At 51.2% G+C, this 43,425-nt stretch carries 36 protein-coding genes; 14 read left to right on the top strand and 22 right to left on the bottom strand.

Annotated features, from left to right (window positions below; all coding sequences use genetic code 11):
- The first annotated feature begins 151 nt into the window (after positions 1-151).
- Together OGY09_RS22950 and OGY09_RS22955 are read left to right on the top strand one after the other, a co-directional pair.
- Positions 152-472 carry a DUF5375 domain-containing protein gene (locus OGY09_RS22950; RefSeq protein WP_251867071.1) on the top strand — a complete coding sequence of 107 codons (321 nt, stop codon included), beginning with the start codon at positions 152-154 and terminating at the stop codon, positions 470-472.
- A gap of 14 nt (positions 473-486) precedes the next feature.
- Positions 487-2,820 carry a primase-helicase zinc-binding domain-containing protein gene (locus tag OGY09_RS22955; protein WP_286591009.1) on the top strand — a complete coding sequence of 778 codons (2,334 nt, stop codon included), beginning with the start codon at positions 487-489 and terminating at the stop codon, positions 2,818-2,820.
- Between the two features lie 682 nt (positions 2,821-3,502).
- On the opposite strand, the gene OGY09_RS22960 is transcribed toward OGY09_RS22955, so the two are convergent.
- The 4 genes from OGY09_RS22960 to OGY09_RS22975 form a co-directional block, all read right to left on the bottom strand.
- Entirely contained in the window at positions 3,503-4,684 is a 1,182-nt protein-coding gene (locus OGY09_RS22960; RefSeq protein ID WP_137377047.1) for a MalY/PatB family protein, read from the bottom strand.
- A 12-nt stretch (positions 4,685-4,696) separates the two neighbouring features.
- On the bottom strand, positions 4,697-6,148 hold the full coding sequence (nhaC, locus tag OGY09_RS22965; protein WP_048226419.1) for a Na+/H+ antiporter NhaC: 1,452 nt from the start codon (positions 6,146-6,148) through the stop codon (positions 4,697-4,699).
- 153 nt (positions 6,149-6,301) lie between these two features.
- Positions 6,302-7,306, bottom strand: a complete 1,005-nt coding sequence (locus tag OGY09_RS22970) for a LacI family DNA-binding transcriptional regulator (protein WP_008783828.1) — start codon at positions 7,304-7,306, stop codon at positions 6,302-6,304.
- A gap of 167 nt (positions 7,307-7,473) precedes the next feature.
- On the bottom strand, positions 7,474-7,923 hold the full coding sequence (locus OGY09_RS22975) for a GNAT family N-acetyltransferase (RefSeq protein WP_032942441.1): 450 nt from the start codon (positions 7,921-7,923) through the stop codon (positions 7,474-7,476).
- 124 nt (positions 7,924-8,047) lie between these two features.
- Here OGY09_RS22975 and pdxR point away from each other — a divergent pair, with 124 nt between their 5' ends.
- Together pdxR and OGY09_RS22985 are read left to right on the top strand one after the other, a co-directional pair.
- A complete protein-coding gene (pdxR, locus tag OGY09_RS22980; protein WP_275399187.1) occupies positions 8,048-9,517 on the top strand; it encodes a MocR-like pyridoxine biosynthesis transcription factor PdxR in 1,470 nt (489 codons plus the stop codon).
- A gap of 192 nt (positions 9,518-9,709) precedes the next feature.
- Positions 9,710-10,423: a GNAT family N-acetyltransferase gene (locus tag OGY09_RS22985; protein WP_275399186.1), complete on the top strand. Its 714-nt coding sequence runs from the start codon at positions 9,710-9,712 to the stop codon at positions 10,421-10,423.
- 52 nt (positions 10,424-10,475) lie between these two features.
- On the opposite strand, the gene cbdX is transcribed toward OGY09_RS22985, so the two are convergent.
- The 13 genes from cbdX to puuD all read right to left on the bottom strand — a co-directional run bounded on the left by cbdX (position 10,476) and on the right by puuD (position 23,336).
- Positions 10,476-10,565, bottom strand: coding sequence for a cytochrome bd-II oxidase subunit CbdX (gene cbdX, locus OGY09_RS22990; RefSeq protein ID WP_003830863.1), 90 nt, complete (start codon positions 10,563-10,565; stop codon positions 10,476-10,478).
- Between the two features lie 13 nt (positions 10,566-10,578).
- Complete coding sequence (gene appB, locus OGY09_RS22995) at positions 10,579-11,715, bottom strand: cytochrome d ubiquinol oxidase subunit II (RefSeq protein WP_128612364.1); 1,137 nt, start codon at positions 11,713-11,715, stop codon at positions 10,579-10,581.
- Between the two features lie 11 nt (positions 11,716-11,726).
- Positions 11,727-13,271 carry a cytochrome bd-II oxidase subunit 1 gene (appC, locus tag OGY09_RS23000; protein ID WP_032942445.1) on the bottom strand — a complete coding sequence of 515 codons (1,545 nt, stop codon included), beginning with the start codon at positions 13,269-13,271 and terminating at the stop codon, positions 11,727-11,729.
- Positions 13,272-13,358: 87 nt separating this feature from the next.
- Entirely contained in the window at positions 13,359-14,216 is an 858-nt protein-coding gene (locus tag OGY09_RS23005; RefSeq protein ID WP_032944310.1) for a hydrogenase expression/formation protein, read from the bottom strand.
- Positions 14,216-14,617 carry a hydrogenase-1 operon protein HyaE gene (gene hyaE / locus OGY09_RS23010; protein WP_032942446.1) on the bottom strand — a complete coding sequence of 134 codons (402 nt, stop codon included), beginning with the start codon at positions 14,615-14,617 and terminating at the stop codon, positions 14,216-14,218. The genes OGY09_RS23005 and hyaE overlap by 1 nt, the downstream gene beginning before the upstream one ends.
- Before the next feature lie 5 nt (positions 14,618-14,622).
- Positions 14,623-15,204, bottom strand: a complete 582-nt coding sequence (gene hyaD, locus OGY09_RS23015) for a hydrogenase 1 maturation protease (protein ID WP_032942449.1) — start codon at positions 15,202-15,204, stop codon at positions 14,623-14,625.
- Complete coding sequence (hyaC, locus tag OGY09_RS23020; protein WP_032942451.1) at positions 15,201-15,935, bottom strand: Ni/Fe-hydrogenase b-type cytochrome subunit; 735 nt, start codon at positions 15,933-15,935, stop codon at positions 15,201-15,203. Before hyaC ends, hyaD begins: the two co-directional genes overlap by 4 nt.
- An 18-nt stretch (positions 15,936-15,953) precedes the next feature.
- Complete coding sequence (gene hyaB, locus OGY09_RS23025; protein ID WP_032942453.1) at positions 15,954-17,747, bottom strand: Ni/Fe-hydrogenase large subunit; 1,794 nt, start codon at positions 17,745-17,747, stop codon at positions 15,954-15,956.
- Entirely contained in the window at positions 17,744-18,871 is a 1,128-nt protein-coding gene (gene hyaA, locus OGY09_RS23030; RefSeq protein ID WP_032944312.1) for a hydrogenase 1 small subunit, read from the bottom strand. Before hyaA ends, hyaB begins: the two co-directional genes overlap by 4 nt.
- 208 nt (positions 18,872-19,079) lie before the next feature.
- Positions 19,080-20,360, bottom strand: coding sequence for an NAD(P)/FAD-dependent oxidoreductase (locus tag OGY09_RS23035; RefSeq protein WP_032942454.1), 1,281 nt, complete (start codon positions 20,358-20,360; stop codon positions 19,080-19,082).
- 2 nt (positions 20,361-20,362) lie between these two features.
- Positions 20,363-21,850, bottom strand: a complete 1,488-nt coding sequence (gene puuC, locus OGY09_RS23040) for an aldehyde dehydrogenase PuuC (RefSeq protein ID WP_032942455.1) — start codon at positions 21,848-21,850, stop codon at positions 20,363-20,365.
- A gap of 138 nt (positions 21,851-21,988) precedes the next feature.
- A complete protein-coding gene (gene puuR / locus OGY09_RS23045) occupies positions 21,989-22,546 on the bottom strand; it encodes an HTH-type transcriptional regulator PuuR (protein WP_003830877.1) in 558 nt (185 codons plus the stop codon).
- Positions 22,547-22,571: 25 nt separating this feature from the next.
- A complete protein-coding gene (puuD, locus tag OGY09_RS23050; protein WP_032942456.1) occupies positions 22,572-23,336 on the bottom strand; it encodes a gamma-glutamyl-gamma-aminobutyrate hydrolase in 765 nt (254 codons plus the stop codon).
- Between the two features lie 212 nt (positions 23,337-23,548).
- Between puuD and OGY09_RS23055 the strand changes: the two genes are divergently transcribed.
- Both OGY09_RS23055 and OGY09_RS23060 read left to right on the top strand, forming a co-directional pair.
- Positions 23,549-24,967: a glutamine synthetase family protein gene (locus OGY09_RS23055; protein WP_003830879.1), complete on the top strand. Its 1,419-nt coding sequence runs from the start codon at positions 23,549-23,551 to the stop codon at positions 24,965-24,967.
- 343 nt (positions 24,968-25,310) lie between these two features.
- Positions 25,311-26,699 carry an APC family permease gene (locus tag OGY09_RS23060; protein WP_032942457.1) on the top strand — a complete coding sequence of 463 codons (1,389 nt, stop codon included), beginning with the start codon at positions 25,311-25,313 and terminating at the stop codon, positions 26,697-26,699.
- Positions 26,700-26,885: 186 nt separating this feature from the next.
- Here OGY09_RS23060 and OGY09_RS23065 read toward each other — a convergent pair whose 3' ends face one another.
- Together OGY09_RS23065 and OGY09_RS23070 are read right to left on the bottom strand one after the other, a co-directional pair.
- Positions 26,886-29,108 carry an EAL domain-containing protein gene (locus OGY09_RS23065; RefSeq protein ID WP_032942458.1) on the bottom strand — a complete coding sequence of 741 codons (2,223 nt, stop codon included), beginning with the start codon at positions 29,106-29,108 and terminating at the stop codon, positions 26,886-26,888.
- Positions 29,109-29,612: 504 nt separating this feature from the next.
- Positions 29,613-30,725 (bottom strand): agmatine deiminase family protein, encoded by a 1,113-nt coding sequence (locus OGY09_RS23070; protein WP_032942459.1) that lies wholly within the window; start codon positions 30,723-30,725, stop codon positions 29,613-29,615.
- Between the two features lie 403 nt (positions 30,726-31,128).
- Here OGY09_RS23070 and OGY09_RS23075 point away from each other — a divergent pair, with 403 nt between their 5' ends.
- Complete coding sequence (locus OGY09_RS23075) at positions 31,129-31,692, top strand: DJ-1/PfpI family protein (RefSeq protein WP_003830885.1); 564 nt, start codon at positions 31,129-31,131, stop codon at positions 31,690-31,692.
- Between the two features lie 56 nt (positions 31,693-31,748).
- On the opposite strand, the gene OGY09_RS23080 is transcribed toward OGY09_RS23075, so the two are convergent.
- Positions 31,749-32,495, bottom strand: coding sequence for an SAM-dependent methyltransferase (locus tag OGY09_RS23080; protein ID WP_032942461.1), 747 nt, complete (start codon positions 32,493-32,495; stop codon positions 31,749-31,751).
- Between the two features lie 10 nt (positions 32,496-32,505).
- Entirely contained in the window at positions 32,506-32,763 is a 258-nt protein-coding gene (locus tag OGY09_RS23085) for a YjhX family toxin (protein ID WP_008783846.1), read from the bottom strand.
- A gap of 1,319 nt (positions 32,764-34,082) precedes the next feature.
- Here OGY09_RS23085 and pepT point away from each other — a divergent pair.
- The 4 genes from pepT (at position 34,083) to OGY09_RS23105 (ending at position 37,984) form a co-directional block, all read left to right on the top strand.
- Positions 34,083-35,339: a peptidase T gene (gene pepT / locus OGY09_RS23090; RefSeq protein WP_275399185.1), complete on the top strand. Its 1,257-nt coding sequence runs from the start codon at positions 34,083-34,085 to the stop codon at positions 35,337-35,339.
- Entirely contained in the window at positions 35,336-36,697 is a 1,362-nt protein-coding gene (gene dcuC / locus OGY09_RS23095; protein WP_275399184.1) for a C4-dicarboxylate transporter DcuC, read from the top strand. The genes pepT and dcuC overlap by 4 nt, the downstream gene beginning before the upstream one ends.
- A 322-nt stretch (positions 36,698-37,019) precedes the next feature.
- A complete protein-coding gene (locus OGY09_RS23100; RefSeq protein ID WP_048226383.1) occupies positions 37,020-37,649 on the top strand; it encodes a DUF2913 family protein in 630 nt (209 codons plus the stop codon).
- A 98-nt stretch (positions 37,650-37,747) separates the two neighbouring features.
- The gene (locus tag OGY09_RS23105; protein ID WP_020996594.1) at positions 37,748-37,984 is read left to right on the top strand and encodes a hypothetical protein; all 237 of its coding nucleotides are present in this window, start codon (positions 37,748-37,750) and stop codon (positions 37,982-37,984) included.
- A gap of 101 nt (positions 37,985-38,085) precedes the next feature.
- Here OGY09_RS23105 and OGY09_RS23110 read toward each other — a convergent pair whose 3' ends face one another.
- Complete coding sequence (locus tag OGY09_RS23110; protein WP_275399183.1) at positions 38,086-38,715, bottom strand: LysE family translocator; 630 nt, start codon at positions 38,713-38,715, stop codon at positions 38,086-38,088.
- 109 nt (positions 38,716-38,824) lie between these two features.
- Between OGY09_RS23110 and OGY09_RS23115 the strand changes: the two genes are divergently transcribed.
- From OGY09_RS23115 to foxA, 3 genes are all read left to right on the top strand, one after another.
- Complete coding sequence (locus OGY09_RS23115; RefSeq protein ID WP_103014992.1) at positions 38,825-39,730, top strand: LysR substrate-binding domain-containing protein; 906 nt, start codon at positions 38,825-38,827, stop codon at positions 39,728-39,730.
- Between the two features lie 124 nt (positions 39,731-39,854).
- A complete protein-coding gene (locus OGY09_RS23120; RefSeq protein ID WP_071444609.1) occupies positions 39,855-40,838 on the top strand; it encodes a helix-turn-helix transcriptional regulator in 984 nt (327 codons plus the stop codon).
- A gap of 121 nt (positions 40,839-40,959) precedes the next feature.
- The gene (gene foxA / locus OGY09_RS23125) at positions 40,960-43,068 is read left to right on the top strand and encodes a ferrioxamine B receptor FoxA (protein ID WP_128612356.1); all 2,109 of its coding nucleotides are present in this window, start codon (positions 40,960-40,962) and stop codon (positions 43,066-43,068) included.
- Positions 43,069-43,425: the final 357 nt, after the last annotated feature.

The following is a 43,425-nucleotide window of genomic DNA, read 5'->3' on the forward strand; positions in this document are numbered from 1 at the left end:
GCGACCTGATGCAGGTGCAGGACTGCGCCACCGTTCGTCGTGACCCTGCGCAGCAGTTACAGCTCACCTCCGTGATTTACCTCATGACCGCCCAGCTCGACGGCGTGGTCGAACGCTGCAATCAGCAGTGGCTGACCGGGGAGGGTAACGTATGAAAAAGCCATTACCGCCCGTATTACGCGCCGCGCTGTATCGTCGCGCCGTGGCCTGTGCCTGGCTGACCCTGTGCGAACGCCAGCACCGCTACCCGCACCTCACCCTCGACGCGCTGGAAAGCGCCATTGCCGCCGAGCTGGAAGGCTTCTACCTGCGCCAGCACGGCGAGGAAAAAGGCCGCCAGATTGCCTGTGCACTACTGGAAGATTTAATGGAAACCGGACCACTCAAAGCCGCGCCATCGCTGTCCTTTCTCGGGCTGGCCGTGATGGATGAGCTTTGCGCCCGTCATATCACGTCGCCGGTACTGCACTGAGGGAGAAAACAACGATGAAAATGAACGTAACAGAAACGGTAAAACAGGCGTGCGGCCACTGGCCGCGCATTCTCCTTGCGCTGGGTGTGAAGGTGATTAAAAACCGCCATCAGGCCTGTCCGGTGTGTGGCGGCTCTGACCGTTTCCGCTTTGACGATAAAGAGGGGCGCGGGACGTGGTTCTGCAATCAGTGTGGCGCAGGTGACGGGCTTAAGCTGGTAGAGAAAGTGTTTGGCGTGACCCCGTCAGAAGCTGCCGGGAAGGTGAACGCCGTGACCGGCAATCTGTCACCGGTTGCCCCGGAAGTGATTGCGGCCGCAGAGGCTGAAACCGATGCCGACCGCAAAGCGGCGGCCGGGCTGGCCGCGAAACTGATGGAGAAAACCCGACCAGCCACCGGCAACGCCTACCTCACCCGAAAGGGCTTCCCCGCTCTGGAATGTCTGACGCTCACCGTCATGCATAAAACCGGCGGCGTGGCGTTCCGCACCGGTGATGTGGCTGTCCCGCTGTATGACGATACCGGCGCACTGGTTAACCTTCAGCTTATCAATGCTGACGGTCTCAAACGCACCCTGAAAGGCGGGCAGGTCAAAGGGGCATGTCATATCATCGAAGGGAAAAAACAGGCCGGAAAACGCCTGTGGATTGCAGAGGGTTATGCGACCGCACTCACCGTGCATCACCTGACCGGGGAAACCGTCATGGTGGCGCTGTCCTCCGTGAACCTCCTTTCTCTGGCGAGCCTTGCCCGTCAGAAATATCCGGCCTGTCAGATTGTGCTCGCTGCCGACCGTGACCTTAACGGCGACGGCCAGAGTAAAGCCGCAGCGGCCACAGATGCCTGTGAGGGCATTGTTGCCCTGCCGCCGGTATTCGGTGACTGGAATGATGCGTTTATACAGTACGGCGAGGAGGCCACTCGCAAAGCCATTTATGACGCCATCAGGCCACCGGCGCAAAGTCCGTTCGATACCATGAGCGAGGCAGAATTTACCGCCATGAGCGCCAGCGACAAGGCTTTGCGGGTGCATGAGCATTACGGCGAAGCGCTGGCGGTGGATGCGAACGGCCAGCTCCTGTCCCGCTATGAAAACGGCATCTGGAAAAATATCCCTGCCGCCACTTTTTCACGGAATGTGGCTGATTTATTCCAGCGCCTGCGCGCCCCGTTCTCATCCGGGAAAATCGCCTCGGTGGTGGAGACCCTGAAACTGATTATTCCGCAGCAGGATACACCGGCACGTCGTCTGATTGGCTTTCGCAACGGGGTACTCGATACCCAAAGCGGCGTATTCAGCCCGCACCATAAATCGCACTGGCTGCGCACGCTGTGTGATGTGGATTTTACCCCGCCGGTGGAAGGGGAAACGCTGGAGACTCACGCGCCGAACTTCTGGCGCTGGCTCGACCGTGCGGCCGGTAAAAATCCACAAAAACGCGACGTGATTCTGGCTGCGCTGTTTATGGTGCTGGCGAACCGTTACGACTGGCAGCTCTTTCTCGAAGTCACCGGTCCCGGCGGGAGCGGCAAAAGTATTCTGGCCGAAATCGCGACCCTGCTCGCCGGGGAAGATAACGCCACGTCAGCCGATATCGACACACTGGAAGACCCGCGCAAGCGTGCCTCCCTGATTGGCTTCTCGCTTATCCGTCTGCCAGACCAGGAAAAATGGAGCGGTGACGGTGCAGGGCTTAAGGCCATCACCGGCGGTGATGCGGTCTCGGTTGACCCGAAATACCAGAATCCGTACTCAACGCATATTCCGGCGGTGATTCTGGCCGTGAACAATAACCCGATGCGTTTCACCGACCGCAGCGGCGGCGTCTCCCGTCGCCGGGTGATTATTCATTTCCCGGAGCAGATTGCCCCGGAGGAACGCGACCCGCAGCTCAGGGATAAAATTGCGCGCGAGCTGGCCGTCATCGTACGCCAGCTTATGCAGAAATTCAGCGCCCCGATGGCAGCGCGTGCACTGCTCCAGTCGCAGCAGAACTCCGACGAGGCGCTCAGCATCAAGCGCGACGCTGACCCGACATTTGATTTTTGCGGCTATCTGGAAATGCTGCCGCAGACCAACGGGATGTTTATGGGCAATGCCAGCATCGTCCCGCGTAATTATCGTAAATATCTCTATCACGCGTATCTGGCCTATATGGAGGCCAACGGATACAGGAACGTGCTCAGTCTGAAAATGTTCGGGCTGGGGCTGCCCATGATGCTGAAAGAGTACGGCCTGAATTATGAGAAGCGACACACAAAGCAGGGGATACAAACCAACCTGTCGCTGAAAGAGGAAAGCTACGGCGACTGGCTGCCGAAGTGCGACGACCCCGCAGCAACATAACCTCACTCAGACCGGCAACAGCCGGTCTTTTCCTTTCTGGCCATTGCCACAAGGTGAACAATCCACTGTTCACCCTTCACCGTATCTTCACCCTGTATCACCATGAAATTATTAATAAAAAATCAGAGGTGAACAGTGTGAACAGTAAAACCTAAAAAAACTTTTTATCACCCCGCGCATCGCCCGACCGGGCAGATCCAGAACGAGCAAAAATCACAAAGGTGAAGAGTCGACTGTTCACTCTTCACCAACTCATCACCACCTAACAAATTGATATTAAATGAAAAATAATCGAGGTGAACAGTGTGAACAGTTAAGTGCAAAAAAACTTTTTCTTACTCAGAATCAGGTTCAAAAAATGAACGCTATCGCCGACGTGTATAGGGGCGTGTATAGGTTTATTCTTCGATATTAATTTATTCAATAAAATCAATTAATTGGTCTTGTTTGTCGACTCCTATTATCGCACCATTTCAAACTCTTCCCAGGTCTACCGAAATCAACGCAAACCCCGTTTACTGCGGTTTTCAGTGCGCATCTTATTTTTTCCGGGTAACCTGCACCACGTTCTCCGCATCGCCATTTTTGGTTGGTAGTTCAGAGGTCGTTAATCAGGCCTCGTCGAAATGGCTGATAATATCGAGCGGCCCTGTGCCAGGGCCGATTCGTTTACTGAGCAGATTCAACAGGATGTAAATGCAATACGCTTCAACCCCTCTACCGCTTTTTCGAGGTAGGCGCGTGGACATCCCATGTTCAGGCGGATAAAACCTTTTCCTGCAGGACCAAAGCCATTTCCCATTGAAGGCGCAATACCGGCAACATCAAGCATTACCCATTTGAGCTGCTCATCATCCAGTCCAAGCGCTTTGCAATCTATCCACAGTAGATACGTTGCCTGGGAAGGAACAACCCGAGCCCATGGGAGATATTCATCAATTTGTTGAATAAACCAGCGTCGATTTTCAGCCAGATAGCCAAGTAAATCGTCTAACCATGGTGCACCATGTTGCCATGCAGCCGTACTCGCCTCGACGGATAGCGCATTGAATACATCCAGTCCATGCGCATCCAGACGGCGTAAAAAGTGTTCACGCAATGCCGGTGCCGGTATCAGAAAATTAGCAATACGCAATGTCGACAAACCAAACGTTTTACTGGCTGAAGTAGCTGAAATTACACGCGAATGCCAGCGTTCTCCCAGATGCAGAACTGAAGTAAATTGTTCTCCAGGAAGCAATAAATCTGCCCATATCTCATCAGACAGCAACGTCACATCATAGGTCTCGCATAGCGTAAGTAGCTGTTCCAGCTCCTGTGCAGTCCAACAACGACCGGTTGGATTATGCGGATTACATAAAATCATCAACGGCGGACGTTCAGTCCGGAATAACATTTCCAGGTGAGCAAAATCCATTTGATAACCGGTAGCCGGGTCCTCATACAACGGATTTTCCAGCAGCTGTCTGCCGTTCAGAGAGATAATTTTAGCGAATGAACCATAATAAGGCCCCTGAACGACCACGCCTTCACCGGGTTGACTTAGCATTTGTACGAGTAGCGATAATCCCGGAACAACACCTTCAATACTGCAGATCCACTCTTGCTTGATTTCCAGCTGATGCCGGGTTGAGAACCATGAAATTAATGAATCAAAGTAGCTTTGTGGTCGTTCGCTGTAACCAAAAATACCGTGCCCGACGCGGTGAGTTAAAGCCTCCTGAACAGCGGGCGGGCAAGTAAAGTCAAAATCAGACACCCACATTGGCAACAGTTGATGTGTATCCTCGCCGAAATATCGCGCCATAAAGTCCCATTTCAACGAGGCGGTATCGTGACGATCGATAATCTTATTAAAATCCATTACATGCTCTCCCTATTCTGCTGCCGTAATATTTTTTTCTGTTTCTGCCACTGATGGCGCCTTCGCAATACCGATTCCCGTGAAACCGTAAATCAAGGCGAAGAAGATTGCGGCATAGCACTGAATCGCCCATGGCAATAAATCCAGCGTGCTCACTCCTAATGTCGTGGCCATATAAACTCCGGCAGCGGTCCACGGCAATAACGGCTCAATGACGGTGCCAGCGTCTTCAATGGTGCGGGACAGATTTTTGGTATCCAGTCCCATACGACGATATGCGTCTTTAAACAGTTCAGCTGGAACCAGAAGAGCCAGCTTGCCGTCGCTTGTCGCTCCGGTCACCAGAAGGGTGGTACCAATGGTTGCCGCAATTAACTGACCGACACTGTGAATGACCGTCAGTAAGCGGTTAATGATAATGTTGAGCGCGCCCGTTAACGTTAAGGCACCGGCAAAAGAGAATGCGCAAAATACCAGAAGGATAGTGCTCATCATTGAGAACATTCCGCCGCGGTTCAGCAGGCGCGGAACATCAGCAATAATGCCCTCACTCCCTTGCGGGAACATAGTAATGTTGAATCCATCTATAAAGGCATCCAGTCCCTGCTTGATGCTGAGTCCTTGCATGACAACGCCCAGAATCAGGGCTAATACGCATGCACTCAGCATTAAAGGAATGACCGGTTTTTTACGAATTGCACCCCACAACACAATAACCGGCGGCAAAATCAGAATGATATTGAAGTGGTACAGCGACTCCAGAGCGTTGACAATATCGGTAACCCGTTGCGGCGTGGCGACCTCGCCGAGCATATTGCTGTGGCCGGCAATAAGATAAACCACGGCGGCAAGCAGAAAGCTGGGAATGGTGGTCCATAATAAGTGCTGGATATGCTCGAAAAGGGTGGTATCTGCAACAATGGCCGCAAAGTTGGTGGAGTCTGACAGCGGCGATATCTTGTCACCGAAGTAAGCGCCAGAAACAACGGCACCTGCCGCTGCTGCCATCGAAACATCCAGTCCGGCGGCAACGCCCATCAATGCTACGCCAACCGTTCCGGCGGAACCCCAGGAGGTTCCGGTACACACCGATACGACGCTGGTCAAAAAGAACGCGGCGATGAGAATGTATTCGGGGCTGATGAGTTTAAGTCCCCAGTACACCATGTAAGGGATGGTGCCGCTGAACATCCATGTACCAATCAGGCCGCCGACACAGATAAGAATCATGATAACCGGCATTGCTTTGGCGAGTTTATCAACCACCGAATTAATGATGTCTTCCCAGCAATACCCTTGCCACCAGGCCATACCCGCGGCGACTGCAGCAGAACATAGCAACAAAGGCTCAATACGTAGCCCCATGATGCCGTAGCCAATAATTAGCAGCAGTAGCATGGCTAAAATAGGGATCACTGCCAGTCCAAATGAGAGTGTTTTTTTCTGATTTTGAGAGGCATTCATTCATGAATCTCCAGTCTGTAAGGTCGCTCAAGAGTAGAGAACACCCTTTTGCCTGACTGTGATCGCTCATTGGCCCTCATGTAAGCGATTACATGAAGACGTTAAACTTGAAGTCGATCACAATTCAGGGGCTTGACGATTTACGCATTGATTTCAGAGAGAGGGGGGAAGAACAGAATCGCGGATCACTAAATCCGCAGTGAAACTATTCACGCTGGGACGCTGAGTTGCGCCCTTAAAAAGCTGTATCGCCAGCTGCGAAGCGCAGCGAGCCATGCGCTCAACGGGATAATGCATTGTTGTGAGTGCGGGGTAGAGATAGCGAGCCATCACCACATCATCAAATCCAACGATCGAAAGCTGCTGCGGAAGTGTAATTCCCTGCTGATGGAGGATGCGCATAATCCCGGCGGCCATTACATCATTAAACGTCACTGCTGCGGTGAAAGGAATGCCGCAATTAAGCAGCTGGTGTGCAGCGCGTTCGCCACCTTCTTCATTAAAGGGCACGCTAATCACCCAGTTTTTATCTGGCGTAATGCCATATTCGGCCAGCGCCTGGCGATAGCCTTCCAGCCGCTCACGGCGATCGATAATCGGTAAATCACTTGTCACGCAGGCAATACAACGGTGCCCCTGTTCCAGGAGATGTAGCGTGGCTGTTTTAGCTGCTTGACTATTTTCCAGCCACACGCAGCGATTGGCCATCCCGGCAATATAGCGGTTCACGACCACCATGGCAGGAAAATGAGCGGCATATCGCAACAGTTCCTTTTCAGACAGTCTACTGGCATGGACCACAATAGCTTCACAGCCCTGGTTTATCAGGAAATCGAGTCCTGATTTTTCCATTCCTTCATCGTGGCCACCGCTGCATACCATCAGCCGAAATTGCTGCTGGCGTGATACTTCTTCCACGCCTCGGGCAAGCCTGGCAAAAAAGGGATCGGCAAGGTTGCCGGTCAATAACCCGAGCATGTCACCGCTACGTTTCGCTAATGCAATAGCGGCGGCATTGCGATGATAGTTCAGTTCGCGCATGGCTTTTTCAACACGCTCACGCGTCACGGGTTCAACCCATGCGGTTTGATTAATAACACGTGAAACTGTTGCGGTGGACACTCCCGCTAACTCTGCAACATCCTTTATCGTTGCCATGCTGGCTCTTTACCTTTTTGATTCTTAAGAATTTGCTTATCGCTGGTTTTTTTCCTTATCTTATTCAGGTTGGGGGGATTTGTCACCGAGACATCCTCTGAGTATATCTACTCAGAGGCTTATTTTTAGTACTGAATAATTAAATACTATCCTGAGTATTATTATCCTTACATACGATATTCGATCATCCCGCTCTTTTGGGCCACCCAGTCATACAGACGTTGTCCACGGAGATTGGTTTCATGCGTATGCCAGTATAATCTTGACGCGTGGTGTTTTTTGGCTTGTTGTTGGACATACTCGATAAGCTGTTTACCGATATGTTGGCCACGTACCTCTTCGCTAACAAATAAATCTTCGAGATAGCAATAGTTGGATTCTGCCCATGTTGAACGATGAAAGAGATAATGCACCAGTCCCACTATTTTTCCATCATATTTGGCAACAGCACAATAAACAGGTTCGCTCGGGGTAAGGAAACGCTCCCACGTTAATTTTGTTACTTCATCTGAAATTTTAGTGCGATAAAATGTTTGATAGTTTATCCATAAAGGAAGCCAGCTGGCGTAGTCTTTTTGTTCTGCACTTTCAATAGTGACGGTATTCATGTTAGTCATATATATCCTGATATTTTATACGAGTAATGTGTTAGTATGATGATACTAAGAAATTTATAATTTCTCGTAAAGAGACACTTTCGATATATTGATAGGATCCACTTTTAGTATAAAGGTTAATACAATGAAGAAAAACAATGCGCCTTTATTTCAAGGATTTGTTTTAGGAAAAGGCGCGGTTAAGGAGCAGGTTTACCACATCCTCCGCGATCACATCCTCGAAGGGCGATTGTCGCCAGGAACAAAAATGCCGTCAACCAGGGCATTGTCCGAGATGATGTCAATTTCACGAAACTCAGCGATCGCCGGTTATGACAGGCTTTTAGATGAAGGGTATATCCTGACCCGTAAAGGGTCTGGAACATATGTCTCACATAATATTCCGGATCGGAGTATCAGCAATAGCTATCCAAAGATGGCGTCGGGGGACGTCGTCTCGCCTGATGAACAGGTTCACAGCCGAAATAATCCTGTTCGCGATTTGTGGTCAAATGAGTATGAAGGGCGCTGCATGAACCGCCTATTTGCGGTTGGTGTCGGGTGTACGGATCTCTTCCCGCATGCGTTATGGGGAAAGCTACTGCAACGTGTCTGGAGACAATCCCGGCATCAACTGGGCGCTCACACTCATCCTTGCGGGTACTTTCCATTGAGAAAAGCGGTTTGCCGCTACATTAAAACAACGCGTGGAGTGAACTGTAACGAAGAACAGATAATCATCGTAAATGGTATTCAACAGGCATTGAACATTACTGCACGAGCATTGCTGTCGGCAGGAAGTGACGTTTGGCTGGACGACCCGGGTTACAAAGGCGCCCGCGGAGCCTTCATGTCAGTTGGCGCGATGGTGAGGCCAGTACCGGTAGATAGCGAGGGAATGAACGTCCGCTATGGTATTGATCATTTTCCTGACGCTAAGCTGGCCTATGTCGTCCCGTCGGATCAATATCCATTAAGTGGAACGTTGTGTTTATCCCGACGTTTTGAGTTGCTGGAATGGGCGAAATCGAATCAGGCATGGATATTTGAAGATGACTATAATAGCGAGTTCCGTTATGCCGACCGTTCTTTACAAGCTCTGCAAGGATTAGATCAGAATCAACGCGTAATCTACGCCGGAACATTTTCTAAAATGATGTACCCGGAATTCCGTTTAGGTTTTTTAGTTGTCCCGCCGGATTTACAAGAACAGATTATGGTGACGAAATATTTTTCCGATCTTGGCACCAGTTATCTTGAACAGGCTGTGATGGCGAATTTTATTGAGGATGGTCACTATGCCAGTCATGTGCGCCGAATTCGTAAGGCATGCTATGAAAGAAGAACTGCGCTGGTCAATGCTATTCAAGAATACCTGGCTGATAAAATGATTGTGCAGCCTTCTGACTCTGGCGTCCATATTGTGTGCTGGCTACAAAACGGATTAACCGGAAATGAAGTTGAGGAGCAAGCCAGATTACTAGGGATGGGAATACTATCACTAAGTCGTTATTACCAGAGCGATATCTCACGACAGGGGATTTTGATTGGTTTTGCAAATCATCCGGTAGAGGCAATTGTTGATGGGATTCGCCGTTTGGCTCAGGTTATTTAAATTATAATTTATTTAGCTCTTAGCATTAATGCAGTAAATACGTTTCTTTCGCTACAGGCAAAAATATAGCGTCTGTTTTTTGTACAATTAAATAGTGTGGATCCGTTAAAAACACGCATTGTGGTTCTTTTGGGCCGCTCAGTTTGATCATACCCTGCGCTGGTTTAGTTCTGTTTTGTAAGAGGTACAGATATGCCGGGCGTCTTTAATCAATTCCAACAACCCGTAGGTATGACTTTGTCTGACTGGAAAGGCGCACCCTTTCCACAGGCTCAGCAAATTACAGGTCGCTATTGTAAGCTTGAGCGCATTAACACCGAACGCCATGCAAAAGAGTTGTATGAAGCGTACTGCGAAGCAAGCGATTGTCGTGACTGGACATATCTGGCGGTCGGACCTTTTGAAACTTTTGATGCCTTCCTGGTTTATTTAAAAAACATGGAAGAACAGACAGATCCGATGCATTTTGCCGTGATCGATTTAACCAGTATGAAGCCTGTTGGTACGTTTGCTCTTATGCGGATTGATCCCGCAAATGGTGTGATTGAGGTAGGGCATGTTTCTTACTCCGTACGCATGAAACGCACGCGAATTTCAACGGAAGTCATATCATTGCTTTTAAAGTACGTTTTTGAGGATCTGGGCTATCGCCGTTTTGAATGGAAATGTGATGCCTTCAATGAGCCTTCCCGTGGGGCGGCGGAGCGCTTTGGCTTCAGTTTTGAAGGTGTATTTCGGCAGGCTATCGTTACCCGTGGACGAAATCGTGATACCGCATGGTACTCAATCATCGACGGTGAGTACCCGATACTCCGTCCTGCCTACGATCTGTGGCTCGATGAGCGTAATTTCGATAGCCAGGGACGGCAGATTCGGCGCCTTGGCGAGCTGATGGAAAGGGGATAAAAAAGCTCCCCGAATAAACCGGGGAGCCAGAAAGCGTAGCGCACGCGCAGTATTATTTCTGCCGCGACTCCAGCCAGACCAGCGCCAGCGTGGAGAGTGCGCACATCAGCAGAATGCCGACAAACCAAAACAGATACCACATCGTACAGTCCTCCCTAGTAAAGTTCGTGATTGTGGCGGCGGATCGTTTCTACACTGATTCGTCCCAGCATTTTGTAATAACTCCACACGGTATAAAGCAGAACGATCGGTAGAAAAATCAGCACAATAACCAGCATGATACTGAGCGTCATCTGGCTGGAGGTACTGTCCCACACCGTCAGGCTAGAGAGCGGATACGCGCTTGAAGGCATCACAAACGGAAACAAGGTGATTCCGGCGGTGAAGATCACGCAGGCCTGGGTCAGTGAAGCGCACAGAAATCCCCATACGGCCCGACGTTGCCCGCAGGCATAGATCGCGAGCATCGGGAAAATCATGCCAAGCAGCGGAATAATTAACAGCAGTGGTGACTGATAAAAGTGCGCCATCCACGCGCCCGGTGAGGTCGTTACCATTTTTAATAGCGGGTTGGAAGGACCATTCGGATCCTGGCTAAGTAGCACATAGCCGTCGATCCCCGTCCATAGCCAGTAACCGGCTAACAGAAAGCAGAGCACGACCAGCATTGCGCTACGACGGGTAGCAGAGAGCGCGCGTTGGTGAAGAATGCCGTCGGTCTTCAACTGGAGCCACACGCCCCCTTGCAGAATAACCAGCATCAGGCTTAATGCGCCGCACAGCAGCGCAAAGGGTGAGAGTAACTGCCAGAAAGTGCCCAGGTATTGCACATGAAGCTGTGGTGTGAAGATAAAAGGCACGCCCAGGAACAGGTTGCCGAACGCGACGCCGAAGATAACAGGAGGGACCAGGCTCCCGATAACCAACCCGGTGTCCCACATAGCACGCCAGTGCGCATTGGCTATTTTTCCGCGATAATCAAAGGCCAACGGGCGAAAGAAAAGAGCACACAGCACCAGGATCATCGCTACATAAAACCCCGAAAATGCGGCGGCATAGACCCGCGGCCAGGCCGCGAATAATGCACCGCCCGCCAGAATGAGCCACACCTGGTTACCTTCCCAGTGCGCCCCGACGCTATTAATCAACACCCGACGCTCATCATCGTTTCGCGCGATCAGCGGTAACAGGCAGCCGACCCCCATATCAAACCCGTCAGTGACCATAAAGGCCACCAGAATGATGCCAATCAGCAGCCACCAAATGAGCCGCAACGTTTCATAATCCAACATGATTGTCTCCTTTATCCCTGTTGTTGCGTTGGTTGCTGGTTATGCATTGCATCTGGACCAAGGCGCGCGTATTTCTGCATCAGGTAGACCTCAGCAATTAAAAACAGGGTGTAAAGCGTGAGAATTAGCCCCATCGAGAAGGCCAGTTGGCCTGCGCTCAGCGCGGAGTGTGCGTACCATGTCGGCAAAATATCCTGAATCGCCCATGGCTGGCGGCCAAACTCCGTCATAAACCAGCCAGCTTCGATGGCAATCCACGGGAGCGGCAGGCTCCACAGCGTCATGCGCAGTACCCAGCGATGCTGGTCGATACGCCAGCGTAAGGTCTGTATCAACGCAATCGCCATCACCAGCAGCAGTAGCGAACCGCAAGCAATCATGATGCGAAAGCTCCAGAACACGGGGGCCACTTGCGGAATGGCGCCGCGTTGCGCGGCCTGATATTGCGCTGGCGTAACGTGGTTCATGTCAGGCGCGTAGTTCGCCAGCAGGATGCCGTAACCCAGATCTTTCTCCACAGCGTGAAAAGCGTTCAGTACCTGAGGCGTGCGGTTACCTTTGGCAATTTCCTGCATCAGTAACCATGCCTCCCGGCCTCGCTGCAGGCGTGGGAGCGCGTCCGCCATCAGGTTTTTCAGCCCCGGAACCGGCGTATCCAAAGAGTGGGTCGCCAGAATACCTAGCAGGGCCGGTATTTTCACGGCAAAGGCGTTACGCTCTTGCTCCTGCTGCGGCCAGGCGATGACATGAAAGGGCGCGGGGGCCGGTTCGGTTTGCCATTCGCCCTCCATTGCCGCCAGTTTTACCGGCTGGAGCTGGGCGAGCTCATAGGCTGAGTTATCACCCAGTTGTAGCGTGCCGAGGATAGCCAGCGTGCCAAAGACGGAACCCACCGCGAAGGAGCGCCGGGCGAACTCGCGATTGCGACCACGCAGCAAATACCAGGCGCTGATGGACATCACAAACATGGCGCCGGTGACATAACCGGACATCACGGTATGCACAAATTTCACCTGGCTGACGGGGTTAAAGACCAGCTCGCTAAAGCTGGTCATCTCCATGCGCAGGGTATCAATATTAAAGTGAGCGCCAGTTGGATATTGCATCCAGCCGTTGGCGTTGAGGATCCACAGGGCCGAGATGTTAGAGCCAAACGCAACCAGCCAGGTCACCAGTAAATGCTGATACTTGTTTAAGCGCTGCCAGCCAAAGAAGAACAGCCCCACGAAGGTGGATTCAAGAAAGAAGGCCATCAAGGCTTCCATCGCCAGCGGGGCACCGAAAATATCACCCACATAGTTGGAATAGAGCGACCAGTTAGTACCGAACTGAAACTCCATGGTCAGGCCGGTTGCCACGCCGAGCGCAAAGTTAATACCGAATAGCTTTCCCCAGAAACGCGTCATGTCGCGGTAGACTGTTTTGCCGGTCACCACGAACAGGGTTTCCATGATGGCTAGCAAAAAAATCAGCCCCAGCGTCAGGGGAACAAACAGAAAATGGTACAGCGCGGTCAGCGCAAACTGCCAGCGCGATAGGTCAATGACGTCCCACATGCGAACTCCATCAGGCATTAGAGAGTGAATAGGTAAGAAAAAAACGTCAGACCCGCAGTAGACAAGTACGCGGGTCTAAAGAGGGGATCAGGCAGGCGGGCCGGATGCCAGCCAGCCGCAGACTTCATCCAGGCGCTCGAGCGAGTCGAGCAGATCTTCCTGTGCGGCCAATACCAGTTCCGGCAACGGACAGATCTCATAACTCTCAAGCAGAAGCCCTTTCAGGGTATCCAGACAGCGAACATGCCAGACATGGCGCAGCGCCGTGGCGTCGATTTGGCTCTCGCCGTAGCCGATGGTGCGGATTTGAATGTGTCCTTCGCCGCACAGGCGGGCGAGGAACAGGCGATCCGCGTCGCTAATCGGCAGTTGGGTGAGGTTAATGCTATGGGGTTGCGCTGCCGGATCGCGCACGTGCGCCAGCAGTTCCTGGGCCAGCGTCAGGCCATTCATCAACCCATCTATAGGCGGAGGCAGCAGGCTATCGTCCGGCAGCGTATTGATTGTTGCCGCCTGCCACAGCGCCCGCGGCGCGCTGCCTGCTTCCAGATGTTCCTGCCATTGCCCCTTGTCATCCTGACTGCGCACCCGCCAGATACCGCAGAAAATCGACTCCTGAATCTCGCTCGCCCTGCCGTCAGCATGCTGAATGCGCACGGAAACTTCGCCTTCGCCGAGTAGCGTATTCAGAAAGGTGAGATCGTCTGCATTGAGCGAGGATAAATCCCATCCCAGCACATCCTGTTTGGCGGGAATTCTCTGGATGAGCTGGTGGCGCACATCGGCTAACAATGCCATCACCGTCGGGCTGTGCGGACAGTTTTCCAGTGTTGCCATGCTGGGGTCGCTGTTGACCTGGCAGGTGAGGGGCAAGGGATTCATGCTGAAGCTGTCATCACCCGGCTGCGTTCCCGGCCCCAGCAGATGAAAAAAGGAATCGCTCATCATGCAGACTCCGGCGGTATGCGTTGTTCAACGAGGGGACGCATCAGGTTGAGCAGGTCGGCCCACGGGTGGATACCGCTGAGAATGCCGCGCAGCTCACCCTGGGTAAACACCAGGGTAGCCGGAAAACGGAACACGCCAAAGCGATCGCCGATCGCCTCGCTGTGTTCAAGATCCGCCATGGCGATGTGCCAGTCAAACTGGGGAAACTCGCGGAGCAACTCGGCAATCATGACCGGGTTATCGCTGACTTCCGGTGTACGGCGAGGATCGCTACTGAGCAGGACCACGCCATCACCCACGCGGGTTATCCAGTCATCCAGTTCAGATGCGCTCAGCGGTTGCCAGCCCTTAGCCAGCATTCGCTGCCATAGCGCAGAAAACGGTTGGTCATTCAACATGTTAATTATCTCTCCAGCGTTACGCGATACAGGCGAATACGCACGCCTTCATAGTTTTCCATCGACAGGCAGTCATAGTTCAGGCAACGCGTTTCATCGCTTGTCTGTGGCACAATGCCCCACGCGGCCAGTTGCGTAAGCGCGGCCTGTTCCGCCGCCGGGAGCTGAGCGCGCGCGATGTCGGTCAGGCTGCCGCCATAGTCGTCCAGCTGTACCGGCTGTAGTCCCACCAGAGCGATGTGCGCGGGGAGATGGCCGCGAATATCCGCCAGAGCCAGCACTTCAGAGAAGCTGTTCTGATGCAGACTCATTTTTTTAGCGCTGAGGTAACTCGGGACTTTGTCTCCGGCGTAAGTTTGCAGGGTTCCCGGCTCAAGCCCGTAGTCGATGGCGTCAAGCAGCAGCAAATGGCTGGCCTGCTCAACGTAGCCCAGCAGATTCAGTCCCTGCGTGCCGCCGTCAACAATCTCTACCGATTCAGGCCAGTGATAATGAGCGTACAGGCGCTCAGCGAGGCGAATACCAAACCCTTCATCTGCCCACAGCAGGTTGCCTAAGCCCATCACGATGACGTTAGGTTCGCTCATGACGCCTCCTTATCGTGCTGACCCTTGGGAAACTTATGGCTACGAAAGCCGTTAATCATGGTTGAGATGACGGTCTCGTCAGACATGATGTCCTCACGAATCGCCATATACACATGGCCTACGATGAAGGCGGCGATGAACCACATCCCTAACCGATGCCAGCTGTGGATATCGAGAGAGTTCCCGCCGGTCCAGTAGAAAAACTCTGTCACATAGCGGAAAGGGGTAAAAATGGCGTACTGGCTATGTTCGCTGTATAAGGCAAAACCGGTGAGGATCATAAAAACGGAAAGCAGGAAATAACCGCACATCGCCGCCTGTGCGATGGGGTTATGACCGATATCATCTCCCGGTTTTTTTTCCAGAAACAGATACCAACGCACCACAGAATACGCACCCTGCCACCAGCTGCGCCGCCAGACCGGCACGATAAACAGTTCGCGTGAATAACGGTTACCGACGAAGGCCCAGTAAATGCGCATCAGCAGTATCACCGTGAACACCATGGCGGCGGCGAAATGCACCAGCCGGATGTCGCCCATGTAGAACAGATAAGTGGCCTCACCGCTGACCGACGGCAGCGGTCGGCCAATGAAGTATCCGGTCACCATCAACACCAACATGCAGCCCACCGTCAGCCAGTGCCACAAGCGTACTGGCGCTTCAAACACATAGTGGCTGGTGGCGGTATCACGCGCCTCCCCGACGCGTGGGGATGTTTTTCCAGTCATCGTTCCGTTCCTTAACGCTTAGCGAACCTGGACGGCGATAAGTTCGCTGCCGTCGTCGCCGAGTACGTGGGTTGAACATGCCAGGCAGGGGTCGAAGCTGTGCAAGGTGCGCAGGATCTCCAACGGTTGATCCGGTATCGCCATTTGGGTGCCCATCAGCGCCGCCTCGTAAGCGCCAATTTGTCCCTTTGGATCGCGCGGGCTGGCATTCCAGGTGGTCGGCACCACGCATTGATACAGGTCGATCTTCTGGTCGCGAATCGATGCCCAGTGGCCTAATGCTCCGCGCGGCGCTTCGGTAAAACCGATCCCGCGACAGTGCTGCGGCCAACTTTCAGGCTCCCACTTTTCGGTATTTGCGGTAGCCAGATTGCCGTTTTTCAGGTTGGTCATCAGCTTGTCGAAGAAATATTGCAGCTTGCTCACGGCCCACTGCGCTTCGTGCGCGCGACACAGAATACGTCCCAGTGTTGATTGCATACCCGACAGCGGCAGCTTGAGGGCGGACATCATGCGATCCACGGATTCAATCGTGGCGGCATCCCCTTTGTGATAGGCAATCAGCGTACGCGCCAACGGCCCAACTTCCATAGCGTGTCCCCGCCAGCGCGGGGCTTTAATCCACGAGTAGCGTTCCTGTTCGTTGAGCTGCTTGATATCGGTATCACTGCCTTTGACATCGCCCGGGTTATACCAGGGTTCAGTAATCCCTTCGAACGGATGACGACCTAATTGATCGTCCGGATAACGATACCAGGCATGATCGACAAACTCCTGAATTTGCTGCTGATCGTCCAGGTCCACCGGCATGACGTTGTTAAAATCACCATTAATCACCGCGCCGCCAGGCATCAACAGGCTCTTCGCGCTGAAGTCATTGGCGATATCCGGGAACGCGCCGTAGCTTAAGACGCACTTATCAGAAAGCCCGGTGCCAATCTGGCTCCAGGGTTTATTGAACTGGCCGATAGCCAGCGCGTCAGGCACCATGACGTTGTTGATGAAATCAGCGGTGCGGGTGATGATCGACTGCACCAGGTTCAGGCGTTCCATATCGACTGCGCCTACCGCGCCGCTCTGATCGATATTGATAGCGCACGGCATCCCGCCGACAATCCAGTTCGGATGCGGATTCTTACCGCCAAACACCGTATGGATTTTGATGATCTCGCGCTGAAAATCGAGCGCTTCCAGATAGTGGGCAAAGCCCATCAGGTTGGCCTCTGGCGACAGCTTGTACTGCGGATGTCCCCAATAACCGTTGCGGAAAATCCCCAACTGACCGCCTTCGACAAATTTCTTCAGGCGATTTTGAACGTCAAAGAAGTAGCCTGGAGAAGACATCGGCCAGGCTGAAAGGCTTTGTGCCAACTGCGATGTGGCGCGCGGGTCTGCTTTCAGTGCATTCAGCACGTCAATCCAGTCCATTCCGGCTAACTGGTAAAAGTGCACCAGATGGTCGTGGCACCACAGCGTCGCCAGCATAATATTGCGAATGATGTTGGCGTTGTCGGGCACCTTTATGCCAATAGCGTCCTCAATGGCATAGACCGAGGCGAGCGCATGTACGCCGGTGCACACTCCGCAAATTCGTTCGACAAATGCCCAGGCATCGCGCGGGTCGCGCCCCTGTAGAATGATCTCCAGCCCGCGGAACATGGTGCCGCAGGAAACCGCGTTGGTGATGATGTTCTGCTCATTAATGTTCACTTCACAACGCATATGGCCTTCAATGCGCGTGATGGGGTCGACAACCAGGCGGCGACCGGCATTATTGACCGTATATCCCTGGGTTTGATACGAATTGCTCATGCCTGTTTATCCTTATTGTCTGGAGACTGTTGTCCGGCGTCGGCTAGTTGCTGTTTGTGGCGGTTGTGTTGGTTGACGGCGCTGGCGACTGCGTGAACACCGACACCGGCCGCCACGACGCCTAGCGCGGTGAGGCCCACGGTATCGGCGGTTGAATGCGTCCCCATTTGTGGAATATCAACCACGCGGCTGTAGAACGAACCGCGATCCCAGAAGCCGTTTTCCGAACATCCCAGACAACCGTGGCCGGACTGGATGGGGAAAGAAACGCCACCATTCCAGCGGGTGGTGGAACAGGCGTTATAGGTGGTTGGCCCTTTGCAGCCCATTTTGTACAGGCAATAGCCTTTGCGGGCGGCGTCATCGTCCCAACTCTCAACGAACTCCCCGGCGTCAAAGTGGGCGCGGCGGTAGCATTTATCGTGAATACGCTGACCATAGAACATCAGCGGACGACCCAGACGATCGAGTTCAGGCAAACGATCAAATGTCACCATGTAGGTAATGATGGCGCTCATGACATCCGGAATCGGCGGGCAGCCGGGCACTTTCACGATCGGCTTATCGGTGATCACCTTATCGATCGGCGTAGCCTGGGTAGGGTTAGGCCGGGCAGCCTGCACGCAGCCCCAGGAGGCGCAGGTTCCCCAGGCGATAATCGCGCTGGCTCCTGCTGCGGCTCGTTTTAACTTTTCAATAAAAGGGCGCCCGCTGCTGATGCAAAACATCCCTTGCTCGCCCAGCGGAGGGTTGCCTTCGACGGCCAGAATGTAGCGGCCATGGTACTGGCGCAAAATGTCTTCAAATACCTCTTCGGCCTGCGTTCCGGCGGCGGCCATCAGCGTGTCGTCGTAATCGAGGGAAATCAGGGAGAGGATGACGTCTTTGGCAAGTGGGTGAGAGGAGCGGATAAATGATTCGGTGCAGCAGGTGCATTCCAGCCCGTGGATCCAGACTACCGGGATCCGGGGTTTGTTCTCTAGCGCCCAAGCAATTCTGGGCGTCATTCCGGCTCCCAACCCCAGCGATGTAGCCGCGAGGGTACAATATTTGAGAAAACTGCGTCTGCTTACGCCTTTGCGGCGCATCGCCTGATAAAAGGTCTCCTCGTTATTCGTATTCATAACACGCGTTTCTTCCCCCGTTGAGTTCTGGCGCATGCCGCCAGCGATATCTAAAAAAGCGTATCCGATCGGAAGGGAGAAACAATGCAAAGAGTGTGGTTATGTCCTATTGCGATATTTTCGTACCTGTTATCTGTTTTTCGCTTTCCAGGAATAAAAAAACGCACAGGGGGGATCGCCCTGTGCGTCGGGTTTATCGCGGAAGAACTTAAACCCCAAGGCGATCGCGTAAGCTGTAATATGCCGCCCCCATGGCGGTAAACGGAATGCGCAGGCTGCGGCCTCCCGGGAACGGGTAGTGCGGCAGGTTGGCGAACGCGTCAAAGCGCTCGGCATCCCCGCGCAGCAGTTCGGAAATCAGGCGTCCTGCCAGGTGAGTACAGGTCACGCCGTGGCCGCTGTAGCCCTGCATATAGTAAATGTTGGTATCAAGACGGCCGAACTGCGGCATACGAGACAGCGTTAACAGGAAATTACCGGTCCAGCGGTAATCAATTTTTACCCCCTGCAATTGCGGGAAGGTCTTCAGCAGTTTCGGCATTACCAGACGCTCAATATCGTCCGGATCGCGAGCGCCGTAGACCACACCACCGCCGTACAGCAGGCGGTTATCCCCGGTCAGACGGTAGTAATCGAGCAGGTAGTTACAATCTTCCACACAGTAGTTTTTCGGGATCAGCGAGCGCGCCATCTCCGCCGACAGCGGTTCGGTGGTTAACACCTGCGTGCCGCACGGCATGCTGCTTTTTGCCAGCGCAGGTTCCAGTTTGTCACCGAGATAGGCGTTGCCCGCGACGATCACAAAGCGGGCCGTCACCTGGCCTTTTTCAGTGCTGACCACCGCCGGGCTGGTGTGCTGAATACGGGTGACTGGCGACTGTTCGTAGACGCGTCCGCCGTTCAGACGAATGGCGTTAGCTTCGCCAATCGCCAGGTTCAGCGGGTGAATATGACCACCGCTGTGGTCGAGCAGCGCGCCGACATAACGATCGCTGCTGACTTCGCGACGAATTTCACTGCTGTCTAACAGTTCAAGCTGCGTGTTGCCGTAGCGTTCCCAGTTCGACTTCTGCTCTTCCAGCGTTTCCATCTGTTTGTGGTTCAGCGCTACAAACAGCCCGCCGGGACGATAGTCGCATTCGATCTGATAACGCTTGATGCGTTCGCGGATGATATTGCCGCCTTCAAACATCATTCCACCGAGCATTTTAGCGGCGTCCGGGCCATAGGTACGTTCGATGACGTCGATATCGCGACTGTAGGAGTTCACCAACTGACCGCCGTTACGTCCGCTGGCCCCGAAACCAATACGCGCGGATTCCAGTAGCACCACGTCGTAACCCATTTCCGCTAAATGCAGGGCGGAGGAGAGTCCGGTATAACCACCGCCCACAACGCAAACATCACAGCTAACCGATTCGCTAAGGGTCGGAAACGGTTCGTACTGATTGGCGCTTGCGGCGTAATAACTGCTGGTATGTTCAGTCATGATTAAGACTCCAGGGAGATCCAGATGGTTTTCAGTTCGCTAAATTTTTCCAGCGCATGCAGGGATTTATCGCGTCCGTTACCGCTTTGCTTATAACCGCCGAACGGCACGGTCATATCACCGTCGTTGTAGTTATTCACGAAGACTGAGCCGGCTTTCAGGCGACGGCTCATACGATGGGCGCGCGACAAATCGCGGGTCCAGACCGCGGCGCCGAGGCCGTAGTCACTGTCGTTGGCCAGCGCCAGGGCTTCGGCTTCACTGCTAAAACGGGTGATGACCAGTACCGGGCCGAAGATTTCATCGCGGCTGACGTGGGCCTGCGGTGCGGTATCGACAAAAATCGTCGGGCCGATAGCGGCCGGATGTACGTGGCTGCGGCCATCCAGCGCCAGCGTGCCTTGCGCTTCACCGTCGCGAATAAACGTGTCTACGGTGTCGGCATGCGCATTGTCGATAAGCGTGCCCATCGTGGTTTCCGGATCCAGCGGGTTGCCAGGCTGCCAGTTTTTCGCCTGCTCTTTCAGCAGCGCGATAAATTCGTCGGCAATACTCTCTTCCAGCAGCAGGCGCGTACCGGCGATACAAACCTGGCCCTGGTTATAGAAGATACCTGCCGCTGCATTAGCGGCGGCTTTCGGCAGATCCGGACAGTCGGCAAACACGATATTGGCGCTTTTACCTCCGGCCTCCAGCCAGACGCGTTTCATGTTGCTGTCGCCCGCGTCTTTGAGCAGTTGTTTGCCGGTGCGGGTCGAGCCGGTAAAGGTGATCACATCAACATCCGGATGTTGTGACAACGCCTGACCCGCTTCGTGACCATACCCGCTAACAACGCTGAGAACGCCATCGGGCAAACCTGCTTTTTTAGCCAGCGCAGCCAGGCGAATGGCGGTCAGCGGTGATTTTTCGGAAGGCTTGAGGATCACGCTGTTACCCGCAGCCAGTGCCGGGCCGAGTTTCCAGCAGGCCAGCAGCAGAGGAAAGTTCCACGGCACGACAGCCGCAATCACGCCTACCGGTTCGCGCACAATCAGTGCCAGATCGTTCACCGAGGTGGTGGCAACTTCGCCATAGACTTTATCTATAGCTTCGGCATACCAGCGGATGGCGCGTGCCGCGCCGGGAATATCATCACGCAGGCTATGGCGAATCGGTTTACCGGTATCGAGCGTTTCCAGTAGCGCCAGCTCCTCGTGATGCTGCTCCATTAAATCGGCGAGTTTGTGCAGTACCGCTTTGCGCTCTGCGGGTGATGCTTGCGACCAGTCTCCGCGTTCAAAGACGGTACGGGCTGCGGTGACCGCGCGGTCCACATCCGCTTTTTTACCGCGGGCGACTTTAGCCAGAGGACGTTGTCCTGCCGGATCCAGCGTAATAAAGGTTTCGTTATCAGCGGCGGCACAATATTCGCCGTTAATAAATAAACGGGTCTCTGGTGAATAATGGCTGGCTTTCTCACGCCAATATTTAAGATTCTGAAAGTTCATAGCTACTCCTTTTATATCAATAAGATAAAGTTCGTTGCTGATCTTCTTCAGGCAAAATCAGGCTGCACGATGCCCCAGGGATGTACCCTGTTAATGCGCGTTATTTAAGAAGGCCTGAGAAACTCAGGCCGCTACTTATTAGAAAGTGGTGGGAGTGTGGGCACTGATGATGCGGCAGATCCCTGCCGAGGTGTTGCTGAAGCTGTGTGGTATGCCGGTGTTAATGGCATAGCTTTGCCCTGCAACAAGAGGATACGTTTGACCGTTGATGGTCAGTATCACTTCACCTTCCAGTATTGTGCCAATCTCTTCACCCTGATGTTTAATTCTCTCCCCGGTTGTCGTGCCTGGCTGATAGGTTTCAAACATCATTGCCAGCGTACGATTCGGATTTCCGTTGTGTACCAGCTTCATGGATACTCCCTGACTCCCGATCTCAATCAAATCATCCTGATTGATAACCACCTGCGGTTCGTCAGGCTTTTCCGGTTCCGCGAAGAACTCGGAGAGCGACAGCCCATATACTTTCAATAGCTTTTGCAGCGTACTGATGGCAGGACTGACTTTATCCTGCTCTATGGTGCTGATGGCGCTATGCGTTAACCCAGACAGTTCGGCGGCACGACGCTGCGAAAGACCCAATTGCTGGCGGATCTCTGACAAACGTTTACCCGGCGCCAGGCCGTCATCGCTCATAATTGCATTTCCTTAACTGTAGTGGTCAGAGTCGCTGTTTTTCAGCGAGGTGGTTCTGACAAGCGGTGATAAAACCTTCAAGTAACAAACGCGACAGGGCGTATTCGCTACTGTTCCATTCCGGGTGCCACTGCACGCCGAGCGCGAAAGGATGGTCATGGACGCTGGCAGCTTCCACTAATCCATCCTGCGAGCGTGCTTCCACGCGCAGCTGCGGGCCAAGGGTTTTTGCGCCCTGACCATGCAAGGAGTTAACCCAAAACGTGCTGCAACCTGGTATTAACTGAGATAGCAATCCTCCCTGTTGAACCTGGACTTCATGAGATGGTGCATATTGCTGCTCCACCGGGAGTTCCGCATCTTCACGATGTTCCAGGAACTGTGAGTGATCGCACAGGCGACGATACAGAGTCCCGCCAGTGGCGACAACTAATTCCTGCAAGCCCCGGCAGATGGCGAAAATGGGAATGCGCCTTTCGAGCCCGGCGGTAATTAGCGCCATGCTCAGAAGATCACGCCCGGGATCGGCGTCAGACTCATCGCCATTTTCACCATAGAGGTGCGGCTGCACATTGCTTGGGCTTCCTGGCAGGAAGATACCGTCCAGTTTCGGTAACAGCGTGTTCAACAATTCGGGTTCCGCAAGCGCATGGGGAAGCGCTATCGGTAATCCACCGGCATTTAATACCGCATTCAGGTACTTTTCTTGCAGAGTCTGGGTCTGGTGACCCTTAAGCCTGTTCCTACACATCACTACACCAATAACTGGATTGTCAAATATATTGCCCATGATCGACCTCACGTTTTGGAATAAATTATTGCCAAACGGTTCCTTGTTGTGCCATTCCGTTCATTATTTTCTCAATCTAGCAGCGGAATAACCTTCTAGCAAACTTAATTTAACATTTGACAAACAATTTGTTTGCATCCAGAGTCGAAGGGTGGACATTATATTTAACAGTCAAATCACAGAACAGCTTACCAGGCCAACGGCGGTGAATCATGGAAACCAATATCGTAGAAGTTGAGAATTTTGTTCAGCATTCTGAAGAGAGACGAAGTAGCGCGTTTGCGCGCGAAGTTAAGCAATATCTGGAACGCTATCCTAATACGCAGTATGTGGATGTGTTGTTAACCGACCTTAATGGCTGTTTTCGCGGTAAGCGCCTTCCCGTTGCGGGATTGCATAAGTTAGAGAAAGGCTGCTATTTCCCGGCATCCGTTTTCGCGATGGATATTCTGGGCAATGTGGTCGAAGAGGCGGGATTAGGCCAGGAGCTTGGCGAACCGGATCGGACCTGTGTACCCGTGGCAGGTACGTTAACCCCTTCGGCTGCCGATCCGGAATTTATTGCGCAGATGATGCTGACGATGCTGGATGAAGATGGCGCTCCCTTTGACGTTGAGCCGCGGAACGTACTAAACCGACTCTGGCAGAAACTTCGCCAGCGCGGTTTGTTCCCCGTCGTAGCGGTAGAGCTGGAGTTCTATTTACTCGATCGTAAGCGCGATCCCGAAGGTTATCTGCAGCCGCCATGCGCGCCGGGAACGGACGATCGAAATACCCAAAGTCAGGTTTATTCGGTTGATAACCTGAACCACTTTGCTGATGTGCTGAACGATATCGATGAACTGGCCCGTTTGCAGCTGATCCCGGCTGACGGCGCGGTGGCTGAAGCCTCCCCTGGGCAGTTTGAAATCAACCTCTACCATACCGACAACGTGCTCGACGCCTGCGATGACGCGCTGGCGTTGAAACGTCTGGTACGGCTGGTGGCAGAGAAACATAAGATGCATGCCACGTTTATGGCAAAGCCTTATGAGGAGCATGCCGGTAGCGGGATGCATATCCACATCAGCGTCATGAATAACAAAGGTGAGAACGTGCTGGCTGATGCGAATGGCGATGATTCCGCGTTATTAAAGCGTGCGCTCGCTGGGATGATTGATCTGATGCCCGCATCAATGGCGCTGCTGGCGCCGAATGTGAACTCCTATCGCCGCTTCCAGCCGGGGATGTATGTTCCGACCCAGGCTTCCTGGGGGCATAACAACCGGACGGTGGCGCTGCGTATTCCCTGCGGCGACCGTGATAACCATCGGGTTGAATATCGCGTAGCGGGGGCTGATGCCAACCCGTATCTGGTGATGTCGACCATCCTGGCGGGGATCCTTCACGGTCTGGATAACGAACTGCCGTTACAAGAAGAAGTTGAGGGTAACGGTCTGGAGCAGGAAGGGCTGCCGTTCCCGATTCGCCAGAGCGATGCACTGTGGGAGTTTATGCAAAATGACAGTCTGCGTGAACTATTGGGTGAGCGGTTTAGCCATGTGTATCACGCCTGTAAAAACGATGAGCTTATCCAGTTTGAACGTCTGATTACCGACACTGAAATTGAGTGGATGCTGAAAAACGCCTGACCGTTGTACAGGTCATTGAAAAAGAAGTCGCATCATGTGGGCTGAGCGGAGCCAGCCCGTAAAAATTGCAGGAATACCTGCCATTTCCCGGATGTCGCGTAATGGAGCGCGGGCGACAACGGGTCTTCAGATAACCGACAGAGTTTGTGACGAGGAAATGTGATGATGCCAATGTTTAAAAACCCGCCCCGCGTGAGTATTCATGGCTCCCGCAGTAAATACGGACCGCATCTGTGCCGTACCCCATTGACGCCTTTTTTATGCCATTCCTCCCCGACACGACCCAGGTCTGCTGTACCCACGTTTCGAACGCAGATCTGGACTCGTAGCGGGGAGGAAAACTATGTCGACTAACTCTTCTGTTGATCATTCTGCCCAGCCGGGCAAAGCACAGCTGCGTAAATCCCTCAAGCTGTGGCAGGTGGTGGTGATGGGGCTTGCCTATCTCACGCCGATGACGGTGTTTGACACCTTTGGCATTGTTTCGGGTATCAGCAATGGCCATGTTCCAGCCTCCTACCTGCTGGCCCTGGCGGGAGTACTGTTTACCGCCATCAGTTATGGAAAGCTGGTGCGCCAGTTTCCACAGGCCGGTTCGGCCTATACCTATGCGCAAAAAGCGATCAACCCGCATGTCGGGTTTATGGTCGGCTGGTCGTCACTGCTTGACTACCTTTTCCTGCCGATGATTAACGTACTATTGGCGAAAATTTACCTTTCCGCGCTGTTCCCGGGGGTTGCGCCATGGATTTGGGTGGTGATGTTCGTCGCGATCCTCACCGCGGCCAATCTGAAAAGCGTTAATCTGGTAGCCAACTTCAATGCGCTGTTTGTACTGGTGCAGGTGGCGATCATCGTGGTGTTCATTTTCCTCGTGGTGCAGGGGCTGCACAAAGGGGAAGGGGTTGGGACCGTCTGGTCGCTGCAACCGTTTATCAGCCAGAATGCGCATTTGATCCCGATTATCACCGGGGCGACCATTGTCTGCTTCTCGTTTCTCGGCTTTGACGCGGTGACGACCCTATCTGAAGAGACGCCGGATGCTGCGCGCACCATCCCGAAAGCTATTTTTCTTACCGCGCTGTACGGTGGGCTGATCTTCATTGCTGCCTCGTTCTTTATGCAACTGTTCTTCCCGGACATTAGCCGATTCAAAGACCCGGATGCGGCGCTACCGGAGATTGCGCTGTACGTCGGCGGCAAGCTGTTCCAGTCTATTTTCCTTTGTACCACCTTTGTGAATACGCTGGCTTCAGGTCTGGCGTCGCATGCCAGCGTTTCGCGTCTGCTGTATGTGATGGGCCGCGATAACGTCTTCCCGGAGAAGTACTTTGGTTATGTCCATCCCAAATGGCGTACTCCCGCGTTGAACGTCATCATGGTCGGGATTGTGGCGCTGTCGGCCCTGTTTTTTGACCTGGTGACTGCCACGGCGTTGATTAACTTTGGTGCGTTGGTGGCCTTTACGTTCGTTAATCTCTCCGTGTTTAACCACTTCTGGCGTCGTGAAGGACGCAAGCATACCTGGCAGGAGAAGCTGCACTATCTGGTATTGCCAATGGTCGGTGCCGCCACGGTTGCCGTACTGTGGGTGAATCTTGAGGTGACATCGCTGACGCTGGGTCTGGTATGGGCCGGCGTTGGGCTGGTGTATCTTGCCTGGCTGACCGGACGTTTTCGCAAACCGCCGCCGCAGTTTGACGCCGCGAAATCTGAGCGCGCCTGGGAGTGATGGAAGCTGAATAGGCCGTAGCATTCGGCTGAGTTGAGTTAAAAATGAAACACGGTATGTCGCGGCAAACGGCCGCGGCATACCTGCTTTAATTAAAGTCCCGCTTGCTTTAGGGAATAAAAAAACCGGCACGGGAGCCGGTAAGTAAATCAATGTAGAAATATAATTATTATTATAATTACTGAATTATAATTCAGCCAACTCAATAGGAACGGGTTTCCCTATATGGTATCCCTGTAACCAACCAATACCCATCGTAATTAGCATCTTTTCAATTTCCTCATTTTCAACAAACTCAGCGACTACTTCCATGTTTTTGAGTTTTGCTACTTCGCAGAAGGATCTGACGGCGCATCGACTAAATTCATCGGTCAATATATTACGGATGAAGGAACCATCAATTTTCAGAATGTCTGCATCTAATGTTCGTAGTCGTGAATAGCTTGATGCTCCTGTGCCAAAATCATCAATAGCAATTTTAGAACCGGCTTTACGTAGTGCTCTCAGAACATCAGTGACATTAGCGTTGTCAATAATATCTGATTCAATGACTTCAAATATTATACGTTCAGGTGCTATTGAGTATTTTCTAAACAATGTAAAAACATTATCAAGAAAATCAATTTTATTAAGCGAGTCAGGCGTCAGATTAATGGAGAAGTGACTGTTAGGGTCAGATTTCTGCCGTGACTGTATAAAACGAAATGTTTGCTCTATAACAGTGATATCCAGCGCAGGAAGTAATCCTGCCTCGCGAGCAACCGGTAGGATGGTGTCTGGAAAGATTAACTTACCATCAACCATTTTTATCCGAATAAGTATCTCGTGATAACGTGTCAGTCCCGTGGTTGAAACGATCGGCTGAACAACCAGCATCGTTGATACGATGGGTTGAGCCATAAGCTCAAACGACTTTCTGTCAATTGCCTTTTGCAACATATGACGAATGACAGCCTGGCTGACAATTTTATCACCTGGCACTTGCGGGCTGAGTAACAACGGTTGCCCCTGCATTAACGAGATGTAGCTTTGGGTATTAAGATGCTTAATTGCTTGAGATAAATTTTTAATCAGGTTTTTCTCGGTGGTATATGCCACACCACAAGATAGCCCTAATTGGTAGTCCTTCCAGATAAAACGAAAAGAGTTTAGGTCCTTGTAGAGATCAGGAATGTCAGGGACAGCATTAAGGCGAAGAATTATTCCATGACCTGGTGCGTAATAAATGTCACCTGTACCCTTAATCAATTTACGTACATATGCGCTTAGCGCTTTTACAAATTCAAAACGGAATTCTATGCCGTGAGTTTGCTCCAGCGTATTCAACTCTGTACAACGGATGTAACACAAGCACCCTGTTGCGTGTTTGCGGATGTCCATTTGCAGAGCCTGAAAGTTAGGCAGTCCGGTGTTAGGTTCTGATCTAAAAAGTTGTTTGAGGCGGCGGAGATATTTTCGGTTATGAACCACAAGTACACCGGTAACAACAATCGTAATAGAAAAGACAAACACTATCGTGGAGGAAATCACGAGACTATGTAAATAATTATTATAGTTAGCAGGTGGAATATAACTGTTTATATAATATCCCAACAGGATAAGCATTGTTACCCATACAGGGGATATCAAAGCATGGCCAATACAGATCACTCCCCATAGCATTACTGGAAGTAACCACAGTAATGAATAGTCTGTAAATATAAGAATATCCTCTCTGATGACGATCAAAGCGGACATAATGCAGAGTAACAGCACCAGCCATAATATTTGATACAGAATAGGAGGGCCGGATTTTATCAGCGCCTTTACTTGTCTAATGTATAGAATGCACCATGCAGGATTTTGAACGCTTCTAAGCAACAGATAACAAAAAGGGATGCCAGTCAGGCAAGAGTTCATCAGCCACTGTAAGTTAATTAATGTTTGTAGTGTAAAAAGGTTTGCGATCGGTGCAGAGGCTGTGTTCGATTGGAACCAGTGATCAATTGAGATGAATAGTAAGGCGTTGCAACACACGAGCCAGACAATACGCAGGGTTGTAAGCTGGCTACGACCAAAGCTAACCGCGCCTCGTTTGCCTGTCGAGAAAAAGTAGAGTGTCTGGCTAATGAGAGCAGCCAGTAGCTGAGCCGTTAGTGTGAATACCGAAGATAAAGAGTATGAGTAAAGCGCATACAAGAAAAAGGCAGCCAAAATTGGCAGTGCCTTTTGCCGGTATAAAACCAGCAGTGCAGAAATGAGAGGTAAAGTGAGATCGTAAAAATGCAGTGTTATACCCGCAACATCCTCTTGCTTACTGAGATGACCTGCGACCAGCTGTAATGCAAGAAACGCGATGCCGACACAAAAATAGTCTCTAAATGTATTAATGAAATTTATACTTTCCGTTTTTCTTAGCAATATCATCATTCGCAATTCTCAGTGAGTTATCACCGTTCTCGATTTAAGTCATCTACTTAAAACAGGTTAGACTAGAGGTTTGAAATGTGTATTTTTGGATGTTTTTACTAATTGAAAACTATTCTAAAATATGTTATATGGATTTTTTAAATTTAACCCTCGATAATTTCACTGTGTTTCACAACGCAGGGGAGAACAATCTTTGTGGCTGTACTGATAATAAAAGTTGCGTCAGAAGTCATTATTTAAGACAGAATATACGATCGATAATAACGATCAATATAAATCTTTTGATAGATTTTATCGATAGGTTTAGCAGATCATAAATACCATGAAAGATCGATGAAAGCTATTAAAGTGTTATCTTTTAATGGTATTTATTTCATAAATGTTAATTAAGTGCTTTGTTTATTAAAATTTAACCTACGGAGGCATCTTTCTAAGGGAATCATTCTTTTATTGCCAGGAAAGTGAGTTTCCCCACCTTCCCACAACGCACTCAATTGTTAATCATTAACGAGGCTGCTGCTGTGTCGCGCAGTGAATACCGCCGCCACCGGCAGCGATACCGTCGATATTCAACTGAATAATTTCACGATCGGCAAACAGCTCCTGCAAAATAGTATGGGTATTACGATCGGTGCGCTTATCGCCAAATTGCGGTGCAATGACGGCATCATTACACAGATAAAAATTGATATACCCCGCGGCGAAATCATCGCTCGCATAAGTCTGGCGGATGGTAGAAGGTCCTTCCAGCGTGACTACCTCCAACCGTCGGCCTTTGGCATCCGTGGCGGCCCGTAATATGTCCAGATGACGTCGGGTGATCGCGTAATCAAAGGATGACGGATCCTGCTCAAGACCCGCCACCACCGTACCCGGATGCGTGAATCGGGCGTAAAAATCTGTATGGCCGTCGGTAATATCCTTGCCGGCAATACCCGGCAACCAGATGATTTTCTCCAGACCTAGCAGTCGCTTTAGTTCTTCTTCGCATTCGGCTTTGCTGACGCCAGGATTACGGTTGGAGTTAAGCACGCAGCTCTCGGTGATGATTGCTGTTCCTTCACCATCTACCTCAATACCGCCACCTTCCAGAGTCAGCACTGAGCGGATAAACTCGGCCTGAACGTAATCAGTAACAAATTCAGCCACATCGGCATCTCGTTCGTGCTCTTGCTTATTGCCCCAGCCGTTGAAATTAAATCCCACTCCGCCGAGCGCGCCGCTGGCACTTTTCACAAACACCGGCCCGGTGTCGCGGATCCACAGATCGTCTATTGGGTGAACCAGAAGATTGACTGACGGCCCGCACAGACGCGCGGCGAGCTCGCTGTCTTCTTCGCGTACTAACATATTCACGGGTTCAAATGCGGCGATGGTTTTGGCAACTAACGCCAGGTTTTCCTGCACCACCGGTAGCAGATGAGGTTCCCAGATCTCCGCACTGGCACCAAACGCCATCCAGGTTGCCGCATGCGGTGCGCCTTCATCAGGCATTTGCCAGCGGCGGTTCTCTGTTGCGCGGGCAAATTGGCTAAAGCTGAAGCCCGTCATACCGGCGAGTAGCATACTCGTTGAAGTCACCAGACCTTGTCTGACGAATGAACGTCTTGTCATCATAGGATTAACCTTTGCGTATTTTTACCTGATATCAGGTGAATGAAATAATAATAGATAATAAATATTATGCGTATTTTAAATATTAAATAATAAATAAAGCAATCGCGGGTAAATTTCACGCGAAATATAGCACAGGAGATATGCGTTGCAATCTCTTAGTTTTATATAATGAGTGAAACTGGCTACTATTAAAATTTCTCAACTATATATTTATATATAATTTATATTTATCAGCATGAACATATGTCACGCCGTTGGCTCTGAGCCCTCGTCTGGCGGGCCTTGCCGTGGATTGTGATCTGGCCGATTGTTCTGTTGTATTTATTAATGCCATGAACCGTGTGGACTATAGTAAAGATGGCCGTTATTTCTCATCATTAATAACCGTGAGTGGGGGATGTGAATGAAGAAGATACTGATGCTGGTCGGAGATTATGTCGAAGATTATGAAACGATGGTGCCTTTTCAGGCTTTGCAAATGCTTGGGCATCGTGTGGATGCCGTCTGTCCGGATAAAAGTCAGGGTGACTACGTTCAAACCGCCATTCACGATTTTGATGGGGCGCAGACATACAGTGAAAAGCCGGGGCATCGTTTTACGTTAAATGCTAATTTTGCCGAGGCGCGGGCCGCCGATTACGACGCACTGTTGATCCCCGGCGGGCGTGCTCCGGAATATCTTCGACTGAATCCGGATGTCATTAAGCTGGTGCAAGATTTCAACACTGCCGGTAAGCCTATCGCCGCAGTTTGTCATGGGCCACAACTGTTAGCGGCGGCGGGGGTGTTAGAAAACCGGACCTGTAGCGCTTATCCGGCTTGTGCGCCCGAGGTTCGTCTGAGCGGTGGACATTATGCCGATATTGGCATTGATCAGGCCCACGTTGATGGCAATCTGGTGACGGCACCAGCATGGCCCGCGCATCCGCAATGGTTAGCTAAATTTGTTGAAGTATTAATGAAGTAAGCGATGATGCGATGAAAAAGTCGGTATAACCTGCCAGGCTATACCGACTGCATTTATTACCTCTGCATGAGTGCGAACACGCCCCACCCGATATATTCCCGGGTGAATGCAACGTGGCGGACTGGTGAACTTCTCAGTTGCTCTCTGACTTCGGCGGCAAACTCATCGTCCGGATTAGCCTCCAGCCACCGGCGCATCGTCAACCATTTTGCCGCCTCGTATCTGTCCCAACCTTCCTGGTCAGCCAGTACCATTTCCACCACGTCATAACCGAGCAGGTCGAAAGACGAAACGCGTTCTGGCAGAGAAAGAAAATCGGCTACTGAAGTTGCGCCGCAAGCCATAGCGATCTCCTCCGTTGCGGGCATCTGACGCCAGTACGGTTCGCCGATGAGTAGGGTCCCGCCTGGTTTGAGACTTTGTTCCAGCTGTTTGATCGTTCCGGCAACGCCGCCGGCAATCCAGGTTGCACCAACGCAGGCGGCAATATCGAATTTTTCTTCGGCGATATAACCTGTTGCATCGGCATGAATAAAACGCACGTGCTCAGTGACGCCCAATTCACTTGCCCGCAGGGTGGCTTGTTCACTGAATAACTGGCTCATATCGATACCAACGCCGGAAATTCCATGATCGCGTGCCCAGGTGCACAACATCTCGCCCGAGCCGCTGCCGAGATCCAGGATGCGGGTTCCTGGGGGCATCCGTAAAACCTGACCTAACGTCGCATATTTTTGCGCGGTGAATGGATTATGAATGCGATGTGCGCTTTCGCTGATCGTAAAAATCTTCGGGATATCCATCTCTCTCTCCTTAGCGATTATCCAGTTGGGCGCGAACGTTGTTCAGCCCGGTGGTATTGATGCGGTAGGGCTGACCATTAACGGATTTGATCAGCTTTTTCGTTCTGAGTTTTTTGAATACGTCGAGCGTGCAGTCGCAGAGCAGTAACCCTTCGCGGCTATAGCATTCGACGGAAATGACGCGACCAGATGCATCGCGGACGTGAGCAATACGGCCACCTTTGGCGAGAACGTGTAAGGTACGTTGTTCCTGACGGGATAAATTCATACTGGAAAACCTGTTTAATCATCATGTGCAAAACGTGCAAACACACAGCAGTGTCCGCATTCGATTTCGGCGCATTGATAACCAGTCCGGCCTGAAGAGGTCGGTAAGCTGATTATCTGATGATTACATTCTCCAGCATCAAAGCCTCGGGTTGAGTTGATAGGTATTTACCTGCTGAATCATACCAGCCTGGGCGAGTAGGGGAATCGTTCTGTCGGGAAAATGTGATCTATGACGAAAAATTGCGTTTAGCTTATTTTATAATTTTTTAACTCTCGTTAGCTGAGCAGTGTATGGATATATTAAATTTATTGAATATTCAGACATCGTCAGTAGCGGTATTGGCCGTAATGATGCGTTGTTAGCCCCACTTGCGTCATACTATAGATTAGTGATATTTAATTTTTCCCTATCCTAATTTTGTTTTATTTGATAAACATGTCTTTATTATAAAAAGGATTTTTAATGGTGTTTTCTTTTAATTCTTTTTAGGAATTTTCTTAACGTCGTGAAGTGTGTATACTCAATCCAGCAAGAAGCTCTTCTGTTATCATCAAAACTATAAAAATGTCCTTAACACCCGTATTACCTCTGCCCTGAATCTCTTCTCAGGGGAGAGGTTTTTTTTGCCTGTGTATAATTTTGATAATCGTCATATATAGATAATTTAATATTATTGTTCTTGTTGTTTTGCATTAGTGATGACGACAGGTTTTGTTCTGTGAACCATACGGTAATGTTGAAATAGTATCGCTATGAATCTATTTCATGGTGAATAGTGTGATTTCATCTTTATTTATAGGGGTATTATATAGTTTTTCTTATAACTATCTGTTTTTAAGCGTTATGTTAATTTTCGCTTTTGAAGTAATTGTGATTTTGTTCACGGATTTTAGTGTGTTAAGTGGCTATTTGTAGAGAGGTGCAAACGGTTGCATGTTGCTGTTACAGCATTTGTTCATTAAAAAAATATAGCGATGGTATGTCTTGTGTCGGTATCGGGGCAAGAATCTAAATGATTTTTATTATCCCTTAGACATACGAATTCAGTTTATGACTTCTGTTAGCTTAACACCATGGAAAATGTAGTAAAAACAGACAGGGAATATGATTTTATCAATCAAAAGGAGTTTTTAATCACTGGTATAATTACTGGCCTTTTTTATCTTCCTTTATATAAATCGTTGTCGTAACACCCATAAAATCAGCGTTCTGGGATGAGCGCTGATTTTATTTTGTTCTCAGATTATTCAACCCACGCTGTATGCAGGTCTTCTCTTGCAGTACCACGTAAATGATACATTAAAGGATCTCCTGGAATGGATATTGTTGAACGCTTTATTAACTACACGAAAATCAATACCACGACCTCAAGGGAAAATGGTGCTAATGGGATAATGCCTTCTTCACCTGGTCAAATGGAACTGGCAAAACTACTTGCAGTAGAACTTGAAGCATTAGGAATGGAAAACATTGAGGTCAGTGATACCGCTATTGTGACCGCGACCTTACCTGGAAATACCGATGACACCATCCCTGTCGTTTCCTTTTTTGGTCATCTGGATACCAGCGCAGAACAGACCGCGGACACAAATGCGCAACGTCTTCACTACAGCGGTGGGGATTTGTGTCTGAACCAGGAGCTGAATATTTATCTGCGTGAAAGTGAATTTCCGGAACTGAAAAATTATGTCGGCGATGACCTGCTGGTGACGGATGGTACCAGTCTGCTAGGGGCTGATGATAAAGCGGCCATCGCCGCGATTATGAATGCCCTGGAGTACCTGGTCGCGCATCCGGAGATTAAGCATGGGCCGGTGAAAGTCGGTTTTGTTCCTGATGAAGAGCAGGGATTACGGGGAGCAAAAGCGTTTGATGTTGCGGCGTTTGGCGCTGATTTTGGCTATACCCTGGACTGCTGCGGCATTGGAGAGTTTGTCTATGAGAACTGGAACGCGGGTGATGCGGAAATCATCTTTACCGGCCAGTCCGCGCACCCTATGTCGGCCAAAGGTAAGCTGAAGAACTCTCTGCTGATGGCGCATAAGTTTATTGCGATGCTGCCCGGAGGAGAGGCGCCTGAGTATACGGAAGGACGCGAAGGGTATTACTGGGTAAAACAGCTTCAGGGTAACAGCGCCCGTACGGTACTTAAGCTGGATATCCGGGATTTTACCGAAGAAGGGTATAAGGCGCGTATGGCATATATCCGTCAGCTTGCCGTCAGCACCTGCGCGCTGTGGGGAGAAAACAGCGTGGTCTGCCATTTAACCGATCGCTATGCCAATGTGTTCAATAGTTTGCAGGGCGATGCACACTACCCGATTGATATTGCGTTACGCGCGTATCAGAAGTGTGGTATTACCCCGCAACCTGTCGCCATGCGTGGTGGGTATGATGGCGCAGTGCTATCGCAGAAAGGACTGCCTTGCCCGAATATTTTTACCGGTGCCCATAACTTTCATTCAATTTATGAATATCTACCGGTGCGTTCACTGCGAGCCGCCAGCGATGTGGTGGTAGCGGTCATTGAGGAAACCTTTGCTGAGTTCGCGCAGAGGAGAGCTCAGTCATGATTCAGGTGTTAATTGCCCTACTGGTTATCGTGGTGGTCGCGCGTCTGATACTGAAAGGTTATCGCGCTGAACCCGTGCTGTTCATTGCGGGCCTGGTGTTGATGATTTGTACGGCGTTAACCGGATGGGGTTCTGTATTACCGAAGGGCGTTGCCAGTACGGGGATTTCATTTCTCGATCCTTTCGAGGTGATGCGCGATCTCTTTAGTACGCGTGCTGCCGATCTCGGCCTGATGATTATGGCGCTCATGGGATTTGCGCATTACATGGATCATATCGGGGCAAATGAAGCGGTTGTGCGGGTCGTGACGAAGCCTTTGCGCGCGCTGCGTTCGCCCTATGTGCTTCTATTTTTCTCCTATCTGCTCGCCAGCCTCCTGCAGTTGGCCATCCCATCCGCTACCGGGCTTGCCGTGTTGCTGATGGGGACGATGTTCCCCATTATGCTGGGGTTAGGGCTTTCTGCGGCCTCGGCTGCTGGGGTTATTGCCACCTCGCTTGGTGTGGCGTATACCCCGACGGCCATCGATGCTATCAGGGGATCTAAAGCGGTCAATATGGATGTGGTGGAATACGTTGTTTACCACCAGGGACCCGCAGCGCTGGCAACCGTGCTGGTCGTCGGCGTCTGCCATTTCTTCTGGCAGCGGCATTGCGACCGTAAAGCGGGGACGCTTCCACGGGAAATCGGTAGCGCTGAGGTGACTGATTCAGGAAAAGCTCCGGCTTTTTATGCGCTGCTCCCGATGCTTCCGATATTGATGGCGGTGGGATCATCGGAAATGTTCGTCAGTGGTATTAACCTGAATATTATCACCATTGTGCTCATTTCAATGGCTGTCTGCATGTTGATTGAGTGGCTGCGGGTGCGTGATTTAAAGTCAGTATGCGAAGGATTCAGCCATTTCCTTAATGGCATGGGCACCGCCTTTACCGGGGTGGTTGGGCTACTGGTTGCGGCAGGTGTTTTTGCTCACGGGATTAAAGTTATTGGTGCCATTGATCAATTAATCCTGATGGCGGAGCACGTGGGATTACCTCCATTTGCTATGGCGGTGGTGTTTGCGCTGGTGACGCTGGCGGCAGCAATTATTATGGGATCGGGTAATGCGCCATTCCTTGCTTTCGTTGAGCTGATCCCGCAAATCGCGGCAAGTATGGGCGCTAACGCTGTTGCCATGATCCTGCCGATGCAGCAGGCATCACATATGGGGCGGGCAATTTCACCGGTTTCCGGTGTGGTGATTGCCGTTTCCAGTGGGGCGAAAATAACGCCATTTGATGTGGTTAAACGTACCGCCGTACCGTTGATCGTGGGCTTTGTAACGCATACCCTGATCATCGGTATTTTCTATTAACTTCGTCTGTAATAAGCAAACTTCCGGGTTGCTGAATGCCCGGTAGTTTGCTTTTTCTGTTTACAGGTCTCATCACAAAAGGTGATATTGATTACTGGTGATTATTATTAACCTTTATCTTTATCGCATTATTCTTATTAGTCATTGTTGAGCCACCCCGGATTAATGATTAATAAGTATGATGTATTATATTTGCACGTTTATTACATAGAGATAAGTTAATCTGGATCATATTTTGGCGATTTTAGTTGTAGTAATTTTTTAATAGAGTAATACAAGAATGACGTGGAATAACAATGATGATTTATTTGGGCAGGTTTAAGTGGTAAGGGATTCTGGAAGAGTTAGTACGTTACGACATCATTATCAGGATGATCTGGAAGCCTTTACCTGGAGTGCGTTAGTCGCAATTGGTATTGCAATAAAGGATCATAAAATCTACTCTAAAATGTCAGAGCATCTATTCATTATGCATTGGCTGGCTATTGCCAAAAAAAGAAAAATATTTTCGAAGAGCATTGTCAGTGAGCTTCAGTGGTTAATTGATGAGGGGAAGAAAAAAAGCCTCAATGCACAACTTAAATTTAAAATAGAATATTTGTACGCCACATCGAGCGGTGATGTGACAATGCAAAACGACTATTTTAAATTTACTCACACGATTGAAGTGTTGAGAAATAATGGATGGGAGAGCTTTCTGCTCACTCCGGAGAAGTGGCAAGGCCTTCATGAAAGTATTAAGGTCAGAAAAGGTGACTTTATTTTTATGGATGACACCCGGCTTCAGGAGTGCTTTGGCGTGCAGGGCGAGATAGTCAAACCTTTCTGTATTCGAGTGTACGGCGATATTGAGTTTGCAAAGTTAACGTTCATCAAACATAACCTGCCGGTTGAATTTGTGAAACATATTTCGAATGAGTTTTATTACTTCAATTTTCTTTCTGTTAAGTAATGCTTAACTGATATGGGGGACAAATTTCTGTTTGTTCAAAGAGTGTATTGATCTACCTGTGAAATTATCGGATTTATACCACGCGCAAAGGACAGCGAATGTTTACTCGAAAGTTAGTGATTACAACCGAATGGATTAGGTTGTCGGATACGCCAGACAATGTGTCCATTTCTTTTCGGGGCGTTCTTGAGATCGGTGAAAGCACGGTTGTACCAGATGGCAACACTCCTTTACTTCGCTTAGAAAATGAAATGGCACCTGTCGCCGTTGATGCGTTGTCATGGGTAAGGGTGCCAGTTGAACGCCAGGAAAATGTTATCGTCTATATTTTCTGAATCCTGGTTTATAAATCCATTAATAATGTTAATGTCGATTTGTTCTTATTTTATTCCTCCCGGTTCAAGATGAGATGTCTGGCTGAACAATTCGTTGGGGATCACATCGCGGGTGAGAGCATTTGTAGCGCGTGTACATTATAAATAATGCCAAGCACCGCCACCGCGAGCAGAAACAGGGAGGAGATAAAAACGCTGCGTCTGGCAAACCGCTCTGGCATCCAGCGTTTGAAAACCATGATGTAAAAAGACAGCACCGTAACATCAAAAATAACCCATACCAGCGTTAGCGTCACAATGCTGGTGGTGAAATCTTGCGTAATGGCAATGAACTGGGGAAAAAACGCTGCGAAAAACAAAATGTCCTTTGGGTTAGCGACCCCTGTCAGAAATCCATGGATAAGCCCGCTGTTATCGCGTTTTGGCGCACACAGTCCGGGGTTTGAGTCCCTGGCCCGCAGGCCGTTAATCGCCATCACACCGATATACAACGATCCCACAAGACCCAGTACGCAAAGCCATATCGCAGAGATTGAAACCACGCCAGCTAGCATCAGTGCAGCCAGAGCAATCAATACTAAAGAAGCGCCGTTAGTGCCAATCAGCGTGATAAAGGCCCGGCGATAGCCGTGCTGCGACGCGGTGGTGGTAATCAGCGCCACGACAGGACCCGGAGTTAACAGCAGGGTTACTACGCTGAGGCTATAGGCAGCCAGTAAAGTGAAATTCATACCTGATTATCCTGATGATATTTTCCATCAGTATTCCGCCTGCGTGGCGCATTGAAAAACGAATAAAACTGCGCTCTACTGTGAGTAAAACTCAATATAGAAGCTGAGAATGACGCTACCTCCGTTGTATGCACTGAGGGCTTTTGAAGCCGCAGCCCGTCTGGGATCGTTCAGTAAAGCCGCTATTCAACTTAACGTGACGCCGGGCGCGGTAAGCCGTCATATTCGCACGCTGGAGGCATGGTTTGGTTGCGAGCTATTTGTCCGCAGCGGCCCGCGTATCGAGATAACGCCTTCTGGCCAAGGGCTGGCGCAGCAGTTGACGGCTGGGTTTCAGAGTCTGGAACACGCGTGTCATGCCTTTCGCAGCAGCAGTCATGAGCTACGGCTGAAAGCGCCGTCTACGTTGACGATGCGCTGGCTTCTGGACGTGCTGCGTCATTTCCGTGAAGCGCATCCGACCCCGGTTGTCGAAATTTCCAGCGTCTGGATGGATACCGATTCGGTATCCTTCGGTCGTGAACCGTATGACTGTGCGATCCTGTTAGGGAATGGCCATTTTGGTGACGATACCGACAGCCGGTTGCTGTTTCAGGAGTGGCTTATCCCGGTGTGCTCACCCGCACTGCTGGTGCAGGCGCAGCGCGATCTTTCTGCCTGTGAACTGATTCATCCCTCAGCGGATCGCCGTGACTGGCGTCGGTGGCTGCAACGCACCGGGAAGTTTCCGGCGTTGAATCTTGCGCGAGGCAAAGTGTTCGACACCCTGGAGCAGGGCAGTCTTGCCGCGATGAGCGGTCATGGCGTGTCCGTTGCCGACCTGCTGTTAAGCCTGGCGGCCATTCAGGCAGGGATGTTGGCGTTACCGTTTAAAGATGCGGTAGCGACTGGCGAGGGGTATTACCTTGTCTGGCCAAAGGCTTCAACACGGCTTAGAAATATTGAGCTGCTGTATCGCTGGTTAAAAGAGGCTGCGCCGTGTGTCTCCTCGGCAGATCTAAACTGGCTGGATTAAGCTGTTTATTCTGCTAATCACCCATATTGATAATGGTTCTCATTATTATTGTCGTATTGCGCAGGTAATGGTAATGTTGCTTCAGTTATAAACCGTTAATTCCATTTCCTGTGCAGAAGACAGCATGAACAATACCACCGCCCTGAATGCCTCCGGACGCGTCGCTCGCACTTTCTCCGTCAGCGAGTTTATGGATTTTGGTGAGCGCTACGGGATCGATTACCGCTTTCCCCAGTTGGCACAAAGGCCGGATTTACCGTCTGGCAGCCCTGTTCTGCAAGGTGAAATTGAGGAGATGACTCTCCCATGTGGGATGTGCGTGACGCACTCCGACGTACAGGTATTGCAACCCTACGAAACCACCTCTCGTCACGACAGCCCTCTGTATATGCTGGTGGTACTGGAAGGCTGCGTGATCCTGACGCTTAACGGACAGGAGCACGTGGTGCGCTCCGGCATGGCGTTTAGCTCACGCCTGAGTGAGCACCAGACGATGCGTGCCCGTCATCATGCTGATTGTAAACTGCGGACATTATCGCTTGGTTTGTATCCCGACGGCGCGTGTCGCACGGGGTTGCTCGAATCGTTGATGCGTGAGTGGGAAAGATGCCAGACGCCGACGCTTATCTGGCAGGTGCCGGGTTTTTTACTCAGCGGACTGCAGTACGCGCAGCAGAGTACGATTAGCCATGTTTCTCGTCAGCTGATGCTGGAAGGGCTGATATTACAACTGTTTGGTCATGGCCTCAGCGTGTGTCAGGTCGAGAGCGGTAAACGTCTTGCGGCGAGCGGTGAGCAGCAGCGGCTGGAGGTCGTTCGCCGACTGCTGGAGCAAAGTCCCGAAAATGACTACACCCTTAATGAACTGGCCCAACGCGCAGCGATGAGTCCCAGCAGCCTGCGCAGTAAGTTTCGCGCAGCCTATGGCTGTTCGGTATTCGACTACCTGCGCGATTGCCGTCTGGAACGTGCACGCGGCTATCTACTGGAAGGATATAGCGTACAGCAGGCGGCCTGGATGTCGGGTTATCAGCACGCCACCAACTTTTCTACCGCTTTTCGTCGCCGTTACGGCTTTTCACCCGGTGATTTGCTCAAACTTTGCTAATCCATATTTGCGTTTTACGCACGTGATTTCCTGACAATTTGGCACTGCGCATAGGCAACCTGGCATCCGGCATAGCTATCTCCGTCAGCAAAAAGGTAATAATTCTCACTTACAATTAGACATGCCTTTGGAGATATTCATGTTCGCGAAGACTCGCTTGGCGCTGCTGGTGGGATGGGTTACCGGCAGCGTGGCTTTTCCTCTGCTGGCGCAGGAAACAACAAAAAACGATACGGTGGTTGTCACCTCGCAGATGCAGAGCGGGGCCACGAAGCTTGCCACGCCGGATATTGAAACGCCGCAGTCGGTATCGATCGTTACCCGTGAACAGTTTGAAGAGCAGGGCGCAACCAGCGTGCGCCAGGCCGTCAGCTATACGCCGGGTGTGTACAGCAATCAGATTGGCGCCTCCAACCGCTTTGACTACATCGTGCTACGTGGCTTTTCTGACGGTAGCCTGGATAACGTCTATCTTGATGGTCTGAAGATGATGGGCGACACCAACTCACACAGCTCGCTGGTGGTCGATCCGTGGTTCCTCGAAGATATCGAAGTCGTACGTGGCCCGGCTTCCGTACTGTATGGCCGTTCCTCCCCGGGTGGCATTGTGGCGCTGACCTCACGTAAGCCGTCGTTTGATGCGGGCGGTGAGGTGAAGCTGTTTGCCGGCAACAATAACCAGCGCGGCGCGGCGTTTGACGTCACCGGGGCGCTGGATGATAACGATCGCGTGGCGGCGCGACTGAGCGGGATGACGCGTTACGCGGACTCGCAGTTTGGTCCATTGAAGGAAGAGCGTTACGCGCTGATGCCCAGCCTGACCTGGCGTATCACCGACCAGACGCGTCTGGATCTGATGGCCTATTTGCACCGCGACCCGGAAGGCGGTAGCCACTCCGGTCTGCCGTATGACGGCACCGTGGTTCCGCATTACGGGCAAAAGATCTCCAACACCTTTTACGAAGGCGAGGATGATTACGACAAATACGATCGCCGTGAAAACATGGTGGGCTACAGCATTGAGCATATGTTTGATAGCGGTTGGTCGGTGCGGCAAAAGCTACGCTATCTGCATACCGACGTTGAGCTGAATCAGGTGTATGCGGCGGGCTGGCTGAATGAAACCGAGCTTAATCGCGGTTACTCCGGCTCCGATGAAAAAATGTCGGCGATTACGCTGGATAACCAGCTCGACGGCAGCTTTGATACCTGGCAGGTAAACCACCGTCTGCTGGTGGGGATCGACTATCAGGATCGCAGCAACAATACTACCGGTTACTACGGCGCATTCCCGCCGATTGACGCTTTTAATCCAGTGTACGGCGCGAAGCCTGATTACATCGACATGTATGCGCGTGAGAAACACAAGCTGCGCCAGACGGGTTACTATTTGCAGGATCAGATGTCATGGGATCGCTGGCGTATTACGCTCGGTGGTCGCTACGATCAGGTCAGCGTTTCTAACATTGATAAGATCAAGGATACTCGCAGCGATCTGGATAAAAACAACTTCAGTACCCGTGCCGCGCTGCTCTATTTATTCGATAACGGCTTTGCGCCGTACGTGAGTTATTCCACTGCCTTTACGCCAACCAGTTTTGCCGATGAGAACGGCAATCTGCTGGATCCGATGAAAGGCAAGCAGTGGGAAGCCGGGCTGAAATATGAGCCGGAAGGACTCAACAGCCAGTTCAGCGCATCGGTGTTCCGTATCAATCAGACGAATATAGCCACCAAAGAAGAGCCGACCGATCCGTACCGCTCGATTGGGGAAATTGAATCTGAAGGGGTGGAGCTGGAGGCAATTAGCCAACTGACGGATAGCTTCCGTTTGCAGGCGGCGTATACCTATACCGACATTCGCTATAAGAAAAGTAGCCCGGAAGAGCAGGGCAAGCGAGCAGTGTACGCCCCGCGTAACCAGGCCAGTACCTGGCTGAGCTACGATGTGAAAAGCGGTCCGCTGGACGGCCTGACGTTGGGTTCAGGTGTGCGCTACGTTAACGGTATTACCAGCGATCGCCTGAATACTCACACCCTGCCGTCCTACACACTGGTGGATATGGTGATTGGTTACGACTTAACGAATATCGGCATTAAAGGGTTGAGCGCGCAGTTGAACGTTAACAACCTGACCGACAAGCGCTACGTTGCGGCCTGTAACTCGCTCTCATACTGCTACTTCGGCGCCGAGCGCAGCATTGTCGGCAGTGTGTCCTGGAAATTCTGATGTTTTAGCCGGATGCGGCGCTGGCGCCTTATCCGGCCTACAGCAGCGTGCAAATCGTAGGCCTGATAAGCGCAGCGCATCAGGCTTTGTGATTGCGGCTATTGTGTAAAACCGTTCTGCAGACAAATCTGCGCGCTGGCGCCTTATCCGGCCTACAGCAGCGTGCAAATCGTAGGCCTGATAAGCGCAGCGCATCAGGCTTTGTGATTGCGGCTATTGTCTAAAACCGTTTTGCAGACAAACCTGCGCGCTGGCGCCTTATCCGGCCTACGGCAGCGTGCAAATCGTAGGCCTGATAAGCGCAGCGCATCAGGCTTTGTGATTGCGGCTATTGTGTAAAACCGTTTTGCAGACAAA

Source organism: Citrobacter sp. Cpo071, assembly GCF_030332765.1.
GTDB classification, from domain to species: Bacteria; Pseudomonadota; Gammaproteobacteria; order Enterobacterales; family Enterobacteriaceae; genus Citrobacter; species Citrobacter portucalensis.

Excerpts from the sequence above, each read along its gene's own strand:
- OGY09_RS23005 (WP_032944310.1), bottom strand. The coding sequence starts at position 14,216 with ATGAGCGATTCCTTTTTTCATCTGCTGGGGCCGGGAACGCAGCCGGGT.
- appB (WP_128612364.1), bottom strand. The coding sequence starts at position 11,715 with ATGTTGGATTATGAAACGTTGCGGCTCATTTGGTGGCTGCTGATTGGC.
- OGY09_RS23085 (WP_008783846.1), bottom strand. The coding sequence starts at position 32,763 with ATGAATTTATCCCGTCAGGAACAACGTACCTTACACGTTCTCGCCAAA.
- hyaD (WP_032942449.1), bottom strand. The coding sequence starts at position 15,204 with ATGAGCGAACCTAACGTCATCGTGATGGGCTTAGGCAACCTGCTGTGG.
- OGY09_RS23070 (WP_032942459.1), bottom strand. The coding sequence starts at position 30,725 with ATGATGACAAGACGTTCATTCGTCAGACAAGGTCTGGTGACTTCAACG.
- OGY09_RS22955 (WP_286591009.1), top strand. The coding sequence starts at position 487 with ATGAAAATGAACGTAACAGAAACGGTAAAACAGGCGTGCGGCCACTGG.
- OGY09_RS23110 (WP_275399183.1), bottom strand. The coding sequence starts at position 38,715 with ATGAATTTCACTTTACTGGCTGCCTATAGCCTCAGCGTAGTAACCCTG.
- appC (WP_032942445.1), bottom strand. The coding sequence starts at position 13,271 with ATGTGGGACGTCATTGACCTATCGCGCTGGCAGTTTGCGCTGACCGCG.
- pepT (WP_275399185.1), top strand. The coding sequence starts at position 34,083 with ATGGATATTGTTGAACGCTTTATTAACTACACGAAAATCAATACCACG.
- OGY09_RS22970 (WP_008783828.1), bottom strand. The coding sequence starts at position 7,306 with ATGGCAACGATAAAGGATGTTGCAGAGTTAGCGGGAGTGTCCACCGCA.
- OGY09_RS22950 (WP_251867071.1), top strand. The coding sequence starts at position 152 with ATGAAAAAGCCATTACCGCCCGTATTACGCGCCGCGCTGTATCGTCGC.
- OGY09_RS23075 (WP_003830885.1), top strand. The coding sequence starts at position 31,129 with ATGAAGAAGATACTGATGCTGGTCGGAGATTATGTCGAAGATTATGAA.
- OGY09_RS23065 (WP_032942458.1), bottom strand. The coding sequence starts at position 29,108 with ATGATGATATTGCTAAGAAAAACGGAAAGTATAAATTTCATTAATACA.
- OGY09_RS23035 (WP_032942454.1), bottom strand. The coding sequence starts at position 20,360 with ATGACTGAACATACCAGCAGTTATTACGCCGCAAGCGCCAATCAGTAC.
- OGY09_RS23115 (WP_103014992.1), top strand. The coding sequence starts at position 38,825 with ATGACGCTACCTCCGTTGTATGCACTGAGGGCTTTTGAAGCCGCAGCC.
- hyaC (WP_032942451.1), bottom strand. The coding sequence starts at position 15,935 with ATGACTGGAAAAACATCCCCACGCGTCGGGGAGGCGCGTGATACCGCC.
- hyaE (WP_032942446.1), bottom strand. The coding sequence starts at position 14,617 with ATGTTGAATGACCAACCGTTTTCTGCGCTATGGCAGCGAATGCTGGCT.
- puuD (WP_032942456.1), bottom strand. The coding sequence starts at position 23,336 with ATGGGCAATATATTTGACAATCCAGTTATTGGTGTAGTGATGTGTAGG.
- OGY09_RS22985 (WP_275399186.1), top strand. The coding sequence starts at position 9,710 with ATGCCGGGCGTCTTTAATCAATTCCAACAACCCGTAGGTATGACTTTG.
- puuC (WP_032942455.1), bottom strand. The coding sequence starts at position 21,850 with ATGAACTTTCAGAATCTTAAATATTGGCGTGAGAAAGCCAGCCATTAT.
- pdxR (WP_275399187.1), top strand. The coding sequence starts at position 8,048 with ATGAAGAAAAACAATGCGCCTTTATTTCAAGGATTTGTTTTAGGAAAA.
- OGY09_RS23060 (WP_032942457.1), top strand. The coding sequence starts at position 25,311 with ATGTCGACTAACTCTTCTGTTGATCATTCTGCCCAGCCGGGCAAAGCA.
- OGY09_RS23120 (WP_071444609.1), top strand. The coding sequence starts at position 39,855 with ATGAACAATACCACCGCCCTGAATGCCTCCGGACGCGTCGCTCGCACT.
- OGY09_RS23080 (WP_032942461.1), bottom strand. The coding sequence starts at position 32,495 with ATGGATATCCCGAAGATTTTTACGATCAGCGAAAGCGCACATCGCATT.
- foxA (WP_128612356.1), top strand. The coding sequence starts at position 40,960 with ATGCCTTTGGAGATATTCATGTTCGCGAAGACTCGCTTGGCGCTGCTG.
- nhaC (WP_048226419.1), bottom strand. The coding sequence starts at position 6,148 with ATGAATGCCTCTCAAAATCAGAAAAAAACACTCTCATTTGGACTGGCA.
- cbdX (WP_003830863.1), bottom strand. The coding sequence starts at position 10,565 with ATGTGGTATCTGTTTTGGTTTGTCGGCATTCTGCTGATGTGCGCACTC.
- OGY09_RS22960 (WP_137377047.1), bottom strand. The coding sequence starts at position 4,684 with ATGGATTTTAATAAGATTATCGATCGTCACGATACCGCCTCGTTGAAA.
- OGY09_RS22975 (WP_032942441.1), bottom strand. The coding sequence starts at position 7,923 with ATGACTAACATGAATACCGTCACTATTGAAAGTGCAGAACAAAAAGAC.
- OGY09_RS23105 (WP_020996594.1), top strand. The coding sequence starts at position 37,748 with ATGTTTACTCGAAAGTTAGTGATTACAACCGAATGGATTAGGTTGTCG.
- hyaA (WP_032944312.1), bottom strand. The coding sequence starts at position 18,871 with ATGAATACGAATAACGAGGAGACCTTTTATCAGGCGATGCGCCGCAAA.
- hyaB (WP_032942453.1), bottom strand. The coding sequence starts at position 17,747 with ATGAGCAATTCGTATCAAACCCAGGGATATACGGTCAATAATGCCGGT.
- dcuC (WP_275399184.1), top strand. The coding sequence starts at position 35,336 with ATGATTCAGGTGTTAATTGCCCTACTGGTTATCGTGGTGGTCGCGCGT.
- OGY09_RS23055 (WP_003830879.1), top strand. The coding sequence starts at position 23,549 with ATGGAAACCAATATCGTAGAAGTTGAGAATTTTGTTCAGCATTCTGAA.
- puuR (WP_003830877.1), bottom strand. The coding sequence starts at position 22,546 with ATGAGCGATGACGGCCTGGCGCCGGGTAAACGTTTGTCAGAGATCCGC.